The following is a 56,263-nucleotide window of genomic DNA, read 5'->3' as shown; positions in this document are numbered from 1 at the left end:
ATTCCCTGGGCTGCGCGCATGACCTGGCGCATACGCGAAAGATCGATGTTTCCGTCTTCGTCCAGCACACCGATCACCAGGCCCGGAAAACCGGAATCACGGACGAGGGCGATATCCTCAAGCATGGCACTGAACTCACCCGCCGTATAACAAAAATCACCGCCGCGCGGGCGAATAATCGGGTGCACCGGAATGGTGATGGCCTGACGGGCTGATTTCAGCACGCCAAAGGACGGGGTTAATCCCCCTTCTTTCGGTGCCGCGCAAAGCTCGATGCGATCGGCCCCCTGCCGTTGCGCAGTGACGGCACACTCCACGCTGTAACAACAAATTTCCAGCAGCGCCATGTCATCCTCCTTAAATTTCACTCAACGTACCATCGTGGCACGTTGCCCGATTCGTGTCTGGATCGACGCTCACAGTGCTTACGCTTCGCTGGCGACGATCTGCTCAATAGTCCAGGGATGGAATTTCACCGTCACGCTGCCGTCCGTTACGGCAAGCGTAGGGTTCGGTAAGCGTTCGCGCTCACCTTTTGGCGAGCTGGTTTTGACGAAAATACCCGGCTGGCTTAACCCCTCGTCGGAAAGCAGCGCCAGCGCACGGGCGTTCAGCGTCTCGGGCTCCCCAGGCAGAACAATTTCGATATGCTCCCAGCCTTCGTGCGGATAACGCTTCTCTCCTGGCCAGGGCAGTTCCACAACGGTGAATTGCCAGTGCGCCACCGTAACCGGCGCGTGAAGTTTGAACAGGCAAATCAGGCGACCGTTAATGATATTCTCTGACAGCAGTTCACCGCACTGTTCAAAGCCACGCCGCCAGCGTTCTGCGGTGGCATTCTGGTGGCAGCGCAAAGAGATGTGATCGGCCTCAAGCGGCGCGATATCCAGCCCGAGACGGGTGGCAAGTTCTGTGAACGCCTGGGTGAAGCGCGGTAAATCTGCGGAAATATCATGCAGTTCGTCAATGGTGTGCCAGTTCGCCATAGGTCAGTCTCGTTTCGTGTCGCAAAGCCGCTAATTTACTCTGTTGACCTCTGTCGACCAACCGCAGAATCACGGTTTTTTTGACTGCATGATTATGCATACCGTCTTCGCCTGGATTCTGAGCAATCTTCGCCCCCCGCAGGGCTGACGCCCGAGGCCATTTGCAGTATACTCCCGCCCTAAATTCTTAAACTGGCGTGGGTGTTTTTTACCCGCATCAAAAACGTAAGGTATCCAGGTGAATATTCAGGCTCTTCTCTCAGAAAAAGTCAGTCAGGCACTGATTGCCGCAGGTGCGCCTGCGGATTGCGAACCACAGGTTCGTCAGTCAGCGAAAGTACAGTTTGGCGACTATCAGGCTAATGGCGTGATGGCAGTGGCTAAAAAACTGGGCATGCCGCCGCGACAGCTCGCTGAGCAGGTACTGACGCATCTGGATCTCAACGGCATCGCCAGCAAAACCGAAATCGCCGGTCCGGGCTTTATCAACATTTTCCTTGAGCCTGCGTTCCTGGCAAGCCACGTTGACGCGGCGCTGAAATCTGACCGTCTGGGCGTGGCTCAGCCAGAAGCGCAGACCGTGGTGGTTGACTACTCCGCGCCAAACGTGGCGAAGGAGATGCACGTCGGTCACCTGCGCTCCACCATTATCGGTGATGCGGCCGTGCGTACCCTGGAGTTCCTCGGTCACAAGGTGATCCGCGCTAACCACGTAGGCGACTGGGGCACGCAGTTCGGTATGCTGATCGCATATCTGGAAAAACAGCAGCAGGAAAACGCAGGCGAAATGGCGCTGGCAGACCTGGAAGGTTTCTACCGTGAAGCCAAAAAACACTACGACGAAGACGAAGCCTTTGCCGAGCGCGCGCGCAGCTACGTGGTGAAACTTCAAGGCGGCGATCCGTACTTCCTCGAGATGTGGCGCAAGCTGGTGGACATAACCATGTCCCAGAACCAGCTTACCTATAACCGTCTGAACGTGACCCTGACCCGCGACGACGTAATGGGTGAAAGCCTGTATAACCCGATGCTGCCGGGCATTGTGGCGGACCTGAAAGCCAAAAACCTGGCGGTGGAAAGCGAAGGCGCAACGGTAGTATTCCTTGATGAGTATAAAAACAAGGAAGGCGAACCGATGGGCGTGATCGTCCAGAAAAAGGATGGCGGCTATCTCTACACCACCACCGATATCGCCTGTGCGAAATACCGTTACGAAACCCTGCATGCAGACCGCGTGCTGTATTACATCGACTCCCGTCAGCACCAGCACCTGATGCAGGCGTGGACTATCGTGCGTAAAGCGGGTTATGTGCCGGATTCCGTGCCGCTGGAACACCACATGTTCGGCATGATGCTGGGTAAAGACGGTAAGCCGTTCAAAACCCGTGCGGGCGGCACCGTGAAGCTCTCCGATCTGCTGGATGAAGCGCTGGAGCGCGCCCGTCGCCTGGTGGCCGAGAAGAACCCGGATATGCCTGCTGACGAGCTGGAGAAACTGGCTAACGCGGTTGGGATCGGTGCGGTAAAATACGCGGATCTCTCCAAGAACCGTACCACCGACTATATCTTCGACTGGGACAACATGCTGGCGTTTGAAGGCAACACGGCGCCGTACATGCAGTACGCTTACACCCGCGTACTCTCCGTCTTCCGTAAAGCCAGTATTGACGAAAGCGTGCTGGCGAACGCCACGGTGACCCTTACCGAAGACCGTGAAGCACAGCTGGCTGCCCGCCTGCTTCAGTTCGAAGAGACGCTCTCTGTGGTCGCGCGCGACGGTACGCCGCACGTTATGTGTGCTTACCTTTACGATCTGGCCGGTCTGTTCTCTGGCTTCTACGAACACTGCCCTATTCTGACCGCCGAGAGCGAAGCGGTGCGTAACAGCCGCCTGAAGCTGGCGCAGCTGACGGCGAAGACCCTGAAACTGGGTCTGGATACCCTGGGTATCGAAACCATAGAACGTATGTAAAAAAGAAACCCGGCGGTTGCCGGGTTTTTTTATAAATGAACGCCATCAGTCGTGAACGAGTACCTGGAAGGTATCTAATTCATACTCTCTGCCGTTATAGCCGATGCAGCAACCTCTGCTGAGATGACTTCCAGCTTTACCCACAAAGAGACCGTTATCGAATTTTGCGCGGGCAACGTAGAGCTTAGTGCCATTGGCTTCATGTCCCGCCTCAACCATATTCGGTGGGAAATGTTTATCCTTAACGTCTACCCATTTTAAAGCGCCCACGTAAACTTCAAATTCATTACAAAAGTGCTCTCTTCCTCCCCATGGGACCCATGCCGTATTGCCGAACACCCATTTCCCCGGATGAATCCCACCATTCACTTTTGCGCGAATAATAAACAATGGAGATGGTCCTTTGATACCAGGAACACCTATTTCATAACCTGCTACAGGCGCGTCCAATGGGATAAACTCATCCCTTTTCGCTGATTTCCACATAATGATGTCCTTTTCAGTCTAAATAATCATCCGTAGTTAAAATCATTAAAACTCAGAAATTGAATGAATGGCAAAGTCATTATTCAGGCTTTGAAAAATAATCACCTTAACCAGTGATTTTTCCGGGCCTTCCGCATGGATAAAACGGCGAAGCGCAATAAAGGTATGGAACTGGCCAGCCACAAGCTGGCTTCCGACATACAGTAGTGGGAAATAACCCGCACCATCAATATCCTTGAAAACCGTGTCGAACATATTGATATGTTCATCAGACATTTTATCGGCATGCATATTTACAGCAGGGTTAACGATAATACCGCCCATTGTATTTTCCATTGCATCACTCCTTGTATGAATATTAGAAGAATCTTAACGCAGATAAAAAATAGGATAAATACGGATTGTGTTTTGTGAAGAAAATCACGATTTAATACTAAGCGTAATGTATTTCCAGCCTAGTATTCACTCCATCAATATATAACACGCCTGATATTGATGGCGTAAGGTATTTTCCCGGTGCCATTATAAAAAAAGCCTCTTCTAAAAGAGGCTTTGCAGTAATGAGATTATTATTCAGGTATTAAAAATATTTCCGTAAATATTCCGTCAGACACAGAATCGCCATTGCCTGGCCATACGGCATCGAGGTCAGCGGTATCTGGCGGTAAAACGCCAGATCGCTGCCCATCCCCGTCCCGAAGGACGTTTGCAGCAGTTCCCCTTCCTGCGAGATGTTTTGCACGATACCGCGGATCGCTTTCTCCGCCACCTCTGCATACTCTGCGCCGACATACCGCTTGCGCACGGCTTTCAGAATGCCGTAGGCAAACCCTGCCGTGGCCGACGCCTCCAGATAAGAATCAGGATCGTCCAGCAGCGTATGCCACAATCCACTCTCATCCTGACATTTTGCCAGTGCGGCGATCTGCGCATTTAGCACCTGCACCAGATAGCGACGAACGGCGTTGTTTTCTGGCAGATCCACCAGTTCGAGGAAATCCGGGATCACGATGGTCAGCCAGCTGTTGCCGCGCGCCCAGCGGGCCCGGGCAAAGTTGTGATTGCCGTCGTAATTCCAGCCGTGGAACCACAGCCCCGTCTCACGATCCATCAGGTTCTGTACGTGGAGCAGGAACTGATAGATCGCCTCCTCGACGTACTCCGGCTTGTTAAGCAGTTTGCCGATTTTCGCCAGCGGCAGCACCGTCATCATCAGCGTGTCATCCCACATCTGCTGATGGTTCTCTTCCGCCAGTGTGATGTGCTGCATGCCGCCATGTTCGGTGCGCGGCATCTCATTCATCGCCCACTCCGCCCAGCTTTCCAGCCACGGCAGCCAGGCCGGGTTTTTGGTCTCTTCGTAGCGATACGCCAGCGTCAGGAACGGCGACATGGTATTCACGTTTTTGGTGGTTGCGCCTTCTGCGAAACGGTCAGTAAACCAGCTGTCGATAATCTCGCGCATGCCTGCGTCACCGGTCTGGCAGTAATACTGCCAGATACCGTACAAACCAACGCCGTGCGTCCATTCCCATCCGGCCCAGCCTTTGGTGTCGATCACGCGCCCGTCGTCCAGCCGCAGCAAAAACTCACCCGTTTTGTCGTGGATATTGACCAGATTATGCGTCACCTTTTGAATCAGCGATTTCAGTTCATCCCTGGCGATAAAGCGCTCAGGCTGACGCAGTAACGGGCTATGTTTGACAGGCCAAACTTTCATCATCTTAACCTCTGTTGTATGTCGAATTCAGTACCGCACGATCCTTCAGTGAAGGGGCCGCCGGCTTGTTGCGATTCAGGTAACCGATATTGTTGTTGCCCCACAGGGATTCATACGGCATACCGGCCAGCATCTCCACGGTGGCGCGGGCCTGCGGGGTCGCCGCCTCCGGCATCGCATGGCCGGACTCGCGCATTTTCGCGGTCTCTTCACGCAGGGTGCTGTGGGTCTGCAAATTGAGTTTGAAGCGCAGGGAGACCAGGAAGCCGCAGAACAGTACCAGAATGGTGCCGACGCTCAGGATCATCAGGATAGTGTGGCTCACTTCCGCAGGCTGCACTTTTTGACCGCTGACAAAGCCAGACATCTGCATCACGATCCCCACCAGCATTACCGCACCGGCCTGGGACGCTTTACGGGTCAGCGTCATGATGCCCGCGAAGATCCCTTCGCGACGCTGACCGGTGATCACTTCGTCCACGTCAGCAATGTAGGTGTAGGTATTCCACGGTACGTAGTTGATACCCCCGCGGCCAAGACCGGCAACCGCAGAGATCAGCAGCAGCAGAGCGTAAACGTCGCTCAGGCCCGCGTAATAAAGCACCGCGTAAGAGAGCGAGGCCAGGCCAAACAGCACGACCACCATGCGGTAAGACGGCGCAGGTCCGAAGCGAATGCACAGCGGGATCATGCCAATCACGGCGAGGAACTGGAAGATGGCCATCGTGCCCAGCAGGTTGGACGCCATGGATGCTTCCTGCATCAGCACAAACACCACATAATAGGTGAATACGGCGTTGAACACATCCTGGGCAATATAGCCGCCGAGATACATGCCCAGATGCTGGCGGAAAATCTTGATACGCAACGTCGAACTTAATTCGACAAAAAGACGGTTCAGGCTCTGTCCCAGGGTCAGCTTTTTCTTCTCTTCTTCAGCGCGCAGGGCTGCTTCAGACCACTCTTCCCGCGGACGCTCCCAGGTGAAGAACCAGACGAAAGTAAGCATCAGCGCGCAAAGTACGGAGAAGACCAGGCTTGCATAGAAGAAGGAGATCGCGTTGTCTTTGCCGAAATGCGTGAGCAGGATCCCCGGCAGGAAGGAGGCCAAAATGGCGGACATCTGGGCCATGGAGATACGCGCCCCGGAGAATTTGGTTTTTTGTTTGAAATCGTCAGTCATTTCCGGCACCAGCGTTTCATACGGCACCAGAATCATGGTGTAAACAATATCAAAGATCAGATACGTCAGCAGGTAATACCAGAAACTCATGTCCCCTACCCACATCAGCGAGTAGCTGAAAACGCAGGGAATACCGAGCAGGATGAAGAACTTACGCCGGCCAAAACGCTTACCCAGCCAGGTGGTACCAAAATTATCGGTTAAAAAGCCCATTAACGGACTGACAACCGCATCCAGCACCCTTGCGGCAGCGAAGATAAAGGTTGCTTCAATCGGTGTGAGTCCACAGAAGGTCGTATAAAAATACAAAAGCCAGGCGGCCGTCAGGGCGGTAGTCCCCGCTCCGAGGAAGTCCCCTGAACCGTAAGCAAGATAATTTGCGAGTCCAATTTTACGTGTTTTCATTGCCGTCAACCCTAATCAGTTTTGGGAGACTCCCTGTAAGCAAACCTCGTCCGGGAGCTTTTACACGGCTACAGTAAAAGTATCGACCTGGTGAAACCTTTCTGTTTCTGCCATCACAGGGTGGTGAATGGCAAAAATGCAAAGAGTGTCAATACGCGTGTCACTGATTTATAAAACAGCGTTTCTTTTGTATCAAAAGGGAAGGTCAATTTTGCGAGCCAGCCTTCAGAAATGCCTGAAGACTGGCGAAAAGGCGGGCAGTTAGCGGTAGTTGACGAGCACCTCGTTGCGCTGAACCTTCAGCGCCGGGATCAGGCGTCCGCCGCCTGGCACTTCCCAGATAAAGCGTAAAGGTTCCTGAGCAGACACCCCGTTGAAGGCCTGGGTGATGCCACTTTGGCCCTCGATTTCCGCGCAGCGGGTCAGCGAGCACAGCCGCACCCGCAACCCGGCCGGTGTGGGTCCCGTCAGGGTGTAATTCCAGGCCACCAGCGTCATCTGCCCGGAGACGGGCTCAGAGGCTGACAGCGGACGGGAGGAGATCGACTCCCCCCGATGGTTGAGCGTTAAGCCGATACTGCTGGCCTGCCATGCCCCCTCGCCTGCGGCCTGCACCGCCAGCGGGAAAAATAAGATCCACAGCCACTTACGCATTATTTCCCTCCTATGGTCGCCGTCATGCGAATATTGCGGTTATCGGACAGCTCCATATTCGACAGCACCACCAGCTGGTTCAGGCTCCGGCGCAGGAAGCGCGACAGCAGCGGACGCAGCGCATGATTCACCAGCAGCACCGGCGGCGCGCCCAGCATCTCCTGACGCGCCAGCGCCTCCTGGGTTTGCGCCAGCAATCTGTCCGCCAGACCCGGCTCCAGCCCGCCACCGCCCTGTAGGGCCTGAAGCAGCAGACGTTCCAGCGGCGTGTCCAGGCCAATCACCTGCACTTCGCCGGTTCCCGGGAACCATTGCTGGGTTATGGCGCGCCCGAGCGCCACGCGCACCACCGCCGTCAGCTCATGTGGATCGCTCTGGAGCGGCGCATGCTCGGCCAGTGTTTCCAGAATGGTGCGCATATCGCGGATCGGCACCTTCTCATCGAGCAGATTTTGCAGCACTTTGTGCAGGGTGGTTAAGGTCAGCACGCCCGGCACCAAATCTTCGGTTAGCTTTGGCATCTCCTGCGTTACGCGGTCAAGCAGCTGCTGCGCCTCCTGACGTCCAAACAGTTCCGCGGAGAACTGGCCAATCAAATGGTTGAGGTGCGTCGCGACCACGGTACTGGCCTCAACAACCGTGTAACCCTGGATCTGCGCCTGCTCTTTCAGGGTGCTCTCAATCCAGATGGCCGCCAGACCAAAGGCCGGGTCGGTCGTCTGCTCACCCGGCAACGTGCCTGCGGCCGTGCCCGGGTTAATCGCCAGCCAGCGGCCAGGGTACGCATCACCGCTGCCGATTTCCACCCCTTTCATCAGGATGCGATAGCGTGCGGGCGGGAGATCCATATTGTCCCGGATATGCACCACCGGCGGCAGGAAGCCCATGTCCTGGGCGAATTTTTTACGAATGCTGCGGATACGGCCAAGCAGTTCGCCATCCTGCTGGAAATCCACCATCGGGATAAGGCGGTACCCCACTTCCATCCCCAGCGAATCTTCGAGCTGAACGTCGTTCCAGGTGGCTTCCACCGCCTGGGTGTTCTCAGGCATTTTGACCGGCGCTGGCTCTGCCTTAGGCTGCGTTTCGCGGCCACGCATCCACCAGGCAAGGCCCAGCAGCGCGGCAGTGAACAGCAGGAATACCAGGTTTGGCATGCCCGGCACCATACCGAGCAGGCCCAGTACCGCCGCGGAGAGCAGCATAACGCGCGGGTTGCTGAACAACTGCCCCACCATCTGCTCGCCTACATCCTGATCGGTGCTGACGCGGGTCACAATTACGCCCGCCGCGGTGGAGATCACCAGTGCCGGGATCTGCGCCACCAGACCATCACCAATGGTCAGCAGCGTATAGCTTTCCGCTGCGTGGCCCATGTCCATGCCGTGTTGCAGCACGCCGACGAGCAGGCCGCCGACGACGTTAATCACCATGATCAGAATGCCCGCGATGGCGTCACCGCGCACAAACTTACTCGCACCGTCCATGGAGCCGTAGAAATCTGCCTCCTGGGTCACTTCGGCACGGCGTTTTTTTGCTTCATCTTCCGCAATCAGCCCGGCATTCAGGTCGGCGTCGATTGCCATCTGCTTGCCCGGCATCCCGTCGAGCACGAAGCGCGCGCCCACTTCTGCGATACGCCCCGCCCCTTTAGTGATAACCATGAAGTTGATAATCACCAGAATGACGAACACCACGATACCGATGGCGAAGTTGCCGCCCACCAGGAAGTGACCGAAGGCTTCGACCACCTTGCCCGCCGCCGCCGCGCCGGTGTGCCCTTCCATCAGGATGATACGCGTGGAGGCAACGTTCAGCGCGAGGCGCAGCAGCGTGGTGAACAGCAGGATCGTTGGAAACGCGGCGAACTCCAGCGTGCGCTGGGTGAACATCGCCACCAGCAGCACCATGATGGACAACGCAATGTTGAAGGTGAAAAGCAGGTCGAGGATAAATGCCGGTAACGGCAGCACCATCATCGACAGAATTAGCAGGATCAGAATCGGTCCGGCAAGGATCTGCCATTGCGTCGATTTCAGGTTGCCGGGCAGGCGCAACATTGCCACCAGATTAGCCATCAGTGTCCTTCTCGTTCAAAAAATCCAGTGCTTCAGGCACCGGAAGGTTCTCAGGTTTTACAGGTCGTTGACCGCCCGCTAAACGCCAGCGTTTCAGTTGCCACACCCAGGCCAGCACCTCTGCGACAGCGGCGTAGAGCTGGCCCGGGATCTGTTGTCCAATTTCCGCGTGGCGATACAGCGCACGGGCTAATGGCGGTGCTTCAAGGATCGTTACGCGGTTTTCCGTCGCGATTTCACGAATGCGCAGCGCAATCAGCCCGGCCCCTTTCGCCACCACTTTCGGTGCGCTCATTTTGTTTTCGTCGTACTGAAGCGCCACGGAGTAGTGGGTCGGGTTAGTGACAATCACATCGGCTTTCGGCACATCTTCCATCATGCGACGACGCGCGGCAGCACGTTGCATCTGGCGGATACGGCCCTTGACGTGCGGGTCGCCTTCCATCTGTTTATATTCATCGCGAATATCCTGACGCGACATTCGCAGCTTCTTGATATGGGAAAAGATCTGGAAGATAACGTCGAACGCCACCATCGGAATAATGCTGAGAACCACCAGCAGCGAGCCTAATCCGACCAGGTTCAGGGCATTCTTCATCGCCGTCATGGGGGATTCACTGATCAGACGCATCATCTCCGGCCAGTGGTGCCACAGAAAAAACCCGGCAGCACTGCCCATAAGAAGCGATTTCAGGATCGCTTTAAGAAGCTCAGCCCCGGTTTGAGCTGAAAACATTTTCGCAATACCGGGTAGCGGGTTGAGCTTGGAGAATTTCGGTTGCAGCGATTTACCGCTGAACACCAGGCCACCGAGCATGACCGGCGAAACAAGAGCCACGATGACCACCCCGGCAATCAACGGCAGCAGAGCGATCATGGCGCTTTTTACCAGGTTGATGATCTGAATGAGGATCAGATTGGGGTCATTGACCATGCTGTGATCAAAACGTAAGCCAGCAGAGAGCATTCCCGCCAGTCTGCGGGCAAGCATCTCCCCGCCCCACCAGATTATGCAGACGCCCACCACCAGGATCAGCAGGGAGGTCAGCTCTCGGGATCGGGGGATCTGCCCATCCTCACGGGCTTTTTCAAGTCGGTGGGGTGTGGGGGCTTCTGTTTTGTCGTCGTTCTCTTCTGCCACTGTGCCTGCTCGCAGCCCATTAATTCACGGGTATCATGCCAGCGCAGAGAAAATCCAATGGCGGGAAAAGCCCGTTTATTCGGGCTCTTTTCGCTGTTTTTGTTCTGAACAACCTCAGGCCGCGTTCACAGCCTGAGGCAGAAGGGCAATCAGAAACCAAGACTGTCCAGCAGATCGTCCACCTGATCCTGGCTTGCCACCACGCCCGCTTTACTGGTGTCAAGCTGTGGACCATTGAGCAGGCTTTCGTTCTCGCGTTTCGGACGGGCAGCCGGTTCCGGAATATTTTCCAGCAGCACCATCAACAGCTGACGTTCAATCTCCTGAATCACATCCATCATGCGCTTGATCACCTGGCCGGTGAGGTCCTGGAAATCCTGCGCCATCATGATGTCCAGCAGTTGCGCATTGGTGAAGCTGGTGTGCCCTGGCACATCGCCCAGGAACTGACGGGTGTCCGTTACCAGTTCGCGGGCATCCGCCAGCTCAATGGGGTTCTCAAACCACTCATCCCAGCGTTGGGTCAGCGCTTTCGCCCCCTTCTCCATCGCATCCTGGTGCGGCTGTGACGCCTCAACGCTGTTCAGCGCACGTTCCGCCGCCTGCGCGGTCATCTGCACCACGTAGTCCAGACGGTCGCGCGCGTCGGGGATGGCTTCCGCCGCTTCGGCGATAGCCTGGTCCAGCCCCAGCTCACGGAGGCTGTCGCGCAGCATGCGGGTCAGGCTACCAATACGGGCAATAATGTCGCTCGGCGAATGTTCTTCAACGGGTTTCATAGCAGGTTGCAACATTTCCATCACCTCACATGCCGAGTTTCTCGAAGATCTTCCCGAGCTTCTCTTCCAGAGTCGCCGCGGTGAATGGCTTCACCACGTAGCCGCTTGCGCCCGCCTGTGCAGCGGCAATAATGTTCTCTTTCTTCGCTTCTGCGGTCACCATCAGCACCGGCAGAGAGGCCATGCCTGCATCCGCGCGGATGGTTTTCAGCAGTTCGAGACCGTCCATGTTCGGCATGTTCCAGTCGGAAATCACAAAACCAAACCCGCCAGCCTGGAGTTTGTTCAGCGCATCCACCCCGTCTTCTGCTTCTTCAACGTTGTTGAAGCCTAGCTCTTTTAGCAGGTTGCGCACAATGCGACGCATGGTGGAAAAGTCATCCACAACCAAAAACTTAAGCTCTTTATCCGCCATAAAATAATACTCCTGAGTCAAATACGTATTGCCTGTCCGGCACTGATTTTCGCCAGCATCTGCTGGCTTACCTGGCTAAGATCGACCACTTCGCTTACGCCACCCATATTGATGGCCTCGCGCGGCATGCCGAACACCACACAACTTGCTTCATTCTGCGCAATCGTCCAGGCGCCAGCCTGGTGCATCGCGAGCATTCCGGCGGCGCCGTCGTTGCCCATCCCCGTCAGGATCACCCCCACGGCGTTGCGCCCCGCATGTTTCGCCACCGAATGAAACAGCACATCCACAGACGGACGGTGCCGGTTAACCGGCGGCCCGTCATGAATTTTGATTTGATAGTTCGCCCCGCTGCGCGCCAGCTCCATATGTTTGTCACCCGGGGCGATATACGCGTGACCCGGCAGCACGCGCTCGCCGTCTTCCGCCTCTTTCACGCTGATCTGGCACAGCTTATTCAGGCGCTCCGCGAATGAGCGGGTAAAGCCCGGCGGCATATGTTGCGTAATCAGGATACCCGGGCTTGAGAGCGGCAATGGCTGGAGTACATGGCGAATTGCCTCTGTTCCTCCGGTTGAGGCCCCAATGACCAGCAGTTTTTCCGAACTGAGTAACGGTCCGGCCTTCAGGGTTGCCGGCGCGGCCATCGGCTTGTGGGCCGCCAGTTTTGCGCGCGACGCGGTACGGATTTTCTCGGCGATCATCTCGCTGTACGCCAGCATCCCCTCGCGAATGCCGAGCTGCGGCTTGGTGACAAAATCCACTGCCCCCAGCTCCAGCGCGCGCAGGGTGATTTCTGAACCTTTACCGGTCAGAGATGACACCATCACCACCGGCATCGGGCGCAGGCGCATTAATTTTTCCAGGAAATCGATGCCATCCATGCGTGGCATTTCGACATCCAGCGTCAGCACGTCGGGGTTATATTTTTTGATTAAATCCCGCGCGACCAGCGGATCGGGCGCTGTTGCCACCATCTCCATATCGCTGTGGCTATTGATGATTTCGGTCATGATCTGACGCATCAGCGCAGAATCATCGACAGACAATACCCTGATTTTACTCATGCTTTTTCCTTACTCAGCGCATAAACCGTTTGCCCACGCAGGCTAAACTCACGCACGAGGTTGCTGAAGTTTTCCGAGTGCCCGGCAAACAGTAAACCGTCAGGCTTGAGCAACGGAACAAAGCGACGCAGAATGTCCTGTTGCGTCATTTTATCAAAATAGATCATCACGTTACGGCAAAAAATGGCGTCGAATGGCCCCGGCACGTTGTACTGCTTATCCAGTAAATTAACGGGAGCGAATTCCACGCAGTTCGCCAGCTCCTGGCGTACGCGCACCAGTCCTTCATGCGGGCCGGTACCGCGCATGAAGTAACGCTGTAGCTGCTGAGGAGACAGCGTTTTTAGTTCATCCTGGCGATAAACGCCGTTACGGGCTTTTTCCAGCACTTCGGTGTCGATGTCGCTGGCGTACACTTTCCAGCGGCCCGGCGCCATTCCCAGGGTGTCTGCAAGGGTGATGGCCAGCGAGTACGGCTCTTCCCCGGTAGAGGCTGCCGCGCTCCAGACGCGATACTCTCCGCTACGGCGACGGGCGTGTTCCGCCAGCACCGGGAAGTGATGCGCCTCGCGGAAAAACGCGGTCAGGTTGGTGGTTAATGAGTTGATAAATGCCTGCCATTCGGCGCTGTTCTGGTTCGCTTCGAGCATGCTCAGATAGCGGCCAAAATCATCCAGCCCCAGCGTGCGCAAGCGCCGCACCAGCCGGTTGTAGACCATGTCTCGCTTATGGTCCGCAAGCACGATCCCCGCACGCTGGTAGATTAACTGACATATCCGACGAAAATGCGCGTCGGACAGCGCGAGGCGCTGTGTCATCTGCAACAATAATGACGTTTGCCCTGAGGGCATGGGTGATGTCATAGCGCCTTCTCAATCACATTCAGGATACAACGGGCACGGCCTGTGACCGTCCGACTTCTGTTACTGCTTCAACGTGCTCTTTCACATTAAATACGGCGACCAACCCGGTAAGGTGATCCGCCTGGTTTGCCAGCTGATCGGTAGCCGCCGCCGCCTCTTCCACCAGTAAGGCGTTCTGCTGCGTAACCTGATCCATCTGTGTAACGGCCTGCGCCACCTGCTCAATACCACGGCGTTGTTCATCAGACGCCGAGGCAATCTCGCCCATAATGTCGTTAACCCGCGTCACGGAGGTGACAATCTCGTGCATGGTCTGCGCGGCGGTATCCACCAGCGCGGAGCCCTGCTGAACGCGGGAGACCGACTCTTCTATCAGCCCTTTGATCTCTTTCGCCGCGTTGGCGCTGCGACTGGCGAGGTTTCGGACTTCACCGGCAACCACCGCGAACCCGCGCCCCTGCTCTCCGGCACGCGCCGCTTCAACGGCCGCGTTCAGCGCCAGAATATTGGTCTGGAACGCGATACCGTCGATGACGCTGATAATGTCGCCAATTTTCTGCGAGCTGGCGGCAATCTGCTGCATCGTGCTGGCGACGTGAGAAGCCTGGTCGCCCCCACGTTTCGCCGTCATCGCCGCCTGTTTTGACAAGTCGGACGCCTGACGCGCGTTATCGGCGTTCTGGCTTACCGTCGCGGTCAGTTGCTCCATGCTGGCCGCCGTCTGCGCCAGCGATGCCGCCTGCTGTTCGGTGCGGGATGAGAGGTCGTTATTGCCTGCCGCAATCTCGGAGATCCCGGTATGCATGGCGTAACTGCCCTGACGAACGTTGCTTACCGTTTCCCGCAGCGAACTCTGCATCGCCTTCAGGCTGGCGAAAATCGCTGATATTTCATTCCTGCCATACACGGCCACCGGACGCGCCAGGTCGCCCTTCGCCATACTGTCGAAGTGGCTGCTGACGATCGCCAGCGGCTGGACGATCATTTTGCGCGACCACCACAGCGAGCCGCCGGTCAGCAGGGCGGCCAGGATCACCATGGTCAGGAAAATCACCCCTGACATGCGGTAGCTGGTACGGCTGTCCGCACCGGCACGCGCCACAAACTGGTTAATATCCTGCTGCCATGCGTTAAAGCTGTCGTCAAATGCCGCCTGAGACGCCTGCACCGGCGCGGTCAGGAAGTCAGAAAGCTGGTTGTTCTCCAGCCACGTCGCCTGATGGTCGAGATCGCCGTACCACACATCAAAGTTCTTTTTCATGGCGACTTTCAGCGTTTTCTCTTTCTCACTCACCGCCTCCTGCGCCGTAAACGTCTTAAACTGCGCGTCGGCCTGCTTCAGGCTGCTGCGGGCCACGACCATCAGCGCCTTAATATCATCCGGCGGATAGCTCAGCGCGGTTAACGTCCCTGCTTTGTTCAGCGCAGTGCTTGCCTGTAACAGCACGGCACGCGTTTGTGCCAGTGCGGAGCGCTGCTGATTACTCGTCTCAACTTCCTGCAAATTCTGATAGCCATCGCGAAACGCCCAGAAAGACAACCCGTTACTGCCAACCTGCAAAACCCCACACAGGATCAGAATCAAAAACAGTGTGGTCGAGATACGAATACGATTTAACATCCACGCTCCCATCAAGCGGCAAGCAGCCGCGGTTTAATTGTCAGTCAAAATGTTTCCCAGTTTTCATCTTGTCCGGTCACCGCTGCGCGCGTAGGTGTTGCCACGGGCGCCGGGGTTGCTTCGCTGTACGCTGACCGCGAGCTGACCGTATTTGTTGTTTTTGAAGTAAGACGGAACGCCGAGACGGCCATTTTCAGGCGGCTCGCCTGATCCTCAAGCGCAGCGGCCGCGGCAGCGGACTCCTGCACCAGGGCGGCGTTTTGCTGCGTCACACGATCCATTTCCGATACCGCCAGAGCGACCTGGTCAATACCACGACTCTGCTCATCCGATGCAGAGGCGATTTCACCCATGATGTCCGTCACGCGCGTCACGGCATTCACGATGTCATTCATGGTTTCACCCGCACTTTCCACCAGCACCGAGCCGGTATCCACGCGTGAAACAGAGTCTTCAATCAGGGCTTTGATCTCTTTCGCCGCATTGGCGCTGCGGCTGGCGAGGTTACGTACTTCGCCAGCGACCACGGCAAACCCACGTCCCTGCTCGCCCGCACGCGCCGCTTCAACGGCCGCGTTCAGCGCGAGAATGTTGGTCTGGAAGGCGATGCCGTCGATAACGCTGATGATATCGGCGATTTTCTTCGAGCTGTCGGCAATGTCATGCATGGTTTTCACCACGCCGTCGACCACCCGACCGCCGCGCTGGGCGGTGTCGGACGCGCTTTCTGCAAGCTGCGACGCCTGACGGGCGTTGTCGGCATTCTGCTTCACGGTCGCGGTGAGCTGCTCCATGCTTGCCGCCGTCTCTTCCAGAGCGGACGCCTGCTGTTCGGTACGGGACGAGAGATCGTTGTTGCCCATCGCGATTTCACTCGTGCCGGTATAGATGGCATCCGCCCCCTCGCGCACGTTGGCGACGGTATCAATCAGCGAACGCTGCATATGGTCGACGCTGGTCGCCAGCTCGGTGATCTCGTTGCGACCAGAAACGGTCAGCGTTTTCGTGAGATCGCCCCGGCCAATATCGCGGATATGGGCAATGACGCGGCCAAGCGGATTAAGAAGGATATGACGAATGCCGTACCACACGGCCACCAGCACGATGACCAGCGCGAGGGCGAGCACTGCCATCTGCCATTTCGCGAAACGGTAGTCGTTCTGGCTTTGCGTAAAGGCGGAGTGATAAAGCTCGCCGCTGGCTTTGGCGTACTCGCCGAGCGCCGCGCCGAGGGCGTTCTGCATGCCCTGGGTCGGCTGCGCGAAATAGGCATCCATATTGCCCTTCTCCAGGAACTGCACCAGCTCCGTGAGGCCGGCGAAGTAGGCCTGATATTTTTCATCTATGTTCGCGCTCGCCTGCGCCATTGCGGGCTGAGGGGCGATTTTTTTGAAGGCCTCGTAATGATTCGCCGCGTCTGCCAGCGTGGCGCGCGCATTCTTCAGCAGTTCCGTTTTTGCGCTGCTCTGCTGGTTGTTCGGATCCATCATCATGCGGGCAGACGAGCGGCTCAGATTGATACGCGTCTGCAACATCAGATCCCAGGTTGTGGTCAGTTCGCTTTGCTGCATCCGCAAATCGTTCGAGGCCGCGAAGCTGTCCTGGTTCTGTTTTAACGAGGAGAAAAAGAGGCCGCCAGAAATAAGCTGAAGAAGTGCGAAAATGACCAGCACCATCATAAGCATTGTGACAACGCGGATACGGTTCAACATACAACACCTTCTCATCGATTGATTAACGGTGTTATCGGCAGGGGCCACGGGAACTTTACATTTGCGAAAGGGAAAAGCGCGGGGTGTCAGAACGCGACGTCAACGATCAGCGTGTCGGTGTAGGTTCCGGCAGGCGGCGTGGCCTGGCTGGTCAGGACCTTAGCGCTGTAGTTATAGGTGCGTAAAAGCCCGTCGGTACTGACCTGGGATGAGCTGGCGCTGGCCCAGCGCTCGCTGCCACTGCCGCCCCAGCGGTTGCTGGTCGCCTCTTTATAGATGTCGTAACTCATAAAATTGCTGCCACTAACCATACGACGAACGTTGTTCAGGGCGTTTGCTCCATTATTAATGCCTATGGTGTAGGTGCTGCCCTTGGTGCAGGTGACGGCGATCGACTGCGAAACGGTGGGAAAATTTTGCACCAGCGGCGCACTGTTAAAATTCACGTCCGGCGTGGTCATCGTGCTGCAATCGTTGGTGACGGTCATGTTGAGGAGAATGGAGGTAGTTGCCGTGCCGGTTTGCGGGGTCAGGCATAGCCCGCCCGCGCCAACGGCGCACACGTTGTAGTTGATGCTGAACGTTAACAACACCTGGTACGGCCCGGCCGTGACGTTCTGCCCCGGCACAGTACGGAAATAAAGCGGAATGTTGTAGCGCCTTGACCCCAGCAGCCCGAGCAGGGTGTTGCCATTCCAGGTATAGGTTTTGCTGATTTGTACTTCACTGTTTCCGCCGCAGCCAGTGGCACCGCACAGGCGCGTGGGGATAACGTCCGCGATGGCCGCATTATCGGTACGTTTCATGGTGGCGCGGCTGTTGGCGGCTATCGACGCCGAGGTGTAGGTCAGCGTCACCGAGTCGTTGGTTAGCAGGTTGAGGACCGTATCGCAGGACACCACCAGCGTGCCGGTGGTTTGCACCTCCCCCGTACTGCTCAGGGCGAATGAGGTGACGCTGCCAAACGAGGCGTTCACCGTACTGACGGTGCAGGCCGCCCAGCCGCTGCCCGAGAACAGCAGCAGTATGGCTATCAACAGGCGTTTCACGGCGCCTCCCGGCAGGTCAGCGGACCGTAGGTTTGCAGCTTATGCTCGGGATTTGCGCCCACATTCAACGTTGCGATACAGCGTTTACCGTCCGGGGTGATGACCTCCAGAGGATTCACATCGTTGAGGTTTTCCAGCCAGGCGAGGCCATCGTAGCCAACAACCGCGCTACTGCGGGACGCGCGTTTGACCTGGCTTCCCACCGGGATCGCATTGCCCTGCGCGTCATGCAGGATCACGCTGGCAACCCGCTCCTGCTCCATAGGGAAATCCACCAGATAACCGTTATGCCGACGAATCGCCAACCGACGCTCGGTCTCTTTCAGCCGGGTATCCGCAGGTAAGTTCAGGGTATCAATGCGGTAGCTTGCCGGGTAATAGGCGGAAACGCCGCTGACCAGCAGATAACCTTTATTATTGGTTTTACCAACCGGCTGGTTCTCGTAGCTGACGGGTACGTCCGGATGTCCGTCGGTGCTGATCACCACAAACGCATCGTTGATTTTGTTCGCCGCAAACAGCTCACCGTCCATCAGGACGACTGAGCCCATCGCCTCGCCCCACCAGGTCATCATCCCCTTCTCACCGTAGCCGCCGCCCTGAAGCTCAACATTGTTATTCCGCCAGCCGAGCGTGGCCTGTTGATAGTTACTCGACCGCGACTGGTTGGCCCAGGCCATGTTCCAGCTAAAGCCGCCGTCAGACGGCATCGAGTGGTTGTAGTTAATGCGTTGAGTGCTGCCTGCGTCAGGCGTGTTTTCAAAGGTAACGGCGGCGCTGTCACGTTCGCCCAGAGGGACCTGCAACGACAGTGCAACCGTCCAGTCATCCCGCTGCTGGTCACGGCTGGCCGCCAGGTAAATACTGCTTGAGCGCCACAGATTTCGGCTCCAGGAGAGGTTGAGCAGCTCGGTTTTCCGGCTGTCAAAACTCTCCACGCCGATCCACGCCGCACCGATATTGCCGTAATCACCGAGGTTAAAGGTTAAGGAGTACTGGTCGGTATTGCGGCTCAGGCTGGCAACGGGGTTATCATATTCATCATAAACGGTGGGCTGATCGTACAGGGCGAGGTTGCCGAAGCCGCGGTCGCGTCGGGTATGCTGGGTCGCTACGCTAAACTCGCTGGTGCTGTACTGATAGCCCCAGTTCATCTGGCCCCCTTCGTCGCCGCGCATCCGGCTTTGGGTATAAGACGTATTCACCACGCCAAAACGCCCGAGCTTCAGCACCGTGCCCGCGCCGCCGAGCGCCAGCGACTCCGCCCCTTCCGCATGCCCCTCCAGCGTCAGCCAGTCGGTCACCCCGTAGCGATACGATCCGCTGCCCGCCGCCGGGCCATAGTCAAAATTCTCTATACCGTAGTTGCGCCGCAGGCTGCCCAGCGTTACGGCGCCGTCGCTTAACCCCTGCTTCAGCAGATCGCTGCTGACATAAAACGGCAGCGTGGTGCTCACCTGACGTCCCAGCGCGTCGGTGGTGACCAGTACCGCATCCCCTGCGCCGTTGATGTACGGCAGATTAGTGAGGGTAAACGGCCCCGGCTGAAGGCGGGTGGAGCCGGAACGGTAGCCATTAATAAAGAGATCGACCGAGGTCGGGACGGCCGCCTCACCGGAAAACGCCGGCAGCGGCCAGGTCACCAGATCCGGACGCAGGGAGAAGTCGCGCCCATAGCTGATCCCGCCCATCCGCACGCTGGTGCTCCAGCTCAGCGCATCGCTGATGACGTCCCCAACGGTCCAGGTGGTGGCATCCTCCTCGTTGGTGATCAGCAGGGTTGAGTCATAGCGCACGTATCCTTCCTGCTGCCCGCTGCTTCCGGCGAAATTCTGTCGGGCGTACCCTGTCGAAGAAAACGAATAGTCTTCGTTGAAATAGCGGAACTCATGCCACACCGACGCCTGGCCGCCCGTGTGCTCGGTATGGTTGGTATAAACGTCGTAGTTGAGCAGCGCGCCCCGGCCATAATGCGGCTTGCTTTGCGCGCTCTGACCGCTAAACGACGTGATCCGCGCCGCAACCCAGTCCCGGGGGACCGTCAGCATGAGCCGCTGGGCGCTGCTGTCATACTCTACGCGTACCGATGAGAGCGTTGAAAGGTTCACCTCTCCGGCAGGCACATGCTCCTGCGGCAGTCCGGCGCGAAGCAAATCCGCTCCTGAAATAAACCAGGCGCCCTCGCGCTGCGTCACCGGCACCACCAGACCCGTGTCATAGTGGTTCAGCACCAGGGCGAGCTGGAATACAGCTTCGCCGTTCATCGTCCGCGCGTCCGGCGGCGGCGGTAAACTGTCGTCGCCGGTTTCGGCAAATGCGCTGGTACTGACGCAAAGCAGGATCATCATCGCCGGTTTCAGTTGACGGGCGTCGATTGCCATTGCGTATCCCTGGCATTAATTTGCGCGCTCATCCGATTCGGCTGATAAATCCCTGCCGGAAGCGGCCAGCTTCGGGTGCTGCCTGGCAGCACATAACCCAGCAGCCCCTCGGCAACCGTGCGTTTTTGCCCGCCCTGCTCAACCGCAACCTGGCTGAGCCTGACGTGAACGTTCCCCTGATTGCGGACCTCAAGCGCGGGTTTCCCCTCCTCCTGAATGACCCGCCAGTTGAGCTGCTGAGTGTTCGCCAGCGCGTGATGCTCTCCTTCGTTGAGGGTGGGGATCCCCTGTCCATAAACAAATAAGGGAATGGAATAGCGCATTTGCAGTTTGAGGCCCATAGACGGTTCCGCTTTGGCATCCGGCTGGGGAATCTCATCCACAATGATACGGTAGGCTTGCTCGACGCCGGACGGGATCGTCCCCTGCTTAATCAGGCGAATAAGCTGTTTACTGCCTTTAGCGATAGTCACGATCGGCGGGCTGGCGACCACATCCTGCTGGGCGGTGTAACGCTCATATCCGCCCTCCTGTTTCCAGCGCACAATGCGTATCTGCATTGTCGTGGCGCTGTTGCCCTGATTCTGGATCCACAATTCAGTTGCTCTGGCGTCTGCCGAAAGCCACGGATCGATAGGCCAAAGAAGAATGGTTGCGGCTGCTTGCGCCTTAACCGCTGTAAGGGCCGTTATCCCCAACAGACTCAACAGGCCTGACCGCCTGAAAAATGGCTTCATCAATGCTCTCCCTTTCCTACCATGACAAGGTCACGGTGAGTTGATCTGAATACGTTCCTGACGGGCTAAACCCGGTCAAAAGCGCGACGCCAAAAAGAGGCAGCGCGATGTTATTGCTGTTGGTATAGGTAATCGGTATTGCCTGGTTAACCCCAATTTCACTGTTTGCGGCCAAAGAGCTGCTGCTGTAGAGCCGGTAACCGACCACCTCTGTCCCGCCTGAACGCGTCATCCGCCGCACAGAGCTATAATTCTGACCGCCGTTAATGCTCATACTTAGCGCCACACCCGGTGTGCAGGCGATGGACAACGCGCCGTCGGCAACAAAGCTGGTGCTGACCGGTGCGCTCTCCACGCCGCTGCGGGTCCCGAAATTCAGCGTACCGAAACGCCCGCCGGTGCCGGTGCTCACCGAGCATCCAGGCACAACCGTCGCGCTCACCCTGAATGACTGAGACGTCACCGCCCCGGCGTCTGGGATCAACATCAGCCCGACCAACAGGGTCAAAAAAGGGTGCACGACGCCCTCTGCGCTGTCGCGCAGACATAACAATGCCTTCATGGCTGAATCAGTAGGTGACGCTGACGTTAATCGTGTCGGTATAGGTTCCCGGTACGACCGTCACGCTATTGCCGCCGCCCGTAATGCGTGCGTAGAGGGTGTAGCTATCCACCCCACCCGCAGTAGAGGCGACCGGCAACGCGGCATTGTTCGCAACCACGTTGTTGTAACCGCTATCGCTGAACAGGCTGTAGGCAACGCCCTGCGCCGCATTGGCGGTGTTGACCAGATAGCGGCCCGGCGTACCTGGGGTGCCGACAACGGTTCCGGGTGCGGTAGCGTTAGTGTTGCCGGTGATCGCCACCGTGTAACTGGCAGTGGTACATTGAATGGTAAAGGTGTTTCCTCCGCTGGCACCGGTTAACTGGGTTGTCAGGGTGGAGAATGTTGCAGGATGAGTGCCGAAATCGAGCGTCCCGAAGTTAATGCCGTTTTGCGTTGGCGAGCCGTTGATCAAGCAGCCGTTGGTCAGCGTCAACGTCGCGCCGATAGTGCCGCTACTGGTGACCGCGAGAGCCTGACCGACCGTTCCCGCCGTCAGCAGCGTGCCCGCGCAGATAAAAAGAAGTTTTCTTTTCATTTACCACCCTCCAGAAGAAATATAGGTTCGCTTGCCATATTTTATTCATACTGTTCAGTATGTTAGCCCCGCTTAAACATTCCCCGGCGCGGTTACTGAGAATTTAGTTTATGGTTAGCACTTCAACCACTTTCATCAAAAAGAGGGCAACCCCGCTCGAATTAACAGGTTATTAACAAACATTACAAAGGGTTAGCAAAAAAAAATGGGCATTATTCTTGCTTAACTTGAGGATATATCGCCTGTATTGTGATCTGAGTCACAATATATCGTCATGATAAAAACAACGAATTTCATAAAAATTAAAAACAAGTTGTAACTCACGCAGCTTTACTTCAATTTATGCCCCGAATATTTTCCTGCGCTTAAATAATAATTTTGTATGCATTGACGCAGGAAACTCTTTTAGCGCATAGAGGATCTTTTTGTGGCAAGTGCAAACAAACTCACGCTCTTCATCGTGATTTTCATGCTGGCGGGCATTCTTTCCGGTGCGGCGATCCATGAGTATGCTTCGCCCGACGCGATACAGGCCTGGTCGGAGAACATCACCCTGCTGACCGATATTTTCCTGCGGCTGATCAAGATGGTGATAGCCCCGCTGGTGTTCAGCACCCTGACGGTGGGCATTATGAGGCTGGGTGAAACGTCTACGATTGGGCGCGTCGGGGGTAAAGCGATGGTGTGGTTTATCAGCTCATCCGTACTTTCCATTCTGGTGGGGCTGTTTATTGTTACCCTTGAACAACCCGGCAGCGGTCTGAACCTGAGCATTCCGACAGAGACGGTTGATATCGGCCTGGCCGTGAGCGGGATGTCGCTGAAAGCCTTTCTGTCACACACCATTCCAACCAGCATTGCCGGCGCGATGGCCAACAATGAGATCCTGCAAATTGTGGTCTTCTCGATGTTCTTCGGCATTGGCGGCGCGTCACTGGGCCAAAAATTCAACGCCCCGCTGGTCGCGGCGCTGGATGTGGTATCCCACATTATGCTGAAGGTGACGGGCTACGTGATGTACGTTGCGCCGCTGGCCATTTTCGCGGCGATTTCGTCCGTCATTGCCACCCAGGGGCTGGGCATTTTGCTGAACTATGCCTCGTTTATTGGCGGTTATTATGTGGCGATCCTCCTGACCTGTCTGGTATTGCTGGCCGTGGGTTACATGGTACTGAAGAAAGAGATTTTCCGTCTGGTGGCGATGCTGAAAGATCCGGTGCTGGTGGCGTTTACCACCAGCAGTTCAGAAGCGGCATACCCAAAAACGCTGGAGCAGTTAGCGCGCTTTGGTTGTTCACGGAATATCGCCTCTTTCGTCCTGCCGATCGGCTACTCGTTTAACCTGGTCGGCTCCATGGTGTACTGCTCGTTCGCCTCAATGTTTATTGCCCAGGCGTACAACATTCACCTGAGTTTTACCGAGGTGACGGTGCTGATGTTAACGCTGATGCTGGCCTCGAAGGGCATTGCGGGCGTACCGCGCTCGTCGCTGGTGGTGCTGGCGGCAACCATTCCAGGCTTTAACATTCCGGTAGCCGGGATCCTGCTGCTGATGGGGATTGACCATTTCCTGGATATGGGGAGATCGGCCATTAACGTGCTGGGGAACGGGATTGCGACGGCGATGCTGTCGCAGAATGAAGGGGCGCGGGAAGCGGAGGCAGAGCTGGTGGAGCAGGAGGCGTAAAGATACAAAAGAGCCGGGTGGCGCTGACGCGTACCCGGCCTACGTGTTCGAGCCATTTGTAGGCCGGATAAGGCGAAGCCGCCACCCGGCATTATTTTATGCCACGTGATTCGCCGCAATATCCAGCAGCGCCATCTCTTCGCTGTTCAGCAGCTTCTCAATATTCACCAGAATCAGCATACGCTCGCCGAGCGCACCCAGACCTGTCAGGTATTCCGTCGACAGCGTGACCGCAAACTCCGGCGCAGGACGGATTTGATCGGCGGTCAGCGACAGCACATCTGACACGCCGTCCACCACAATCCCCACCACGCGCTGCCCCAGATTCAGAACAATCACCACCGTGTTATCGTTGTACTCCACATCGCCCTGGCTGAACTTCACGCGCAGATCCACGATAGGCACAATCACACCGCGCAGGTTGGTCACACCCTTGATAAACGCTGGCGTATTCGCGATGCGCGTTACCTGATCGTACCCGCGAATTTCCTGCACTTTCAGGATGTCGATACCGTACTCTTCATCACCTAAAGTGAAAACCAGGAATTCCTGCCCAGATGGCTCGCCCGCCAGTTTCGTTACGTTACTCATACCGGTCATGTTATTACCTTTTACTTAATCAGGCGGCTGTGTTCGCCACACGTTGTTCACGATTTAATCCCTGAAGTGCCGATACATCGACGATCAGCGCGACGCTACCATCACCCAGGATGGTGGCAGCAGAGATCCCCGGCACTTTGCGGTAGTTACTTTCCAGGTTCTTAACCACCACCTGATGCTGACCAATCAGCTGATCGACCAGCAGCGCGTAGCGGCGTCCGGCGCTTTGCAGGATCACAACGATACCCTGCGTGGCCTCGGTTTTTGCCCCGTCCACTTCGAACACTTTCCACAGTTCCACCAGCGGCAGGTACTCGCCGCGCACTTCGAGCACGCGCTCGCCGCCCGCCAGCGGATGCAGATCTTCTTCGCGCGGCTGGAGGGATTCCATCACCGCGTTCAGCGGCAGAATAAAGACTTCGTCCGCCACTTTAACGGACATGCCGTCAAGAATGGCCAGCGTCAGCGGCAGCAGGATACGGATCGTGGTGCCCGCGCCCTGCTTAGACTGGATCTCAACGTGACCGCCCATCTCCTGAATGTTACGTTTCACCACGTCCATGCCCACGCCGCGGCCGGAAACGTCGGTGACCTGCTCTGCGGTTGAGAAGCCCGGGGCAAAAATCAGCATGCCCACTTCTTCGTCAGTCATGTTTTCGTTGACCGCCATGCCCTGCGAAATCGCCTTCGCCAGAATGCGCTCGCGGTTCAGGCCCGCGCCGTCATCGGTCACTTCGATGCAGATGTTGCCGCCCTGATGTTCTGCTGACAGGATCAGATTGCCCACTGGCGATTTTCCGGCTGCCACGCGGTTTTCCGGCAGCTCAATGCCGTGGTCGAGGCTGTTACGCACCAGGTGCGTTAACGGGTCGATAATGCGTTCAATCAGGCTCTTATCCAGCTCGGTGGAGCTGCCCATCAGCGTGAGTTCGATCTGTTTGTTGAGCTTGCTGGCCAGGTCGCGCACCAGGCGCGGGAAGCGGCTGAAGACATATTCCATCGGCATCATGCGGATGGACATCACCGATTCCTGCAAATCGCGGGCGTTACGTTGTAACTGGCCCATGCTGGTGATGAGATCGCCGTGGGTCACCGGGTCCAGCTCGTTGGAGCGCTGGGCCAGCATCGACTGGGTGATCACCAGTTCACCCACCAGGTTGATCAGCTGATCCACTTTCTCCACCGCCACGCGAATGCTTGTGGACTCGCTGGAACGCGCCGCCGGTTTTTCACCGCGGGCCGGGGCAGCCGTCTCTTTTGGCACGGCTTTCAGGGCCGGAGCAGCAGCAACTACCGCAGGGGCAATTTCTGCCGGCGCGGGCACTTCAACGGCCGCCGCCTCGGTTTCAAACGCAATTTGATCCGCTTCAATCACGAAGCACAGCACCGCCACAATGTCATCCTGGCCGATCCCGCCGTCGAGCGTCGCGGCCAGGCTGTCTTTACCCTTCACCACGTTGCTGAGCGTCGCCAGGTTACCCAGCTCCTCTTCCAGCAGGTTGACCTCGTTCTCTTTCAGCCGTGACAGCACTACGCGCAATTTTCCTGCGGGCGCATCAGGCGCACTGTCTGGTTTGGCCGCGGCGTCAACAACGCTCAGTTTTGCCGCAGGGACAACGGGCGCAGACGCCTCACCTTTGGCTTCCAGCGCTAACTGACGCAGCGCGTTGCAGATGTATTCAAAGCTGGCGGCATCAGGCTCTGCCGAACTTTTATAGGCGTCGAGCTGTTCCTGCATAATATCTTTCGTTTCCAAAAACAGGTTGATAATGTCGGTATTGAGCTGCATCTCACCGCGTCGTGCTTCATCCAGCAGGTTTTCCATTAAATGGGTCGTTTCCTGCAAAATGGTAAATCCAAACGTTCCGGCTCCGCCTTTAATGGAATGCGCCGCACGGAAGATGGCGTTGAGCTGTTCTGAGTCCGGTGCCTCGGGCACCAGATCCAGCAAATGTTGCTCCATATCGGCCAACAATTCGTCGGCTTCATCAAAAAATGTCTGGTAAAAATCGGTAATATCCATGCTCACGCTATCACCTCGGATTGGCTGGTGGCGATGTTGGAACGGCAGCCGAAGGGACGGCCCCAGGCTGTTTTAAATCGTCCAGTGACTCATTCTGACTTTCGGCGTTTTCATGCAGGATGGCCTGCTCCGCCTGCTGGTTCAGCACTAAAAGACTGATACGACGGTTGATGGCGTCATCCGGTCCGCGGTCGGTCAGGCGCATGGTTGCAGCCATGCCGACCACGCGCAGGACCTTGCCATCATCAAGCCCACCCGCCACCAGCTCGCGACGCGAGGCGTTGGCGCGATCGGCAGAAAGCTCCCAGTTGCTGTATCCCTTCTCTCCCGTGGCGTACGGGAAATCATCCGTGTGACCGGAGAGGCTAACGCGGTTCGGAATGCCGTTCAGCACCGGTGCAATCGCACGCAGAATATCGCGCATGTAGGGCTCCACGTCGGCACTGCCGGTTTTGAACATCGGTCGGTTCTGGCTGTCGATGATCTGAATACGCAGCCCTTCCTGCACCAGGTCAATTTTCAGATGCGGACGCAGCGCGCGCAATTTAGGGTCCGCCTCAATCAGCTGATCCAGGTCACCGCGCAGTTTTTTCAGGCGCGCCTGCTCCATCCGTTTTTTCAGCTCGTCGATGTTAGGCTGTTTTTTCACTTCGCCCTGCTGCTGGGTGTAATCGTCACCGCCGCCGGGGATCGGGCTGTCGCTGTTCGATATGCGCGGCCCGCCGGTGACCGCCGTCGCCAGCGGCGTTCTGAAATATTCCGCAATCTGAATAAGCTCTTTCGGGCTGGAGATGGAGATCAGCCACATCACCAGAAAGAAGGCCATCATGGCGGTCATAAAATCGGCGTACGCGATCTTCCATGAGCCGTGAGAACCGTGCCCGTGCCCCTTATGCTTGCGTTTTTTTACGATGACGATCGGATGGGACTGGTTTTTCATGCGTCCTCAGTTGTCGTCTGTTGGTTGGGGTTTTTCACCGCGCGCACATGCTCTTCCAGTTCGATAAACGACGGACGTTCGCTGGAGTAGAGCGTCTTACGGCCAAATTCGACGGCGATCGGTGGCGCATAACCGTTGAGGTTTGAGAGCAGCGTAATTTTCACGCACTGCATCATTTTGGTGGTTTCAGCGCTCTTCTGGCGCAGCACGCTCGCCAGCGGGGAGATAAAGCCGTATGCCAGTAAAATACCGAGGAACGTCCCCACCATTGCGTGGGCAATCAGGGCGCCCAGTTCAGCCGCCGGGCGATCCGCCGAGGCCAGGGCATGAACGACGCCCATGACCGCCGCCACGATACCGAACGCCGGAAGCGAGTCGCCCACCAGCGCCAGGCTGTTGGCCGGAACTTCGGATTCGCTCTCGTGGGTTTCGATCTCTTCGTCCATCAGGGCTTCAATTTCGAAGGTGTTCATGTTGCCGCTGATGATCAGTCGCAGGTAATCGACGATAAAATCGAGCATCATCGCGTCAGCCAGAATACGCGGGTAGCTGGCGAAAATTTCGCTCTCTTTCGGGTTTTCAATGTCCCGCTCCAGCGAGAACATTCCTTGCTGACGTGACTTCGCCATCAGGCGATAGAGCAGCGCCAGAAGATCCATATACATGCTTTTGGTGTATTTCGAGCGACGAAACAGCAGCGGAATCGCCTTCAGCGTGCCCTTGATCGATTTACCGTTGTTACCAACGATAAAAGCCCCTACCCCTGCACCGCCGATGATGACAAGTTCAGCCGGTTGATAGAGTGCTCCAAGGTGCCCGCCGGTCATCATGTAACCGCCGAAAACTGTACCGAGAACTACCAGGTAACCTAATAAGATAAGCACGACATCATCCTTCCGCTAGTGACTATGGCAGGACGTTCATTTCGAGCGCGTGACCTGAACGCAGGGTAAAAAAAAGCAGCGGTAATCGCTTACCGCTGCTGGAATCTTGCCCACAGGTTCGGGTTAAACAGCGTGTTCGATCTGTTCATCCAGCAGTTGTGGAATAATATCGGCAGCATCCCGGGAAAGTTTACGTCTTTTTACGGCTCGGGATGGAGGCTGGCATAAACTACAGGCGAAGCTGCCCGCAGGCTGGTGCGCGTGGGTAATAAAATTGCCGTCACAGCAGTTGCAGCGCGACAATTCAAGCATTCCGCTTTCAACAAAACGCACCAGCGTCCAGGCGCGGGTCAGCGCCAGCAGGGGTCCCTGTTCCTGCTGCGGGCATTGCTCAAGGTAAAGTTTGTAGGCTTTAATCACGGCATCCACGCCGCTGCATAAGCCCGTTTTAAGCAGGTACTGCCAGGCGTTACAGAACATGGAAGCATGGATGTTCTGCTCCCAGGTCATGAACCAGTCAGTCGAAAACGGCAGCATGCCTTTTGGCGGTGGGCTACCACGCAATTCTTTGTACAGCTTGATCAAACGACCACGGCTCAGTTGCGTCTCGCTTTCCAGCATTTGTAAACGCGCACCCAGCGTGATGAGTTCCATTGCCAGCTGGATATCACGGGCTTCCTGAACAATGCTTTTTTCGCTCATTGTTAAGCCCTTTTCTTCCGGGCTACGTCGTCAGGCTGGCTGATTTCGTTGAGCAGGCGGGTGGAGAGAAGAATACCGGTGTGGATCTGTTGCAGATCGTCCACGCGGGATTCCTGAGTCAGACGCGTAATGGTCTGCGGGTTATCGAAACGGAACTGGCAGACAAGCTGATTGGTTTCAGCCAGCTTGACCATCTGCGGAAGTGTTAATCCCCCCAGCATGGTTGCCATCTCTTCGTTAACACCCAGACGAAACATCGCTGACGGTTTGTCCTGACTAATCAAACGCTGCGCGAGCAATAAATACGACAAATTGATGTCGTAAATATGTTTTAGCAACTCGGATGTATGCATTTTTCCCATCCCGAATAACCAACTATTATTTTTATGCGGAAAGACCGCACCCCGTGATGTCGCCGGGAAATCACCCGGTATAAAAAGAAAAGGCCAAATGCATAGTTGAATTTAGGTTTGTACGTCGTAAAGCGCGTGACCGGTTAACATGGCCAAAATGTCGGTTACACATTTTATCTTTTCTTACAAATAACTAAGATTTTTCCTAATTCGACGCAAACTCTACTCGTCAGTTTTGACACATACAATGCAGCCCCCCCTGGAATTTAAAAAAATGTGATCTGCGTCACATAATTTACGCGAATGTAACCTATAAATCCATCAGCGTGACTTGTAATTTGGGTGTTTTTTATCCAACCCAAGCTTGTTTATATTCTTCAGGAACGAATACTCATGCATCCGGACGGGGGAATTGGGTCTGGGAAATGTAAAGACAGGGCAAATCCGCATTGATCTGCTATGGGGAAAACTTCACGCTGAAACTACCATTAATTAATAAAGTAAAAACAGGGGGTTAACGCTGGCAACACAAAAATAAGTTTCGTTGCGTAACGATCTACGCCGGGTTGATGATGAGTTAAGGCGTGTTAACCACCCGGAAGGGAAAATGTGTAATTTACGTTAAGCTGTTAATTTTTTTCATTTAGGCCATCTTTTCAGTTATTCTTCTTATAAGAATAATTAATGAATAATTATGATAAGCTTCACACTAATGACGCATTCACCTCTTGCAGTAATGACAGTTTCGCGGTAAAGCTGGGGAAACTTGTCATTCTGACATCAAAGGAGTGCGTGATGAGTTACTCCCATCTGCTTGTTTCAGTTGCTGTTTCTCCCGAAAGCCACCAGCTTGTCGCCCGAGCCGTATCCATCGCCCGCCCCGCCAATGCCCGCATCAGCCTGATCACGCTGGCCGCGGAACCCGAAATGTATAATCAGCTGGCTGCGCCGATGCTGGAAGATATACGTGAGGTATTGCAGGAGGAAACGCACCAATTCCTGCAAGAGTTGGTGGAGAGGGCAGACTATCCGATTCATCAGACCGTTATCGCGACCGGTGAATTAAGCGCGCATATACTCGACATCTGTCAGAAAGAGAATATTGACCTGGTTATTTGCGGAAATCATAACCAGAGTTTTTTTTCTCGTGCGGCATGCTCGGCAAAATCTATCGTTTCGTCAAGCCAGGTTGATGTCCTGCTGGTGCCTCTTGGGGGCAATTAATGCCCCCGGAGAAAATCAGGCGAGTTTAGGGAAGGTCGCGATCTTTTTTTGCAGATCACCTTCCTGACTTTGCGGCTGGATCGCGCGCAAATCGTCAATAAAACGCGCCTGCCAGCGGTTAATATCATTCTTCATGATGGTCTCCATCATTTCCGAATGGCGTGAAATACGTTCCGCAAGCGGCATAGTTAACGCACGGTTCAGGGCATTTGCCACGTCATCGCGATCGTAAGGGTTTACAATCAGCGCTGAGGTTAACTCGTTTGCCGCACCGGCAAATTGAGACAGCACCAGCACACCCGGGTCAGCAGGATCTTGTGCTGCAACATACTCTTTTGCCACCAGATTCATCCCGTCGCGCAGGGGCGTGACCAGCCCGACGTCCGCATAGCGGAACACTTTCATCAGAATTTTGCGCTCAAAGTGCTGATTCAAATAGAAAAGTGGTGTCCAGCCAAGCTGCCCGTAGCGCCCGTTGATGCGCCCTGCTTCGGTCTCAAGCTGGTGACGGATATCCTGATAGGCCTGAACCTCACCGCGCGAGGTCGGCGCTATCTGGGTATAACGAATCTTGCCGTGATGCTGCGGGAATTTTTCCAGCAGGGTTTCGTACGCGAGGAATCGCTCCGGCAAACCTTTGGAATAATCAAGTCGTTCAACCGAAAAGATATTCTTAACGTGCTTGAGTTCATCCTTAAGCTGGGCAAGCTTCGGAGGCAATGGACCGGAGGCCTGCTCGGCAATTTCGTCTGGCTCAATACCAATCGGGTAGACCTCGGTATGGAAATTACGTCCCCACGCGGTGTGAGATTTGCCGCCGTGAGTAACCAGTCGGGTTTTACCGGACACGCTGTCGAGGAAGGCCAGCCTGTCGTTTTCCGTCTGGAAACCGAGCAGGTCGTAATCAGACAGCGCCTCAAGGATCTCTTCATGCTGCGGCAGTGCCGTGAAAATCTCCGGCGTCGGGAAAGGAATGTGTAGGAAAAAACCGATTCGGTTATTCACACCACGTTTTCGCAGCTCTCTGGCGAAAGGCAGCAGATGGTAATCGTGGATCCATAAAATATCGTCTTCTTCGATCAGCGGCAGCAGTTTATCTGCCAGCAGCGCATTAACGCGCATATAGCCTTCATAGGATTCACGCTGGAATTTCACCAGGTCCAGACGATAGTGAAACGCTGGCCACAGCACGGCGTTTGAGAACTCGGAATAATATTCATCATAGTCCTTCTCACTGAGTGCGAAGGAAGCCCACGTGATATTGCCCCGTGACACCTTTTTAAGCGGTTTCTCATCATTACTGATTTCCCCGCTCCAGCCAAACCAGAGACCACCCGCGGCTTTGAGGGCACCTAATACCCCGACCGCCAGGCCACCGGCACTGGCTTTTTTATCATCCGGCGGTGCGATGCGATTAGAGACGACGACTAAGCGACCCATAATGATTTCTCCCGTTGTTTTGCGCTATTTGTTGTTGTTGCTGGTTAGCGACATCAGATATCCACTGCCAGACGCTGGCGACGTTTTCCAGCCGCCATCCGGCAACGGTTTCACCCGGCCCTACCTTGACAGACATGCCACTGGCCTGGTTTACCACGCTGAACCCGGCCTCGTCGGTCAGGTCATCCCCAAAAAATACTGGCGTACGCCCTTTAAACGGCGCTTCCGCCATAAACGCTGCAATGGCAGCGCCTTTATTAATTCCTGCTGGTTTAATCTCGACCACACATTTACCGGGCTGTAACGCCAGCTCCGGATGGGCTTCCGCCACGCTTCTTGCTACCGAAAAGATCGCCGCCTCATGGTGAGGCGCCTGACGGTAGTGCAGCGCAAAGGCCATGCCTTTGGCTTCCAGTTCCGTACCGGGAAGCAGTTCCAGAGCAGAAGAGAGTTGCGCATGCAGCGCCTGAACCAGCGTATCGGGGAGTGAAACTATATGCAGTTGATCATGGATATCGCGGCGCTCCGCTCCGTGCACACCGGCCAGCGGAAAGTGATAAGGACTGGCGAGCATATCCAGCTCGGCCATTGAGCGCCCTGAAATCAATGCCAGTGCCCCCTCGTTCTGTCGGGAGAGTTGCTGCAAATTCTCTAACACCAGATCCGGTACAACAACGTCGTCAGGATGCGGTTCAATCCCGGCGAGCGTCCCGTCGAGGTCAAAAAAGAAAGCAAATTTTCCGGGCAGTACAGGCGGTGCGGTTAACAAGTCAGCCACCCTAATCCTCCTTACAGTGAACAAAACAGCCATGTAAGTATAGACAGTGTGACGGCGCTCGCCATTTAGCAACCGGCCCGTCAGCATAACTGGCGGGCCGGTCAGTGGGTCAACTATGGTTAATAGTTAAGCAGATAAGTGGCTAAAAATAAATCAGACGGTACGCTTAGCTTTTTGCTTGTAACGGTCGAAGATCACTGCTGCCAGCAGGATTAGGCCGCGTACGACGTACTGAGAGAACGGAGAAATATTAAGCAGGTTCATGGCGTTCTCCACGGTCCCCAGAATCAGGATCCCCGCCACCACATATGAGATTTTTCCGATGCCGCCCTTGAGGGATACGCCCCCCAATACGCAGGCTGAAATGACAATCAGCTCATAACCGATAGAGGTCATTGGCTGACCGCTGGTCATACGCGACGCCAGAATAATCCCCGCCGCTGCCGACACAAGCCCGGAAAGCACGAAGATAATGATCTTGGTCCGTACGACCGGGACACCCGCCAGACGCGCCGCTTCCTCGTTCCCGCCAATCGCCAGGGTATTACGACCAAAGGTGGTGCGGTTAAGCAGGAAACCAAACAGGATCAGACAGGCTACCGTCAGCCAGATAGGCGCAGGCAAGCCCAGCCAGTTGGCATAGCCCAGCGTAAAGAAGCGCTCGTCTTCAATCCCCACCGCCTTACCGTCGGAGATGATATAGGCCAGACCGCGCACGATTTGCATGGTCGCAAGCGTCGTGATCAGGGCGTTAATCTTCAGGCGCGCAATCACAAAGCCGTTCACCAGACCGCTCAGCACGCCGAGCATCAGCCCCGCCAGCACGCCGATCCACAGGCTTTCGGTCATATTGATCACCACGGCAGTGGTGACCCCGGCACAGGCAATCACCGAGGCGACCGACAGGTCAAAATCGCCGGAGGCCAGGCAGAATAGCATTCCGCAGGCCACCATGCCGGACATGGAGATGGCCAGCCCCAGCCCCTTCATGTTGATGAAGGTCGCAAAGTTTGGCACAAAAATCGCGCACGCAACGAACAGGGCGGCGAAAACCACCAACATGCCGTACTGGTCCCAGATGCGGCCAAAACTGAAAGCCGACTTCGGCGCTCCGGATGTAGTAACAGAGGACATCATTGACTCCTTACTCAGGCGACAGCCTGGCTAACTTTAGGCATGGCGAGACTCAACGCCTGTTGTTCATTCGCCTGTTCATGCAGCAATTCACCGGCAATTTCGCCTTCACGCATCACTACAATACGGTCGGCGACGCCCAGCACCTCGGGCAGATCGCTGGAGGCGAACAGCACCGCCACGCCGCGTTTTGCCAGCTCATAGATGACGTTATAGATTTCGTGTTTCGCCCCCACGTCGATACCGCGCGTTGGTTCATCCAGCAAAATGACCTTCATGTCTTCCGACAGCCAGCGCCCCAGAATGGCTTTTTGCTGGTTGCCGCCGGACAGGTTCATGATCAGCTGTTCAGCCCCGGGAGTTTTGATGTTCAGCGAACGGATATGGTGATCAGCGTTGCGCGCCTCCCAGCCGTCGTTAATCAGACATCCCGCGCGGATGAACTTGCGCCGGGCAGAGATGTTGATGTTGTCGCGCACCGAGTGCACTGGAATAATGCCTTCGGCCTTTCGATCCTCCGGACAGAGCATGATGCCCGCGTTAATCGCCTGCGCAGGCTTCTGTATATCGACCTTTTTCCCGTCGACGAAGACCTGGCCCTGGGTAATGCGCGTACCGCCAAACAGCCCTTTCATCAGCTCGCTGCGCCCTGCCCCGACAAGGCCAAACAGCCCGACGATTTCGCCGCTGCGCACCGAGAGTGAAATAGGTGTGCGCACGCCTGGGGCTTTAACGCTATCCAGACGCAGACGCTCAGGGCCGTACTCGCGCGGCTTCCAGTGGTAAATATCCCCCAGATCGCGCCCGACCATCGCCTGCACCAGCTGGTCATGATTGACCTGCTGCATATCGGTGAAGGTGCGCACGTAGCGGCCATCCTTAAACACGGTGATGGCATCGCTTAAGGCAAAAATTTCTTCCATACGGTGGGAGACGTACAGAATGATGCGGCCCTCTTTGCGCAGCTCGCGGATCACGCGAAAGAGGTTTTCAATTTCACGCGCCGAGAGCGAGCTGGTTGGCTCGTCAAAAGCGATGATCTTGGCGTTACGCGCCAGCGCTTTGGCAATTTCCACCATCTGCCACTGGCCGATGGAGAGATACTTAAGGGGCGTTTGCGGATCGACATCCAGCCCAAGGTGCCTGAGCTGCAAGCCCGCTTCATAGTTGAGCAGCGAGCGGTTGACCACGCCGCTTTTATGCGGAAGCTGGCCCAGGTAGATGTTCTCCGCCACGGTCATTTCAGGAATGAGATGCAGCTCCTGATAGATGATGGCGACGCCCGCGTTTAACGCTGCCGTGGTATCGGCAAAGGCCACCTCTTCGCCGCGAATGGCCAGCGTGCCGGTGGTGGGCGTGTAGTTGCCGCTGAGAATTTTTAGCAGCGTGGATTTTCCCGCGCCGTTCTCCCCCATCAGGGCATGAACCTGACCGGCATAGCAGTCGAAGCTGATATCGGTCAGCGCGTTTACGCCGGGGAATGTTTTACCGATGCCGCGGAAAGAGAGATACGGATCAGACTGTTGCATAACGACTCCGTGATTCCTGTAGTGTGTACGTCAGGCCCCTCACGGCGTGTGAGGGGCGCAATCACAGCGTATTACTTACCGCCCAGTCCTTTTTTCGCCAGCTCCTCTTTGAAATTATCGCGGGTGATCAGCACCACATCGGTTACTTCGGTGAATTTCGGCGGCTCAACCCCCTTGGTCACCCAGTTGTAAAGCATTTCGCTGGATTTATAGCCGTGGACATCCGGGCTTGGCAGCAGAGAGCCGTAGAAGCCGGTCGCCTGCGCTTTAGACAGTTCGCTCACGGCGTCCACGCCGTTGATGCCGATCCCGATAATGTCCGGTGCTTTAAAGCCCTGGCCTTCCGTTGCACGCACGCCGCCCAGCACGGTGTTATCGTTCATCCCCACCACCAGCCAGTGTTTCACCTCCGGATGCTGGACGAGCATGGAGTTCGCCGCATCAAAGGCGCCCGGGATATCGTTGGATTTGGTCGGGACTTTGTAGATTTGTTTTTCCGGGAAGCCAGCCGCTTTTAGCGCGTCCATGGAGCCCGTGGTACGACGACGGGCGGTATCCAGCTCGTCAGCGGTAATCGCCATCACGGCGGTCTCTTTTACATCCCAGCCGCGTTTTTGCATCTCTTTATAGAGCTCCTGGCCCTGACGCTCGCCGATTTTGGTGGCCGCCATCATCACCAGCGGAACGGTATCCATCGGTTTGCCTTTGGCATTCACGAACTGATCGTCCACCGCAATCACTTTCATGTCATAACCGCGCGCTTTCGCGGCAATCGCTGAACCCAGCTTTGGATCCGGCGTACAGATAACGAAACCTTTCGCGCCGCTCGCCGCCAGGCTATCAATGGCGTTAAGCGTTTTCTCGCCGTCAGGTACAGCGATTTTAATTACCTCAAATCCCAAATCTTTTCCGGCTTTATCAGCAAATTTCCATTCGGTCTGGAACCACGGTTCTTCCGGCTGTTTAACCAGAAAACCGAGCTTTAAATTTTCAGCGATAGCGGATTGTGACATAACGGCAGCCAGGCCGATGGCCGCCAGCGCTTTAGTAAATTTGTGCATGGTAAACTCCAGCTTTAGCATTCTTATCTGTAGGGAATAATGGCGAACAACTTATTTAATCGGACTTAAAACAAGGCATTAGCGCTTACCTCGTTATAAGCGTTATTGCTGGAGATAGTTTTAGCGGGAAATTAATCATCCATAAGAGAGCGACATCACACCGCAGAATTACAGTAATTGCGTACATAAATTCAGCGAAAAATGACATAAAAAAGGACGTAATTGTCCTACAAATGGAAAGGAGTTAAGCAGGATTATCCATAAGGTCAGCTAAGAAATCCCTGTAACCCGGACGCCTTAGCGTCCGGCAGAAAATTTACCAGCGGTAATAGATGTGTTCAGCATGATCGCGCACGGGGGCATCGTCGCCCAACAGACGCGCCGAGAGCGTCAGCGCAAAGTCAAAAGCGTGCCCCAGCCCCTTGCCGCTGATGAGGTTGTTATCCTCCACCACCGGCGCATCCACATATACTCCATCATCAACGGACTGCCAAAGATCGCCGGAACAGACGTAGCGCCGCCCCTTCAGTAGCCCGTTTGCGCCCAGCACCCGCGCAGCCGCAGAGCAGATCGGGCAGATGAGTTTGCCGTGCTCGTCATGCGCGGAAACAAAGCGTATCACCTCCTGGTTAGCCGCAAGATTGATACTCCCCTGCGGCCCACCGGGTAACACGACCGCGTCATACAGCCTATTAATACGTTCCGTTAAGGTACTGTCAGCCACCATGGGGATATTGTGGTAACTCACTACCGCACGGGACTCCGCGCAGGCCAGCGTTTCCACCTCAATCTGCAAGCGACGCAGGATATCCACTGTGATAATCGCTTCTGCTTCTTCAAAACCAGGTGCCAGCAGCACCGCAACTTTTGTCATCATAAACCCCTAGAAGTGAAAAGATATAAAACATCGTTTCATTTTCCAGATTTGTTAGATAACAATCTTACGACGCGATCACAGAACCGTATATTATGTGAAAATTGATTTAGCTCAAATTTGCTACAGCAGGATATATTTGCAGTTATTATTTCTGATTTAACACTTTCACAGAATTTCCCGCCACAGAAGGTTTCCTGAAACGATAAAAATGGGAAGCACTGATTTTAATATCATTAAAATCATAAAGATAAAAAATATTTTATCTCGCCACCTGTTTTCTGTTCTGCGCTATATTTAAATTTGTAATGTATGGTAAACACAGCCCAACTAAGAGTTTTCTTAATTCAAAGAGAAGCGTATGCTTATTTAAATCGAACACAGGACGTGAATTTTCGAGTTTGTTTACCTTGCAGAAATCTTTTTCTGTTATTCAATCGTCAGTACCTGCCGGGTCAGGTTTCGTAGCGGACATCAAGTCCCACAGTCAATAAGGATATGAGTATGACTACCCAAACGATGATGCAAAAACTGAATGCCCAGATGAACCTGGAGTTTTATGCTTCAAATCTGCATCTGCATTTGAGCGCCTGGTGTTCCAGAAAAAGCCTCAACGGCACTGCCACCTTCTTTCGTACTCAGGCGCAAAGTAACGTCACGCACATGATGCGTGTCTTTAACTTTTTGAAAGCCATCGGCGCCAATCCCACAGTCAAAGAGCTTGAAACGATTGAAGATAATTACTCTTCTCTGGAGGAACTGTTCCAGAAAACGCTTGAAGAGTATGAGCAACGCTGTACGAAGCTGAACAAGCTGGCCGATGAAGCCAAAGCGCAACAGGACAACATTACCCTCAAGTTTTTACGTGATATGGACAGAGAGCAGCAGCAGGATGGCATGCTGCTGAAAACGCTCGCAGACGAAATCCGCAACGCGAAACGCGCAGGGATCTGTCTGGAGCAGACGGACCGCCATCTTCTCGACATAGCTACCGTGCAACACCACTAAGTCCTTCACCCGCTCCCGTCAGAGCTGAGAGTTCCCCACAAAATAATGCCTGCACAGACGGCCCCCTCTCCCTTGAGGGAGAGGGCTGGGGTGAGGGGGAACATACGGCTCTGGTGGTCATTCCGTTCACTTTATGTTCCTTGCTACTCTGTCACGGCATAACCGGTGAACGTGCCAGGGTGGCTCAGTCGCCACCACCCTGGCGACCCGGGCTTCCGGCGGAAAATCGCCGCTTCGCGGTACCTTCTGATTATTCCTTCCGGATTATCGGGGACGGGCGGAGGTAACATCCCTGTAAAGCCCGCCCTCTCGGCGCATCCCTGCGCCTCGCCCCGGCCTACAGGAAACGCCTCAGCGATTTACAGCCGGACCGAGGCATCGCTGAAAGCCTTCAGTTATTCTGAAGGCAACGTTATCGCTTTTGCTTTCAAATTACTGGGGATCCCTCAGCCCGTCAGGGAGTGGGTGCCAACTCCCTGCTTTTGCTGACATTTAACAAATCAGATCTTGCTCCCAATGAATAACCACACATCGTGTAATGATTTGTTTAATTACATACATTAACGAGGGAGCATCATGATCACCATTGAGTTTATTGTCATTATCCTCTGCCTGCTGGTAGGTACCCGCTTCGGCGGGATGGGCCTGGGGCTGATAAGCGGCATCGGCCTGTTTATTTTGAGTTTTGTCTTTGGTCTGCAACCCGGTAAACCGCCGGTTGACGTGATGCTCACGATCCTCGCCGTCATCGGCTGCGCGGCCACACTACAAACCGCCGGTGGCCTGAACGTGATGATGCAATTCGCAGAGCGCCTGCTGCGTAAACATCCCCAGCACATCACCCTTCTCGCGCCGTTTACCACCTGGATGTTGACCTTTCTCTGCGGGACCGGCCACGTCGTCTACACTATGTTTCCCATTATCGCGGATATCGCCCTGAAAAAAGGCATTCGCCCGGAACGGCCGATGGCGGTGGCCTCGGTGGCCTCACAGATGGCGATCACCGCCTCCCCCGTTTCCGTGGCCGTCGTTTCGCTGGTCTCAATTCTGGGTGCGCAGCACGGTATCGGCCACGCGTGGGGGATCCTCGAAATACTCGCCGTTTCCGTACCGGCCTCACTGTCAGGCGTCGCCATTGCGGCACTGTGGAGCCTGCGCCGGGGGAAAAACCTCGCAGACGATCCTGAATTTCAGGAAAAGCTGAAAGATCCGAAACAGCGGGAGTTTATCTATGGGGGAACGGAGACGTTGATGGATCAGCGTTTCCCTAAACAGGCCTACTGGTCAACGTGGATCTTCTTCGCCGGGATTGCCGTTGTGGTCCTGCTGGGTGCGTTGCCCGAGTTGCGTCCGGCGTTTGAGATCAAAGGCAAAATGACGGCCCTGTCGATGAACCTTGTCATTCAAATGATGATGCTTATTGCCGGGGCCATCATGCTGATGACCTGTAAGGTTAATGCGTCGGCCATTTCAAACGGAGCGGTATTTAAGGCGGGGATGGTCGCCATCTTCTCGGTGTTTGGCGTGGCATGGATGAGCGATACCTTTTTCCAGGCGCATCTCGACGAACTGAAAATGGCACTGGAGGGGGTAGTGAAGAGTCATCCCTGGACGTATGCCATCGTGTTGTTTCTGGTGTCGAAACTGGTCAACAGCCAGGCCGCGGCCTTGACCGCAGTCGCCCCGATGGGGTTGATGTTAGGCATCGATCCGAAAATGCTGGTGGCCTTCTTCCCGGCCTCCTACGGCTACTTTGTGCTGCCCACCTATCCGAGCGATCTGGCCTGTATTGGATTCGATCGCTCCGGCACCACCCGCATCGGTAAATTCATCATCAACCACAGCTTTATTCTGCCGGGCCTGATTGGCGTCAGCTGTGCCTGCGTGGTGAGCTATCTGCTGGTGCAGACGTTCTTTTGAACCTTCTGCGGGCGACAGACTCTGTCGCCCTTCGACGTAAAATCAGAAAACGGTTTCTAATTTTAAAACATCGGTTTATTTTAGTGTGACTCACCCTGCGGCGTGAAGCGCAGTTCAATCAGCGCGATCGCTTTCTGGATCGCGCGGAGCGTAACCGGGTCCGCCGCAGCAGGATGATTGGTGAAATCGATGTTTTTTAGCTGGGTCGACATCTTTTCGCGTACCTCAACCGGCGCGATAACGTCAATCACATCAAGGATTTGTTTGATAACCAGCTGGCAGGCGACGACGTCAGATACCAGTTCCTGATCGGCGCTCAGGTTTTGTGACATGGGGTTCTCCTTATTCAAAGGCCGCCATAGTAGCAAAACAGACGCCCTTCCATCTCCCTCTCGTCGTCCGCAGACATAAAAAAACCTGCCGAAGCAGGTTTTTTTATCAGAACATCGCACCCGGTGGGACGTCTTTAAACGTTGTGCAGTAGTTAGCCCACATGCTTTTCAGGATTTTGCGCAGTTTCATTATGTTGCTCCAGTAACGTGTTATGCAGGTGTTATTATCAATACGCTTATAATATGACCGTCATCACGAAAATCAACCATTTTGTGACCTGCATCACAGTTAACAAACCCTCAGTGCTGCCGGTTTGTTAAAAAAAGGCACGATAAATCCGCACGTTACAGACTTATAAATTCCAGTAAATTTTTATAAAATTTTTTGAGCGGGCAGGAAGAGAATGGGTGAAAACGTATCCGGCAAAGAGAGCCGTGGATTATCGCCTGCGGCACTGCTGGTGGCCGGTGCTTTCTTTATGGAGTTTCTGGACGGGACGGTGATCGCCACCGCATTGCCGGATATGTCAAAAAGCTTCGGCGTACAGGCCGTGGATCTGAATATCGGCATCAGCGCCTACCTGATCACCCTTGCCGTGCTGATCCCCGCCAGCGGCTGGATCGCCGACCGCTTCGGCGCGCGAAAAGTATTTGCCCTCGCGCTGGCGATCTTCACGCTGGCCTCGGTATTTTGCGGCCTGTCCACCACGCTCGAGGAGTTTGTCGCAATGCGCGTCTTCCAGGGCATGGGTGGCGCGCTGATGGTGCCTGTGGGTCGCCTGGCCGTGTTACGTACAACGCCAAAGCATCAGCTCATCACGGCAATCGCCACCCTGACGTGGCCTGCGCTGGTCGCGCCGATCATCGGCCCGCCGCTGGGCGGGTTCATTACAAGCTATGCCGACTGGCGCTGGATCTTCTTTATTAACGTGCCGCTGGGGATAATCGCCATTTTGCTGGCACTGCGAATCATTCCAGACCTGCATGAAGATACGCGCCGACCGTTTGATTTACCGGGTTTTGTGGTCACCACCCTTGCCATGGTGAGCCTGGTTTATGCGATGGAGTTGATGGGCGCAGAGCCTCTGCGGATAGAATTAACTGCCACGCTGTTTATCGTCGGTGTCGTCGCGTTGAGCCTGGCGCTTCGCCACTTTAAGCGGGCAACCTGGCCGATGATCAGGCTCGATGCGATGCAAGTGCCGACGTTTCGCGTCACCCTGTACGGCGGATCGCTGTTTCGCGCCTCCATCAGCGCGGTTCCGTTCCTGTTACCGCTGATGTTCCAGGTCGGCTTTGGCATGGACGCGTTCCATTCTGGCCTGCTGGTGCTGGCCGTTTTCGTAGGCAATCTCACCATTAAACCGGCGACGACGCCCCTGATCCGCAGCCTGGGGTTTAAACGGCTGTTGCTGATTAACGGTTCACTGAATGTCCTGGCGCTGCTGGCCTGCGCCTTTCTTACGCCGCAGACTCCTGTGTGGCTCGTCATGCTGATCCTCTATCTGGGTGGCGTTTTTCGTTCGATCCAGTTTACAGCCATCAGTACGCTGGCCTTTGCGGATGTACCCTCTGCGCAGATGAGCTATGCCAATACGCTGTTTTCAACCGCAACGCAGCTTGCCGTGGGACTTGGGATCACGCTCGGGGCAATTGGTATTCGTATCGGGGAAAAAGTCAGTGAGACGATGGGGATTGCCGGCATGCCGGGAATGAGCTTCCGGCTGGCATTTGTGGCGATCGCGCTGATCTGCCTGGTGGGAATGGTTGACACGCTGCGTCTGACCAAAAATGCAGGCAGCACGGTATCATCGAAAAAGTAAGGCTCTGTGCCGGGCGGCAACGCACCGCCCGGCAAAGGAAATCAGCCAACAATACCGCGTACGAAGGCTTCGATCTCTTTGTCCTGGCAGTTCTCGAAGAAGCACTGCTGGAAGCGCTGGCCTGAGACGGCGGTTTTAACCAGCTCAGGATCGATTGCACGCAGGGTATCCAGATAGTTTTCTTTTACCACCGCCGCTTTCACCTGGTTCAGAATACCGGCGTTACGCACCTGCGGCTCCTTACGCTCTGGTGGATAGCCTTCGCCATTGCGTCCGGTAAACGCTTTCTCAAAAATAAAGCGTACGTTCAGTTCTGCCCCCCAGCCGAAGCCCTTCGCAAACGGCAGAGAAAGCGCGTTACCGTTGTTGATTTGCGCGAACAGGAAAGCATCCGCAGGATCGATGCAGTAACCGCAAATCACACCCGGATGGATGTTCAGGGACATTAACGCGCCCTGCCCGGTACCGCAGCCGGTGACAACAAAATCAACGGCTTTAGCGTTAAGCAGAATGCTCGCCATGATGCCCAGGTGAATATAAGTGAGATGATGATCGTTCTCATCACTCATACCGACGTTATAGACCGGGAAACCTTTCTCATCAGCAACGGCTTTCAGCTCATTAAGGATGATGGGATTCTTAGCGGCCTGGCTGTTTTCCATCATCAGTGCAATTTTCATCTTGTCTCTCCTGAATGCATGGCGGGCGATCCCGCTGTGGATACCTTTTCAACTTAACCTTACTATCAAACAAACGCACTTTCAAATTAAGTGAAAACTTGTTTTAAAAAACAAAGATGCGCTCACAATTTCGCTCGGTGGCCCGGCTCGTTGTAGAGTGAAAGGGCAGATCCTCCGGCTATTCCGGCCATTGCGTCCCGTCGCGTTGGTTACAATGGCGTATTTCCCGTCACGCAGAGTGAAACATGAAACGTGTAATCATAGCCGGAACGATCCTGTTGCTCGCCGGGTGCAGCATCAACCGTCAGGCAGAAGTCAGTAGTACGGATGCCCCAAACGGAATTGTGCGCCTCGACTATGGCCAGACCATGCTCCAAAACGCCTGGTCTGATGACTATGTTAATAACGGTACGGCAACAAAGGCCTGCCAACGCATGGGCTACGCCTCCGCGTCAGCCTACGGGCAGCCGATTAAAACCTGCACCCTGATCAGCGGTTCACTCTGTCTGAACGAAAGTGTGACCATTCAGTATAAATGTCAGGGATACGCCGTTACCTCTTCCAGCCAGAATCCGTGGTATTAACCGCGACTGCCAGTCACGCTGGCAGTTTATTTAATAAGAACAAAAACAATTCTCATTAATAAATACAAATGGCGGCAATGCGTTTTATTCCCATTCGTATTTTTAATAAATAAATATTTATTTTACTTTTTGCAAATAATTAAATAACAAATTATAGTGTCGCTCATCGTGAACCAGAATTAATAAACCGGAGCTGCACCATGTTAAAAACTGAAATGATCGACAAGCTCAATGCGCAAATGAATCTTGAGCTATTTTCTTCCCTGCTTTATCAGCAGATGAGCGCCTGGTGCAGCTATCACAGCTTTGAAGGGGCTGCCGCCTTCCTGCGTCGTCATGCCCAGGAAGAGATGACGCACATGCAGCGTCTGTTTGATTACCTGACGGACACCGGCAGCCTGCCGCGCATTGATAACGTGGTATCGCCTTTCGCCGAGTACGGCTCTCTTGATGAACTGTTCCGTGCCACCTATGAGCACGAACAGCTGATCACCCAGAAAATAAATGAACTGGCTCATGCCGCCATGACCAGTCAGGATTATCCAACCTTTAATTTCCTTCAGTGGTATGTGGCTGAACAGCACGAAGAAGAGAAGCTGTTTAAATCCGTGCTGGATAAATTATCTCTGGCAGGTAAATCCGGGGAAGGTCTGTACTTCATTGATAAAGAGCTGTCGACGCTCGACACGCAGAATTAATAGAAAAGCGGTGCTGAGTTTTCAGCACCGCTTTATTCAATGACGGCAAATTTTACTTTCGTGCGTGGAAAATCCGTCTGCTGCCGGAATGAATTTTCCGCGCGCCGCCAGAAACGCCACCAGCTCCGCGGCTGTCATTTCCGAAGCTGAACAAGTATGGAAACGCGCCGCTTCGCCAAAGCGGGCATGTATCGCCTCAACCAGACTCTCCTTCGTATAACGCTCACCTGACTCAATCATCATATTCAGCACGTCGTGTCCGTGAATTGACATCATTACCTCTCGCAAATAAAAAGCAGACTAAATGCTCCCTCCACGACACGCTTTGCGCTGGCGCAGGTTCCCCCTTTCTTTTTGTAAATTAATCATTACACCCTATGTAACGGTGATTTGACGAGATGGTGCTTTTCCCTTACTCTGCGCCGCAGAATAAGTCGCGGTATGGAAGCGTTGTAGAGGAAAGCGTGAAGAACAGAACTCTGGGAAGTATTTTTATCGTCGCCGGAACGACAATTGGCGCAGGAATGTTGGCCATGCCGTTGGCTGCCGCCGGCGTCGGGTTTGGGGTTACCGTAGTGCTGCTGGGCGGTCTTTGGGCCCTGATGTGTTACACCGCGCTATTATTGCTGGAGGTTTATCAACATGTCCCTGCCGATACCGGCTTAGGCTCCCTGGCTGCACGCTATCTTGGACGCTACGGGCAGTGGATCACCGGTTTCAGCATGATGTTCCTGATGTACGCGCTGACCGCCGCCTACATCAGCGGCGCCGGGGAGCTGATTGCGTCAAGTATCAATGACGGCTTCGGTGCGTCGCTTTCACCGGAAACAGGCGCCATTGTCTTTACGCTGATCGGTGGCGGTGTGGTTTGTGCGGGCACGTCGCTGGTCGATCTGTTTAACCGTTTTTTGTTCAGCGCCAAAATTCTCTTCCTTGTTGTGATGCTGGTGCTGCTGGCACCGCATGTGCACAAGGTTAACCTGCTCTCCCTCCCGCTGGAGAAAGGTCTGGCGCTTTCGGCCATCCCGGTGATTTTCACCTCTTTCGGTTTTCATGGCAGCGTGCCGAGCATCGTGAGCTATATGAACGGGGATATTCGCAAGCTGCGCCGCGTCTTTGTGATCGGCAGCGCCATTCCGTTGATTGCTTACCTGTTCTGGCAGCTGGTGACGCTGGGCAGTATTGATTCCACCACCTTTATCGGCCTGATGGCAGAGCATTCTGGTCTGAATGGATTCCTGGTTGCCCTGCGTAACGTGGTGGCCTCTTCACACGTGGAGCTGGCGGTACATCTGTTTGCAGACCTGGCGCTGGCAACCTCCTTCCTCGGCGTGGCGCTTGGCCTGTTTGACTATATGGCGGATCTGTTCCAGCGTCGCAATACCGTTGCCGGACGCTTACAGACGGGGGCGATGACCTTCCTGCCGCCGCTGGCCTTCGCGCTCTTTTATCCGCGCGGGTTTGTGATGGCGCTGGGGTATGCTGGCGTGGCGTTATCGGTACTGGCCCTGCTGCTGCCTTCCCTGCTGGCGTGGAAGAGCCGCCAGCAACATCCGCAGCAAGGATACCGCGTGGCGGGTGGTAAGCCGCTGCTGTGCGTGGTGTTTGGTTGTGGGGTGGTGATTATTCTGGTGCAGGTGCTGATTGCAGCGGGAATGCTGCCGGAAGTGGGATAAAAAAAGGGGCTATGAATAGCCCCTTTTTTCAGTGCAGACAGCAACTCTTAAACTTCTTCCCGCTCCCGCACGGACACGGATCGTTACGTCCCACCTTCGACCCGTTCACGATCGGCTTTTTCGCTTCCGGCTGCTGCGGATTAGCCACCCAGTAGTTGTACAAACGCAGCGCCGCAGGCTGAATGCTCTCGATGCTGGCCATATACTCCTCTTCGGTCAGCGCATCCAGCTTCTCGCTGTGCTCTTCCGTTCCGTGCAGGGCAATCACCGCCAGATCCGCTTCCAGCGCTTCCGGCAGGGATGACCAGTCCGTCAGCGCCACGCCGCGCATGTAGCCATAGCACCACTCTTCCACTACGGTATAGCTCTGACCGTCAACGTCGTTATAGCCAAACAGCGGTTCAAACTGATCCGGGTATTCGCTCAGGCGCTCGGCAATATCGTTCATGTGCTTAAAGCAGAGATCGATAAAACGGTTCATTTCACGATCGTTTTTCCAGCGCGGAATATACTTCTCACCACCCCATACCGCCACCAGCCAGGTGTCGGGCTCCACCACAACGGGACCGGAAAGTACTGCGGTAAGCATGCCGTCCAGTTCGGACACGTCAATCACGGATGCATCGTCGTGTCCGTAAGAGATTAATGTCTCTTCCAGCCACGCCATCTCGCTTTCAGTTAATGGGCCTTCAGCCATTGCTGATACTCCTGATAAAAAAAACGATCCTGACATATATCGCCGCGCATGCCTATCTGAAGTTTAGGTCTTTATTGCTGCAAAAACGTGCAAATCGTGACCGTTGCACAACTTATGGGCTTTGTTGTTAAGGAGATGTGATCTCCGCTGTAAATTCATCTCATCCCGCAAAGGCGCATAAAACGGCGCTCTATACTCAACGTGTTGTGACCCGGTCAAGGGATTAACCATTCTGGCAACCTTTTTGCTTAATGTTCTGCGCGCTTCGCGGTGCGTGGGATCCTCGCCGTATTAAGCACGAGATTGCTTCTAAAGTGCATTTTGTTCTCGCTCTTGTTTTTGGATTTACGATGCCATCAGGCGTTCGGGTTTATACCTGGTGCAAAAACCTCTTTGCTAAGGAACATAATAATGTCGCTGAAATTTACCAAAACTCCCCTCTCCCTGTTGCTGGCCGGTTGTCTGGTGACGGCCTTTTCTGCACAGGCCGATATCGTGATCGGCGTGGCCGGGCCGTTCACAGGCCCGAACGCAACCTATGGCGATCAATACTGGCATGGCGCTACGCAGGCGGCGGAAGACATTAACGCCGCTGGCGGGATCAACGGTGAGAAAATCAAACTGGTTCAGGGCGATGACGCCTGCGAACCCAAACAGGCCGTTGCCGTCGCCAACCGCTTAGTCGATCAGGATAAAGTGAAAGCGGTCGTCGGCCACTTCTGCTCCTCGTCGACCATGCCCGCCTCCGAGGTCTATAGCGATGCCGGGATCCTCTCCATCACCCCCGGCTCAACGAACCCGCTTATTACCGAGCGGGGCATGAGCGATATGTTCCGCATGTGCGGACGTGACGACCAGCAGGGCCAGGTCGCCAGCGATTTCATTCTCGATAAGCTGAAAGCCAAACGGGTCGTCATCATCCACGATAAAGACACCTACGGTCAGGGGCTGGCGGACGCCACTAAAGCGGCGCTGGCGAAACGCGGCGTTAAGGATGTGATGTACGAAGGGTTGTCCCGCGGGGAGAAAGACTTTAACGCGCTGGTGACCAAAATTGGCGCACAAAAACCAGACGTGGTGTTCTTCGGGGGCTGTCACCCGGAAGCGGGCCCGCTGGTTCGCCAGATGCGTGAACAGGGCGTGCAGGCGAAGTTCTTCTCGGGAGACTGTATCGTCAATGAAGAGATGGTCACCGCCGCCGGTGGGGCGCAGTACACCAACGGTATTTACATGACCTTCGGTAAAGACCCGCGCCTGATCCCGGACGGAAAAGCCGTCATCGAGAAATTCCGCGCCGGTAAATTTGAACCAGAAGGATACACCCTCTACGCCTATGCGTCTGTGCAGGCTATCGCAGCGGCATTCAAGGCCACGAAAGGGACGGATTCCGTAAAAGCCAGCGAGTGGCTGAAGGCTAACCCTGTCGACACGGTGATGGGTAAAAAAGCCTGGGACAGCAAAGGTGACCTCAAAGTGTCTGACTACGTGGTCTACCAGTGGGACGACAAAGGCAAATATAAAGAAGTGCCATAACGGGACGGAATCTGCTCAACGCCGGCAGGTCTGACTGTCGGCGTAACCCTTTATTCAGGTGCGCGACCATGAGTACATTCTTCCTGCAACAATTAATTAATGGCTTAACGCTGGGTTCGGTCTACGGTCTTATCGCCATCGGCTACACCATGGTGTACGGCATCATCGGTATGATCAATTTCGCCCACGGCGAAGTGTATATGATCTCCGCCTATCTCTCGGCCATTGGCCTGGCCCTGCTGGCGTTTTTTGGACTCCACTCCTTTCCGCTGCTGATCCTGGGAACCCTTGTTTTCACCATCGTGGTCACCGGCGTTTATGGCTGGACGATTGAGCGCATCGCCTATAAGCCGCTACGCAATTCGACGCGTCTGGCGCCGCTGATTTCGGCCATCGGGATGTCGTTGATACTGCAAAACTACGTCCAGCTCAGCCAGGGCCCACGGCAGCAGGGCGTACCGACCATGCTGGATGGTGTGCTGCGTTTTCACCTCGGCGAAGGGTTTGTCCAGATAACCTATACCAAAGTCTTTATTCTCATCGCCTCGTTCGCGGGCATGCTGGTGCTGACCTGGATTATCAACCGTACCCGCTTAGGGCGCATGTGCCGTGCGGTGCAGCAGGATCGTAAGATGGCCTCCATTTTGGGTATCAACACCGACAGAATTATTTCGCTGGTGTTTGTTATCGGCGCAGCCATGGCCGGGCTGGCGGGCGTGCTGATCACCATGAATTACGGCACCTTTGATTTTTACGTCGGGTTCGTTATCGGCATCAAGGCCTTTACGGCGGCGGTGCTGGGCGGCATCGGCTCTCTGCCCGGTGCGATGCTTGGCGGGCTGATTCTGGGCGTCGCAGAAGCGCAATTCTCCGGGATGGTGAACTCGGATTATAAAGACGTGTTCTCGTTTGGATTGCTGGTATTAATCCTGATCTTCCGTCCTCAGGGGCTGCTGGGCCGCCCTGTCGTGGCTAAAGTGTAAGGAACAACGCGATGACCTCTGACGGCTTTTCCCTGAAGCGCTGCATTCTGGACGCGATTTTTTCCGGAATGATCGCCCTGATTATTTTCGGCCCGATTGCGGGCGTGATACTGGATGGTTACAGCTTTAACTTTGACGGCCAGCGGCTGGCGTGGATTGTAGGCACGGTGATGCTGGGACGCTTTTTGCTGAGCGCCTTTTCAGCTACGGCGGCCGGAAGACGTTTACAGGCGCGGTTTGAATCCGACAATGCGGGGGTGTATGTCCGGCCACCGGCGTATAAAAGCCGCATGCGCTGGATCATTCCGCTGATTGTCACGCTGGCGATCTGCTTCCCGTTTGTGGCCACAAAATACGTTCTGACGGTCGCTATACTCGGACTGATCTACGTCCTGCTCGGTCTTGGGCTGAACATTGTCGTTGGCCTGGCAGGGCTGCTGGATCTGGGTTATGTCGCCTTCTATGCCATCGGCGCTTACGGGCTGGCGCTCGGGTATCAGTATCTGGGGCTTGGGTTCTGGAGCATGCTGCCGCTGGCGGCGCTAATGGCTGCGGGCGCGGGCGCCCTGCTCGGCTTTCCGGTGTTGCGCATGCACGGGGATTATCTCGCCATCGTCACGCTCGGGTTTGGCGAGATCATCCGTCTGGTGCTGAACAACTGGCTTACCTTCACCGGCGGGCCTAACGGCGTTTCAGCCCCTGCTCCGACCTTTTTTGGCCTGGAGTTTGGCCGACGCGCCAAAGAAGGCGGCGTCCCTTTCCACGAGTTCTTTGGCCTGACCTATAACCCCAACATGAAGTTTATTTTCATCTATGCGGTACTGTTCCTGGTAGTCATGCTGGTGCTGTACATTAAACACCGGCTGACCCGAATGCCCATTGGACGGGCGTGGGAAGCGCTCCGTGAGGATGAGATTGCCTGCCGTTCCATGGGGCTGAATCACGTTCTGGTCAAACTCTCGGCCTTCACCCTGGGCGCATCGACGGCAGGTATCGCCGGGGTGTTTTTTGCCACCTGGCAGGGGTTTGTTAACCCCACCTCTTTCACCTTTTTTGAATCGGCCCTCATCCTCGCGATTGTGGTCCTGGGCGGGATGGGCTCCACCGTCGGCGTCGTGCTGGCCGCCTTTGTGCTAACCGTCACGCCAGAACTGCTGCGCAGCTTTGCGGAATACCGCGTGCTGCTGTTTGGCATGCTGATGGTGGTGATGATGATCTGGCGTCCTCGCGGTCTGATCCGCATCAACCGCAGCGGATTTGCCGTGCGTAAAGGAGTGGCGCCATGAACGCAACGATTTTGCGTGTAGAACATCTGATGATGCACTTCGGCGGGATCAAGGCCTTAAACGACGTCAATCTTGAGGTGCAGCGCGGCTCTATTACTGCACTCATTGGGCCTAACGGCGCGGGAAAAACAACCGTCTTTAACTGCCTGACCGGTTTCTACCGGGCCTCCGGCGGCAACATTCTGTTCAATGCACGAAATAAAACCACCAATGTCATTCAGGTGCTCGGCCAGAAACTCCAGCCGGGCGACTGGCTCAGCCCGGCGCAGCTTGGTCAACGCCTGTTCTATAAGATGTTTGGCGGCACGCATCTGGTGAACCGCGCGGGTCTTGCGCGCACGTTTCAGAACATCCGCCTGTTCCGCGAGATGTCCGTTGTGGAAAACCTGCTGGTGGCACAGCACATGCGCGTCAACAGCAATCTGCTGGCGGGGGTGCTGAACACCCCTGCGTATCGTCGGGCAGAGAACGAGGCGCTGGACCGGGCGTTTTACTGGCTGGAGGTGGTGGATCTGGTAGATTGCGCGAACCGTCTGGCCGGGGAAATGTCCTATGGCCAGCAACGACGCCTCGAAATCGCCCGCGCCATGTGCACCGGCCCGGAGATGATTTGTCTCGATGAACCTGCTGCCGGCCTGAACCCGGTGGAGACGCACAAGCTGAGCGAGATCATCCGGTTCCTGCGCGACCACCACGACATCACGGTTTTGCTGATCGAGCATGATATGGGGATGGTGATGGGCATTTCAGATGACATCATTGTGCTCGATCACGGCGATGTGATTGCCAGAGGTAAACCGGCTGAGATCCAGCACAATGAAAAAGTGATTGCCGCGTATCTGGGCACCGACGAAAGCGAGGTAAATCTGTGAGCGCACCGATGCTTCAATTTCATAATGTGGACGTTTTTTACGGGGTGATCCAGGCATTGAAGCAGGTTTCACTTGAGGTAAACAAAGGGGAAACCGTGGCCCTGATTGGCGCTAACGGCGCGGGGAAGTCAACATTACTGATGTCTGTCTTTGGTCAGCCCCGGATCCGCAACGGGCAGATCCTCTTCTGCGGCGAGGATATCAGCCACAAATCCACCCACTATGTTGCCACCGGCGGCATAGCGCAGGCACCTGAGGGACGACGCATTTTCCCGGATATGTCTGTAGAAGAGAACCTGCTGATGGGGACAATCCCCGTCGGCAATCAGCATGCAGCTGAAGATATGCAAAGTATGTTCGACCTCTTCCCTCGCCTCAAGGAGCGGCGTAACCAGCGGGCGATGACGCTTTCCGGCGGTGAACAGCAGATGCTGGCTATTGCCCGGGCGCTGATGAGCCGTCCTAAACTTCTGCTGCTGGATGAACCCAGCCTCGGCCTCGCACCAATCGTGGTTAAACAGATCTTCCAGACGCTGCGCGAACTGGCCCGTAACGGAATGACGATTTTTCTGGTCGAGCAGAATGCCCACCACGCGCTGAAGTTGTCCGACCGCGGCTATGTGATGGTTAACGGCCAGATTCGGTTAAGCGGCAGCGGCGAGGCGTTGCTGAAGGATCCGGAGGTGAGGAAGGCGTACCTGGGCGGCGTGTGAAGCCAGGAGGCTATAGTGAGAAAAACTCACAGTGATTGCCATTATTAATCGTTTTTCTGATGCGACCGCATTCAAATATCATCTTCACGACCCGCCTTTGCGCGGGTCGATAAAACGTTCAGCCGCAAACTGAATAATAATGATAAGAGGATCCGGGGCAAATATGACACTTGATGCGTTATATCAGTTATTGAAAACTGTATTACCACCTGACACCGATTCAGCCGATGATTTACAGGATTTTATGGCCATGCTTATGGCTAAGAAACATCACTCTGAGGCTCTTTCACCGTTTTCGCAGCGCGTATACATGCTGTCCGTTGCCCATCGCGACCCTAAGCAAGCGGCTGCGCTGATTTCAGCCTGTCATCCTGAAGCAGGAAAGCCCCTTCCGCTGCTCGACTTCTCCGGCTGGCCGCACGTGCGCTACGCCACGTCGGGTGAATTACAGACGCCTGAGACTGAAGAATATTTTCACAGGATTTCGTCTGCCGCCACGATATTACGCGGTGCAATTATTGACGCTGAGCAGCAGAAAAACACGCCAGCATTTTATATTCTGGATAAGGTACTCAGCCTGAACAGCGCTTTGCCAGAACGCTATAAAAAGATGGCAAACATCTCTTACTCATAACGGTATTAATAAACCCGGCTTTCATCGTATTCCAGGTAATCGATATCCAGAGCCGGAACGACCGGGGTATGGTTTTGCAGCCAGCCCAGAAGGTGCTGGATGCTCTCTCTTTTGAGCGAATTTTTTGGCCAGACGAGGTAGTAACCATCTCCCGTCGCGATAGCTTCCCTGAACGGCAGGCCCAGCAGGCCGCTTTTCAGGGCATCAAGCGTGAGATGCAGGTCGGCGATAGCGATGCCGTGCCCGTTCATCGCGGCGATACTTCCCTGTTCAAGGGTATCAAACACCATGCCGCTGCTCATATCGAGCCCCGGACACAATCCTGTTCTTCGCAGCCAGCGCCGCCAGTCACGTCTGTCCGGTGAAGGATGGATCAAATCGCATTGCGGAAGCCGCTGCCGGGCCGGTTCGATAAGCGATGGGGTGCAAACCGGGATAAGCCATTCATGAAAAAGCAGCTGGCTTTCCGTTGTCTCACCAAAACGGCCATTACCGAGAAGGATGGCGCAGTCGTATGGCTCAAGATTGAAATCAACGGTGTCAATGTCCATCCAGACGCTGGCAATCTCCACCTGCGGTTTTGGATGGTTGTTGCGAAAAGATCGCAGCACGTCGAGAAGCCATCTCATGGTCAGGGTGCTGGGTGTTTTTAACCGCAGCAGATGGTTTTCACTGCGAAATGCCCGGCAGGCCCATTCAATGCTCGTGAAGCTTTCGTTAAGCTGTCCGGCAAGCACTCGCCCGGCTTCAGTGACCTCCACGCGAGGACCTAGCCTTTTGAAAAGCTCGCAGTCGAACCACAGTTCAAGGGTACGGACATGTCTGCTGACCGCGCCCGGCGTAATATTGAGCGTTTCAGCGGCTTTACTGAAGGAGTTCAACCGCGCAGCAACTTCAAACGCACGCAGTGCATACAATGGCGGTAAAGACATAGCGTCCCTTAAATGAAAAAATTCATTATGCTAAAACTTGTTACGGGGCAATGCCAGCAAGTAAATTATGGAGAAAAACAATGAGCCCCAATATACCGAGTCATAGCGATAGGGGTCAAAATCTATATGCAAAAAGCTGCTGACAAACTCGTAGCCATTGGCAAAGATGTTTATCTGAACGGCTGCAATAGCGATTACAAACATCCTATACGCGATAAATAGCGGGTATTTATACAGCCTGTTAACTTTTAGTTTGCCGAGATAAAGCAAGAGAAAAATTGCAATAGATACAATAAAATAGGCCACGGCAGGCCAAACAGGTGGATGAAGCGAAAATTCTAACTCTTGAGACATAATCAATTCTCTTTTGCTATCTGGTACATCTGCCACCCCGTAATGCTTCCACTGGTCAAATCCAGCGCCATTGCGGTGTTAGATGCCTCTTGCCAGCCTCTGATATAAACGGATTGGATATTTGTGGAATAAACTCCAGGACTTCTCTCTGGGACCCAAAACTTTTCTGCCCGCACCATATGCCGATAAAGAGAGATCAACGACGCCATAGACTAACTCAGCCTGGTTATTACCATAACCTAACTTCGTAGCAGCAAATCTAAAGGGATATCGGATCTGGAAGGAACGCTTAACGAAAAACAGGGAATCGCTGGTCATAAAAACGCGTCACAGACAGCACGTTATGATAGAAAAATTCCTATAGTTCCGGTAGTCGGAGGGCAGTAATGCCCTCTTTTTATGGTGAAGCCGAATGGCGAAAGAATGGCGAATGGCGAATGGCGAAAATTAGGCAATAAAAAACCACCTTTCGGTGGTTTACACGACACTGCTTATCATTGATTTTATTCTAGTTTTCCCATGGTAGCCGGAGTGGGACTTGAACCCACACAGCGCGAACGCCGAGGGATTTTAAATCCCTTGTGTCTACCGATTCCACCATCCGGCCAGGGAAGAAAGTGGAGGCGCGTTCCGGAGTCGAACCGGACTAGACGGATTTGCAATCCGCTACATAACCGCTTTGCTAACGCGCCTTAAATCTTTTGTCTTTCGACCTGCACCCGCAAACTGCCGATGCATTAATCTGGAGCGGGAAACGAGACTCGAACTCGCGACCCCGACCTTGGCAAGGTCGTGCTCTACCAACTGAGCTATTCCCGCATGTTATCAAGTAACTATTTAACGACTTGCTAAGCACTTGATTTCATTATCGTCCGGCTTACTGTGCCGCCGTTCGATGCGTTGCATTCTACTGATATGACGTTATGAGTCAACGTTATTTTTTGCATCTCAGGATCGTTTGCTGAAAATTAAGCCGAAACGATCACTGTTCAAGCAAATCACCGCGCGCAGCGTTCAAGTATTGCAACATTGACCACAATGTCAGCACCGCCGCAACCCACAGCAGACCAATGCCGGCCCACTCTACCCAGGCATTCGGACGCCACAGCATCCACACCAGCGCCGCCATCTGCGCAGTGGTTTTAACTTTACCGATCCAGGACACCGCCACGCTGCTGCGTTTACCCAGCTCCGCCATCCACTCGCGCAGGGCAGAGATAATAATCTCACGGCCAATCATGGTCGCGGCAGGCAGCGTCACCCACCAGGTATGATAATGTTCCGCCACCAGCACCATCGCGATTGCCACCATCACCTTATCCGCAACCGGATCGAGGAACGCGCCAAAGCGGGTACTCTGGTTCCAGCGACGCGCCAGATAACCGTCAAACCAGTCCGTCACGGCGGCAATCAGGAAAATGAGCGCACAGGCAAAAGGCGCCCAGACGACCGGCAGGTAAAATGCCAGGACGAAGAACGGAATGAGCACAACACGAAAGAGAGTAAGCAACGTAGGGATATTAAATCGCATGATGACGGTAACTGTCTGTTGTCAGTAAAATTTAGCTCTATGTTGCTACAGAGCCCTCAATGTTTCAACGAGTAGTAGATCTTTTCTGCCAGCCCTTGCGAAATACCCGGCACTTTTGCAATTTCTTCCATACTGGCGTTGAGTAATCCTTGCAATCCGCCCATATACTTCAACAGCATCTGGCGACGTTTTGGCCCGACGCCTTCAATCGTCTCAAGGGTACTGGTATTTTTCACTTTCGCCCGTTTTTTGCGGTGTCCGCTAATGGCATGATCGTGCGACTCATCTCGGATGTGCTGGATCACGTGCAGTGCAGGGGAATCTGGCGGCAGGCTAAAGCCCTCGCCTTCCGGCTCAAAGAACAGCGTTTCCAGGCCAGCCTTACGA

General features: G+C 55.0%; 57 protein-coding genes, 3 tRNA genes and 1 pseudogene (2 of these 61 cut by a window edge). 16 read left to right on the top strand and 45 right to left on the bottom strand.

What is annotated here, in order from left to right; translation table 11 throughout:
* Both cutC and ACOT0L_RS01550 read right to left on the bottom strand, forming a co-directional pair.
* Nucleotides 1-347: the 5' end (the start) of a copper homeostasis protein CutC gene (cutC, locus tag ACOT0L_RS01555; protein WP_023300450.1), read on the bottom strand. 397 nt of this gene lie to the left of the window's left edge; 347 of the gene's 744 nt are visible here — the first part of the coding sequence; the start codon lies at nt 345-347; its stop codon lies beyond the left edge, outside the window.
* A gap of 78 nt (nt 348-425) precedes the next feature.
* Nucleotides 426-986 (bottom strand): VOC family protein, encoded by a 561-nt coding sequence (locus ACOT0L_RS01550; protein WP_126504275.1) that lies wholly within the window; start codon nt 984-986, stop codon nt 426-428.
* A gap of 238 nt (nt 987-1,224) precedes the next feature.
* Between ACOT0L_RS01550 and argS the strand changes: the two genes are divergently transcribed.
* Complete coding sequence (argS, locus tag ACOT0L_RS01545) at nt 1,225-2,958, top strand: arginine--tRNA ligase (protein WP_022648494.1); 1,734 nt, start codon at nt 1,225-1,227, stop codon at nt 2,956-2,958.
* Nucleotides 2,959-3,003: 45 nt separating this feature from the next.
* Here the strand turns inward: argS and ACOT0L_RS01540 are convergent, their stop codons facing one another.
* From ACOT0L_RS01540 to ACOT0L_RS01455, 18 genes are all read right to left on the bottom strand, one after another.
* On the bottom strand, nt 3,004-3,444 hold the full coding sequence (locus tag ACOT0L_RS01540) for a DUF3421 domain-containing protein (RefSeq protein ID WP_022648495.1): 441 nt from the start codon (nt 3,442-3,444) through the stop codon (nt 3,004-3,006).
* Between the two features lie 45 nt (nt 3,445-3,489).
* A complete protein-coding gene (locus ACOT0L_RS01535) occupies nt 3,490-3,780 on the bottom strand; it encodes a hypothetical protein (RefSeq protein WP_022648496.1) in 291 nt (96 codons plus the stop codon).
* A gap of 244 nt (nt 3,781-4,024) precedes the next feature.
* Nucleotides 4,025-5,164 carry a glycoside hydrolase family 88/105 protein gene (locus ACOT0L_RS01530; RefSeq protein WP_126504293.1) on the bottom strand — a complete coding sequence of 380 codons (1,140 nt, stop codon included), beginning with the start codon at nt 5,162-5,164 and terminating at the stop codon, nt 4,025-4,027.
* Nucleotides 5,165-5,168: 4 nt separating this feature from the next.
* Nucleotides 5,169-6,752, bottom strand: coding sequence for an MFS transporter (locus ACOT0L_RS01525; RefSeq protein ID WP_022648498.1), 1,584 nt, complete (start codon nt 6,750-6,752; stop codon nt 5,169-5,171).
* A gap of 261 nt (nt 6,753-7,013) precedes the next feature.
* Nucleotides 7,014-7,406 (bottom strand): flagellar protein FlhE, encoded by a 393-nt coding sequence (gene flhE / locus ACOT0L_RS01520; RefSeq protein WP_048966690.1) that lies wholly within the window; start codon nt 7,404-7,406, stop codon nt 7,014-7,016.
* Entirely contained in the window at nt 7,406-9,484 is a 2,079-nt protein-coding gene (gene flhA / locus ACOT0L_RS01515; protein ID WP_126504279.1) for a flagellar biosynthesis protein FlhA, read from the bottom strand. The genes flhE and flhA overlap by 1 nt, the downstream gene beginning before the upstream one ends.
* On the bottom strand, nt 9,477-10,625 hold the full coding sequence (flhB, locus tag ACOT0L_RS01510; RefSeq protein ID WP_126504281.1) for a flagellar biosynthesis protein FlhB: 1,149 nt from the start codon (nt 10,623-10,625) through the stop codon (nt 9,477-9,479). Before flhB ends, flhA begins: the two co-directional genes overlap by 8 nt.
* Before the next feature lie 149 nt (nt 10,626-10,774).
* Nucleotides 10,775-11,419, bottom strand: a complete 645-nt coding sequence (gene cheZ, locus ACOT0L_RS01505; protein ID WP_022648501.1) for a protein phosphatase CheZ — start codon at nt 11,417-11,419, stop codon at nt 10,775-10,777.
* Between the two features lie 10 nt (nt 11,420-11,429).
* Nucleotides 11,430-11,819 (bottom strand): chemotaxis response regulator CheY, encoded by a 390-nt coding sequence (gene cheY, locus ACOT0L_RS01500; RefSeq protein WP_000763862.1) that lies wholly within the window; start codon nt 11,817-11,819, stop codon nt 11,430-11,432.
* 17 nt (nt 11,820-11,836) lie between these two features.
* A complete protein-coding gene (locus ACOT0L_RS01495) occupies nt 11,837-12,886 on the bottom strand; it encodes a protein-glutamate methylesterase/protein-glutamine glutaminase (protein WP_014884341.1) in 1,050 nt (349 codons plus the stop codon).
* Complete coding sequence (gene cheR, locus ACOT0L_RS01490) at nt 12,883-13,749, bottom strand: protein-glutamate O-methyltransferase CheR (RefSeq protein WP_063158951.1); 867 nt, start codon at nt 13,747-13,749, stop codon at nt 12,883-12,885. The genes ACOT0L_RS01495 and cheR overlap by 4 nt, the downstream gene beginning before the upstream one ends.
* A 19-nt stretch (nt 13,750-13,768) precedes the next feature.
* On the bottom strand, nt 13,769-15,370 hold the full coding sequence (gene tap, locus ACOT0L_RS01485; RefSeq protein ID WP_126504283.1) for a methyl-accepting chemotaxis protein IV: 1,602 nt from the start codon (nt 15,368-15,370) through the stop codon (nt 13,769-13,771).
* Nucleotides 15,371-15,414: 44 nt separating this feature from the next.
* A complete protein-coding gene (gene tar, locus ACOT0L_RS01480; protein WP_126504285.1) occupies nt 15,415-17,082 on the bottom strand; it encodes a methyl-accepting chemotaxis protein II in 1,668 nt (555 codons plus the stop codon).
* 86 nt (nt 17,083-17,168) lie between these two features.
* Entirely contained in the window at nt 17,169-18,131 is a 963-nt protein-coding gene (locus tag ACOT0L_RS01475; protein WP_023300457.1) for a Csu type fimbrial protein, read from the bottom strand.
* Nucleotides 18,128-20,512 carry a fimbria/pilus outer membrane usher protein gene (locus ACOT0L_RS01470; RefSeq protein ID WP_126504287.1) on the bottom strand — a complete coding sequence of 795 codons (2,385 nt, stop codon included), beginning with the start codon at nt 20,510-20,512 and terminating at the stop codon, nt 18,128-18,130. The genes ACOT0L_RS01475 and ACOT0L_RS01470 overlap by 4 nt, the downstream gene beginning before the upstream one ends.
* Nucleotides 20,488-21,249, bottom strand: a complete 762-nt coding sequence (locus ACOT0L_RS01465) for a fimbrial biogenesis chaperone (protein ID WP_023300459.1) — start codon at nt 21,247-21,249, stop codon at nt 20,488-20,490. The genes ACOT0L_RS01470 and ACOT0L_RS01465 overlap by 25 nt, the downstream gene beginning before the upstream one ends.
* A 16-nt stretch (nt 21,250-21,265) precedes the next feature.
* Nucleotides 21,266-21,811, bottom strand: coding sequence for a Csu type fimbrial protein (locus tag ACOT0L_RS01460; protein ID WP_022648507.1), 546 nt, complete (start codon nt 21,809-21,811; stop codon nt 21,266-21,268).
* 7 nt (nt 21,812-21,818) lie between these two features.
* Nucleotides 21,819-22,391, bottom strand: coding sequence for a spore coat protein U domain-containing protein (locus ACOT0L_RS01455; protein ID WP_063199239.1), 573 nt, complete (start codon nt 22,389-22,391; stop codon nt 21,819-21,821).
* A 427-nt stretch (nt 22,392-22,818) separates the two neighbouring features.
* Between ACOT0L_RS01455 and ACOT0L_RS01450 the strand changes: the two genes are divergently transcribed.
* Nucleotides 22,819-24,078, top strand: coding sequence for a dicarboxylate/amino acid:cation symporter (locus tag ACOT0L_RS01450; RefSeq protein ID WP_126504289.1), 1,260 nt, complete (start codon nt 22,819-22,821; stop codon nt 24,076-24,078).
* 96 nt (nt 24,079-24,174) lie between these two features.
* Here the strand turns inward: ACOT0L_RS01450 and cheW are convergent, their stop codons facing one another.
* The 6 genes from cheW to flhD form a co-directional block, all read right to left on the bottom strand.
* Nucleotides 24,175-24,678 carry a chemotaxis protein CheW gene (cheW, locus tag ACOT0L_RS01445; RefSeq protein ID WP_003859699.1) on the bottom strand — a complete coding sequence of 168 codons (504 nt, stop codon included), beginning with the start codon at nt 24,676-24,678 and terminating at the stop codon, nt 24,175-24,177.
* Between the two features lie 19 nt (nt 24,679-24,697).
* The gene (gene cheA / locus ACOT0L_RS01440) at nt 24,698-26,707 is read right to left on the bottom strand and encodes a chemotaxis protein CheA (RefSeq protein ID WP_022648510.1); all 2,010 of its coding nucleotides are present in this window, start codon (nt 26,705-26,707) and stop codon (nt 24,698-24,700) included.
* 4 nt (nt 26,708-26,711) lie between these two features.
* Nucleotides 26,712-27,641, bottom strand: coding sequence for a flagellar motor protein MotB (motB, locus tag ACOT0L_RS01435; protein ID WP_022648511.1), 930 nt, complete (start codon nt 27,639-27,641; stop codon nt 26,712-26,714).
* Nucleotides 27,638-28,525, bottom strand: a complete 888-nt coding sequence (gene motA / locus ACOT0L_RS01430) for a flagellar motor stator protein MotA (protein ID WP_003859696.1) — start codon at nt 28,523-28,525, stop codon at nt 27,638-27,640. The genes motB and motA overlap by 4 nt, the downstream gene beginning before the upstream one ends.
* Before the next feature lie 123 nt (nt 28,526-28,648).
* Nucleotides 28,649-29,227 (bottom strand): flagellar transcriptional regulator FlhC, encoded by a 579-nt coding sequence (flhC, locus tag ACOT0L_RS01425; protein WP_022648512.1) that lies wholly within the window; start codon nt 29,225-29,227, stop codon nt 28,649-28,651.
* A gap of 2 nt (nt 29,228-29,229) precedes the next feature.
* Nucleotides 29,230-29,580: a flagellar transcriptional regulator FlhD gene (gene flhD / locus ACOT0L_RS01420; RefSeq protein WP_003859693.1), complete on the bottom strand. Its 351-nt coding sequence runs from the start codon at nt 29,578-29,580 to the stop codon at nt 29,230-29,232.
* A gap of 795 nt (nt 29,581-30,375) precedes the next feature.
* On the opposite strand from flhD, the gene uspC reads away from it, so the two are divergent.
* Entirely contained in the window at nt 30,376-30,804 is a 429-nt protein-coding gene (gene uspC, locus ACOT0L_RS01415; protein ID WP_022648513.1) for a universal stress protein UspC, read from the top strand.
* Nucleotides 30,805-30,819: 15 nt separating this feature from the next.
* Here the strand turns inward: uspC and otsA are convergent, their stop codons facing one another.
* The 6 genes from otsA to ACOT0L_RS01385 all read right to left on the bottom strand — a co-directional run bounded on the left by otsA (nt 30,820) and on the right by ACOT0L_RS01385 (nt 37,620).
* Nucleotides 30,820-32,244, bottom strand: a complete 1,425-nt coding sequence (otsA, locus tag ACOT0L_RS01410; RefSeq protein WP_022648514.1) for an alpha,alpha-trehalose-phosphate synthase — start codon at nt 32,242-32,244, stop codon at nt 30,820-30,822.
* Entirely contained in the window at nt 32,219-33,022 is an 804-nt protein-coding gene (otsB, locus tag ACOT0L_RS01405; protein WP_126504291.1) for a trehalose-phosphatase, read from the bottom strand. Before otsB ends, otsA begins: the two co-directional genes overlap by 26 nt.
* A gap of 153 nt (nt 33,023-33,175) precedes the next feature.
* Nucleotides 33,176-34,156 carry an arabinose ABC transporter permease AraH gene (gene araH, locus ACOT0L_RS01400; RefSeq protein WP_022648516.1) on the bottom strand — a complete coding sequence of 327 codons (981 nt, stop codon included), beginning with the start codon at nt 34,154-34,156 and terminating at the stop codon, nt 33,176-33,178.
* A gap of 14 nt (nt 34,157-34,170) precedes the next feature.
* Nucleotides 34,171-35,685: an L-arabinose ABC transporter ATP-binding protein AraG gene (araG, locus tag ACOT0L_RS01395; RefSeq protein WP_023300465.1), complete on the bottom strand. Its 1,515-nt coding sequence runs from the start codon at nt 35,683-35,685 to the stop codon at nt 34,171-34,173.
* A 71-nt stretch (nt 35,686-35,756) separates the two neighbouring features.
* Nucleotides 35,757-36,746, bottom strand: a complete 990-nt coding sequence (araF, locus tag ACOT0L_RS01390) for an arabinose ABC transporter substrate-binding protein AraF (protein WP_023300466.1) — start codon at nt 36,744-36,746, stop codon at nt 35,757-35,759.
* Nucleotides 36,747-37,062: 316 nt separating this feature from the next.
* A complete protein-coding gene (locus ACOT0L_RS01385; RefSeq protein WP_126504295.1) occupies nt 37,063-37,620 on the bottom strand; it encodes a DJ-1/PfpI family protein in 558 nt (185 codons plus the stop codon).
* A 504-nt stretch (nt 37,621-38,124) separates the two neighbouring features.
* On the opposite strand from ACOT0L_RS01385, the gene ACOT0L_RS01380 reads away from it, so the two are divergent.
* Nucleotides 38,125-38,628: a non-heme ferritin-like protein gene (locus ACOT0L_RS01380; RefSeq protein WP_063151903.1), complete on the top strand. Its 504-nt coding sequence runs from the start codon at nt 38,125-38,127 to the stop codon at nt 38,626-38,628.
* A gap of 576 nt (nt 38,629-39,204) precedes the next feature.
* The gene (locus ACOT0L_RS01375) at nt 39,205-40,548 is read left to right on the top strand and encodes an anaerobic C4-dicarboxylate transporter (protein WP_022648521.1); all 1,344 of its coding nucleotides are present in this window, start codon (nt 39,205-39,207) and stop codon (nt 40,546-40,548) included.
* Between the two features lie 80 nt (nt 40,549-40,628).
* Here ACOT0L_RS01375 and ACOT0L_RS01370 read toward each other — a convergent pair whose 3' ends face one another.
* Together ACOT0L_RS01370 and azuC are read right to left on the bottom strand one after the other, a co-directional pair.
* Nucleotides 40,629-40,880, bottom strand: coding sequence for a DUF2766 family protein (locus ACOT0L_RS01370; RefSeq protein WP_003859683.1), 252 nt, complete (start codon nt 40,878-40,880; stop codon nt 40,629-40,631).
* Nucleotides 40,881-40,986: 106 nt separating this feature from the next.
* A complete protein-coding gene (gene azuC / locus ACOT0L_RS01365) occupies nt 40,987-41,070 on the bottom strand; it encodes a stress response protein AzuC (RefSeq protein WP_003859682.1) in 84 nt (27 codons plus the stop codon).
* A gap of 214 nt (nt 41,071-41,284) precedes the next feature.
* On the opposite strand from azuC, the gene ACOT0L_RS01360 reads away from it, so the two are divergent.
* Nucleotides 41,285-42,703 (top strand): MFS transporter, encoded by a 1,419-nt coding sequence (locus ACOT0L_RS01360; RefSeq protein ID WP_126503766.1) that lies wholly within the window; start codon nt 41,285-41,287, stop codon nt 42,701-42,703.
* A gap of 41 nt (nt 42,704-42,744) precedes the next feature.
* On the opposite strand, the gene ACOT0L_RS01355 is transcribed toward ACOT0L_RS01360, so the two are convergent.
* Nucleotides 42,745-43,383: an RpiB/LacA/LacB family sugar-phosphate isomerase gene (locus ACOT0L_RS01355; RefSeq protein WP_003859680.1), complete on the bottom strand. Its 639-nt coding sequence runs from the start codon at nt 43,381-43,383 to the stop codon at nt 42,745-42,747.
* A 245-nt stretch (nt 43,384-43,628) separates the two neighbouring features.
* Between ACOT0L_RS01355 and yecR the strand changes: the two genes are divergently transcribed.
* Together yecR and ftnA are read left to right on the top strand one after the other, a co-directional pair.
* Nucleotides 43,629-43,967 carry a YecR family lipoprotein gene (yecR, locus tag ACOT0L_RS01350; RefSeq protein WP_022648524.1) on the top strand — a complete coding sequence of 113 codons (339 nt, stop codon included), beginning with the start codon at nt 43,629-43,631 and terminating at the stop codon, nt 43,965-43,967.
* A gap of 200 nt (nt 43,968-44,167) precedes the next feature.
* Nucleotides 44,168-44,665: a non-heme ferritin gene (ftnA, locus tag ACOT0L_RS01345; RefSeq protein WP_022648525.1), complete on the top strand. Its 498-nt coding sequence runs from the start codon at nt 44,168-44,170 to the stop codon at nt 44,663-44,665.
* Between the two features lie 36 nt (nt 44,666-44,701).
* Here the strand turns inward: ftnA and ACOT0L_RS01340 are convergent, their stop codons facing one another.
* Entirely contained in the window at nt 44,702-44,941 is a 240-nt protein-coding gene (locus tag ACOT0L_RS01340; protein WP_032622412.1) for a YecH family metal-binding protein, read from the bottom strand.
* Nucleotides 44,942-45,129: 188 nt separating this feature from the next.
* On the opposite strand from ACOT0L_RS01340, the gene tyrP reads away from it, so the two are divergent.
* Nucleotides 45,130-46,341, top strand: coding sequence for a tyrosine transporter TyrP (tyrP, locus tag ACOT0L_RS01335; RefSeq protein ID WP_038417048.1), 1,212 nt, complete (start codon nt 45,130-45,132; stop codon nt 46,339-46,341).
* Between the two features lie 28 nt (nt 46,342-46,369).
* On the opposite strand, the gene ACOT0L_RS01330 is transcribed toward tyrP, so the two are convergent.
* On the bottom strand, nt 46,370-47,038 hold the full coding sequence (locus ACOT0L_RS01330; protein ID WP_126503768.1) for a YecA family protein: 669 nt from the start codon (nt 47,036-47,038) through the stop codon (nt 46,370-46,372).
* Between the two features lie 411 nt (nt 47,039-47,449).
* On the opposite strand from ACOT0L_RS01330, the gene ACOT0L_RS01325 reads away from it, so the two are divergent.
* The 6 genes from ACOT0L_RS01325 to ACOT0L_RS01300 all read left to right on the top strand — a co-directional run bounded on the left by ACOT0L_RS01325 (nt 47,450) and on the right by ACOT0L_RS01300 (nt 53,059).
* Nucleotides 47,450-48,571, top strand: a complete 1,122-nt coding sequence (locus ACOT0L_RS01325) for a branched-chain amino acid ABC transporter substrate-binding protein (protein ID WP_126503770.1) — start codon at nt 47,450-47,452, stop codon at nt 48,569-48,571.
* A 68-nt stretch (nt 48,572-48,639) separates the two neighbouring features.
* Nucleotides 48,640-49,554, top strand: coding sequence for an ABC transporter permease subunit (locus ACOT0L_RS01320; RefSeq protein WP_003859667.1), 915 nt, complete (start codon nt 48,640-48,642; stop codon nt 49,552-49,554).
* 11 nt (nt 49,555-49,565) lie between these two features.
* On the top strand, nt 49,566-50,840 hold the full coding sequence (gene livM / locus ACOT0L_RS01315) for a high-affinity branched-chain amino acid ABC transporter permease LivM (RefSeq protein WP_063146298.1): 1,275 nt from the start codon (nt 49,566-49,568) through the stop codon (nt 50,838-50,840).
* Entirely contained in the window at nt 50,837-51,712 is an 876-nt protein-coding gene (locus ACOT0L_RS01310; protein ID WP_126503772.1) for an ATP-binding cassette domain-containing protein, read from the top strand. Before livM ends, ACOT0L_RS01310 begins: the two co-directional genes overlap by 4 nt.
* Nucleotides 51,709-52,425: an ABC transporter ATP-binding protein gene (locus ACOT0L_RS01305; protein WP_032622411.1), complete on the top strand. Its 717-nt coding sequence runs from the start codon at nt 51,709-51,711 to the stop codon at nt 52,423-52,425. The genes ACOT0L_RS01310 and ACOT0L_RS01305 overlap by 4 nt, the downstream gene beginning before the upstream one ends.
* Nucleotides 52,426-52,588: 163 nt before the next feature.
* Nucleotides 52,589-53,059, top strand: coding sequence for a hypothetical protein (locus ACOT0L_RS01300; protein WP_038416290.1), 471 nt, complete (start codon nt 52,589-52,591; stop codon nt 53,057-53,059).
* A gap of 5 nt (nt 53,060-53,064) precedes the next feature.
* Here ACOT0L_RS01300 and ACOT0L_RS01295 read toward each other — a convergent pair whose 3' ends face one another.
* Genes ACOT0L_RS01295 through ACOT0L_RS01285 form a run of 3 tightly spaced genes read right to left on the bottom strand, consistent with a single transcriptional unit; the run spans nt 53,065 to nt 54,663 of the window.
* The gene (locus tag ACOT0L_RS01295) at nt 53,065-53,991 is read right to left on the bottom strand and encodes a LysR substrate-binding domain-containing protein (protein ID WP_126503774.1); all 927 of its coding nucleotides are present in this window, start codon (nt 53,989-53,991) and stop codon (nt 53,065-53,067) included.
* A gap of 30 nt (nt 53,992-54,021) precedes the next feature.
* On the bottom strand, nt 54,022-54,381 hold the full coding sequence (locus ACOT0L_RS01290) for a hypothetical protein (protein ID WP_260473324.1): 360 nt from the start codon (nt 54,379-54,381) through the stop codon (nt 54,022-54,024).
* A gap of 42 nt (nt 54,382-54,423) precedes the next feature.
* On the bottom strand, nt 54,424-54,663 hold the full coding sequence (locus ACOT0L_RS01285) for a DUF4225 domain-containing protein (RefSeq protein ID WP_260473325.1): 240 nt from the start codon (nt 54,661-54,663) through the stop codon (nt 54,424-54,426).
* Between ACOT0L_RS01285 and ACOT0L_RS01280 the strand changes: the two are divergent.
* Nucleotides 54,601-54,732, top strand: a pseudogene (locus ACOT0L_RS01280) (integrase); the annotation flags it as partial. The gene ACOT0L_RS01285 and the pseudogene ACOT0L_RS01280 overlap by 63 nt on opposite strands.
* 133 nt (nt 54,733-54,865) lie before the next feature.
* Here the strand turns inward: ACOT0L_RS01280 and ACOT0L_RS01275 are convergent.
* From ACOT0L_RS01275 to uvrC, 5 genes are all read right to left on the bottom strand, one after another.
* A tRNA-Leu gene (locus ACOT0L_RS01275) sits at nt 54,866-54,952 on the bottom strand.
* A gap of 11 nt (nt 54,953-54,963) precedes the next feature.
* Nucleotides 54,964-55,037 (bottom strand) — tRNA-Cys (locus ACOT0L_RS01270).
* A 51-nt stretch (nt 55,038-55,088) separates the two neighbouring features.
* Nucleotides 55,089-55,164 (bottom strand) — tRNA-Gly (locus ACOT0L_RS01265).
* Between the two features lie 163 nt (nt 55,165-55,327).
* Nucleotides 55,328-55,876 (bottom strand): CDP-diacylglycerol--glycerol-3-phosphate 3-phosphatidyltransferase, encoded by a 549-nt coding sequence (gene pgsA / locus ACOT0L_RS01260; protein ID WP_003859652.1) that lies wholly within the window; start codon nt 55,874-55,876, stop codon nt 55,328-55,330.
* A 56-nt stretch (nt 55,877-55,932) separates the two neighbouring features.
* On the bottom strand, nt 55,933-56,263 hold the 3' end of the coding sequence (gene uvrC, locus ACOT0L_RS01255; RefSeq protein WP_022648536.1) for an excinuclease ABC subunit UvrC. It continues 1,502 nt past the right edge of the window; 331 of the gene's 1,833 nt are visible here — the last part of the coding sequence; its start codon lies off the right edge, out of view — the gene reads right to left on this strand; its stop codon occupies nt 55,933-55,935.

Origin of the sequence: Enterobacter cloacae complex sp. XAL002 (genome assembly GCF_049236805.1) — a bacterium.
GTDB lineage: Bacteria > Pseudomonadota > Gammaproteobacteria > Enterobacterales > Enterobacteriaceae > Enterobacter > Enterobacter intestinihominis.
Note: the sequence above shows the minus strand (reverse complement) of the source record. Positions and strands in the feature narration are given on the sequence as shown.

What these genes read in the sequence shown, in the direction of transcription:
- ACOT0L_RS01550 (WP_126504275.1), bottom strand. Translation starts at nt 986, where the DNA reads ATGGCGAACTGGCACACCATTGACGAACTGCATGATATTTCCGCAGAT.
- ACOT0L_RS01540 (WP_022648495.1), bottom strand. Translation starts at nt 3,444, where the DNA reads ATGTGGAAATCAGCGAAAAGGGATGAGTTTATCCCATTGGACGCGCCT.
- ACOT0L_RS01535 (WP_022648496.1), bottom strand. Translation starts at nt 3,780, where the DNA reads ATGGAAAATACAATGGGCGGTATTATCGTTAACCCTGCTGTAAATATG.
- ACOT0L_RS01530 (WP_126504293.1), bottom strand. Translation starts at nt 5,164, where the DNA reads ATGAAAGTTTGGCCTGTCAAACATAGCCCGTTACTGCGTCAGCCTGAG.
- ACOT0L_RS01525 (WP_022648498.1), bottom strand. Translation starts at nt 6,752, where the DNA reads ATGAAAACACGTAAAATTGGACTCGCAAATTATCTTGCTTACGGTTCA.
- flhE (WP_048966690.1), bottom strand. Translation starts at nt 7,406, where the DNA reads ATGCGTAAGTGGCTGTGGATCTTATTTTTCCCGCTGGCGGTGCAGGCC.
- flhA (WP_126504279.1), bottom strand. Translation starts at nt 9,484, where the DNA reads ATGGCTAATCTGGTGGCAATGTTGCGCCTGCCCGGCAACCTGAAATCG.
- cheZ (WP_022648501.1), bottom strand. Translation starts at nt 11,419, where the DNA reads ATGTTGCAACCTGCTATGAAACCCGTTGAAGAACATTCGCCGAGCGAC.
- cheY (WP_000763862.1), bottom strand. Translation starts at nt 11,819, where the DNA reads ATGGCGGATAAAGAGCTTAAGTTTTTGGTTGTGGATGACTTTTCCACC.
- ACOT0L_RS01495 (WP_014884341.1), bottom strand. Translation starts at nt 12,886, where the DNA reads ATGAGTAAAATCAGGGTATTGTCTGTCGATGATTCTGCGCTGATGCGT.
- cheR (WP_063158951.1), bottom strand. Translation starts at nt 13,749, where the DNA reads ATGACATCACCCATGCCCTCAGGGCAAACGTCATTATTGTTGCAGATG.
- tap (WP_126504283.1), bottom strand. Translation starts at nt 15,370, where the DNA reads ATGTTAAATCGTATTCGTATCTCGACCACACTGTTTTTGATTCTGATC.
- tar (WP_126504285.1), bottom strand. Translation starts at nt 17,082, where the DNA reads ATGTTGAACCGTATCCGCGTTGTCACAATGCTTATGATGGTGCTGGTC.
- ACOT0L_RS01470 (WP_126504287.1), bottom strand. Translation starts at nt 20,512, where the DNA reads ATGGCAATCGACGCCCGTCAACTGAAACCGGCGATGATGATCCTGCTT.
- ACOT0L_RS01465 (WP_023300459.1), bottom strand. Translation starts at nt 21,249, where the DNA reads ATGAAGCCATTTTTCAGGCGGTCAGGCCTGTTGAGTCTGTTGGGGATA.
- ACOT0L_RS01460 (WP_022648507.1), bottom strand. Translation starts at nt 21,811, where the DNA reads ATGAAGGCATTGTTATGTCTGCGCGACAGCGCAGAGGGCGTCGTGCAC.
- ACOT0L_RS01455 (WP_063199239.1), bottom strand. Translation starts at nt 22,391, where the DNA reads ATGAAAAGAAAACTTCTTTTTATCTGCGCGGGCACGCTGCTGACGGCG.
- cheW (WP_003859699.1), bottom strand. Translation starts at nt 24,678, where the DNA reads ATGACCGGTATGAGTAACGTAACGAAACTGGCGGGCGAGCCATCTGGG.
- motB (WP_022648511.1), bottom strand. Translation starts at nt 27,641, where the DNA reads ATGAAAAACCAGTCCCATCCGATCGTCATCGTAAAAAAACGCAAGCAT.
- flhC (WP_022648512.1), bottom strand. Translation starts at nt 29,227, where the DNA reads ATGAGCGAAAAAAGCATTGTTCAGGAAGCCCGTGATATCCAGCTGGCA.
- flhD (WP_003859693.1), bottom strand. Translation starts at nt 29,580, where the DNA reads ATGCATACATCCGAGTTGCTAAAACATATTTACGACATCAATTTGTCG.
- uspC (WP_022648513.1), top strand. Translation starts at nt 30,376, where the DNA reads ATGAGTTACTCCCATCTGCTTGTTTCAGTTGCTGTTTCTCCCGAAAGC.
- otsA (WP_022648514.1), bottom strand. Translation starts at nt 32,244, where the DNA reads ATGGGTCGCTTAGTCGTCGTCTCTAATCGCATCGCACCGCCGGATGAT.
- araH (WP_022648516.1), bottom strand. Translation starts at nt 34,156, where the DNA reads ATGTCCTCTGTTACTACATCCGGAGCGCCGAAGTCGGCTTTCAGTTTT.
- araG (WP_023300465.1), bottom strand. Translation starts at nt 35,685, where the DNA reads ATGCAACAGTCTGATCCGTATCTCTCTTTCCGCGGCATCGGTAAAACA.
- araF (WP_023300466.1), bottom strand. Translation starts at nt 36,746, where the DNA reads ATGCACAAATTTACTAAAGCGCTGGCGGCCATCGGCCTGGCTGCCGTT.
- ACOT0L_RS01385 (WP_126504295.1), bottom strand. Translation starts at nt 37,620, where the DNA reads ATGACAAAAGTTGCGGTGCTGCTGGCACCTGGTTTTGAAGAAGCAGAA.
- ACOT0L_RS01380 (WP_063151903.1), top strand. Translation starts at nt 38,125, where the DNA reads ATGACTACCCAAACGATGATGCAAAAACTGAATGCCCAGATGAACCTG.
- ACOT0L_RS01375 (WP_022648521.1), top strand. Translation starts at nt 39,205, where the DNA reads ATGATCACCATTGAGTTTATTGTCATTATCCTCTGCCTGCTGGTAGGT.
- ACOT0L_RS01370 (WP_003859683.1), bottom strand. Translation starts at nt 40,880, where the DNA reads ATGTCACAAAACCTGAGCGCCGATCAGGAACTGGTATCTGACGTCGTC.
- azuC (WP_003859682.1), bottom strand. Translation starts at nt 41,070, where the DNA reads ATGAAACTGCGCAAAATCCTGAAAAGCATGTGGGCTAACTACTGCACA.
- ACOT0L_RS01360 (WP_126503766.1), top strand. Translation starts at nt 41,285, where the DNA reads ATGGGTGAAAACGTATCCGGCAAAGAGAGCCGTGGATTATCGCCTGCG.
- ACOT0L_RS01355 (WP_003859680.1), bottom strand. Translation starts at nt 43,383, where the DNA reads ATGAAAATTGCACTGATGATGGAAAACAGCCAGGCCGCTAAGAATCCC.
- yecR (WP_022648524.1), top strand. Translation starts at nt 43,629, where the DNA reads ATGAAACGTGTAATCATAGCCGGAACGATCCTGTTGCTCGCCGGGTGC.
- ftnA (WP_022648525.1), top strand. Translation starts at nt 44,168, where the DNA reads ATGTTAAAAACTGAAATGATCGACAAGCTCAATGCGCAAATGAATCTT.
- ACOT0L_RS01340 (WP_032622412.1), bottom strand. Translation starts at nt 44,941, where the DNA reads ATGATGTCAATTCACGGACACGACGTGCTGAATATGATGATTGAGTCA.
- ACOT0L_RS01330 (WP_126503768.1), bottom strand. Translation starts at nt 47,038, where the DNA reads ATGGCTGAAGGCCCATTAACTGAAAGCGAGATGGCGTGGCTGGAAGAG.
- ACOT0L_RS01325 (WP_126503770.1), top strand. Translation starts at nt 47,450, where the DNA reads ATGTCGCTGAAATTTACCAAAACTCCCCTCTCCCTGTTGCTGGCCGGT.
- ACOT0L_RS01320 (WP_003859667.1), top strand. Translation starts at nt 48,640, where the DNA reads ATGAGTACATTCTTCCTGCAACAATTAATTAATGGCTTAACGCTGGGT.
- livM (WP_063146298.1), top strand. Translation starts at nt 49,566, where the DNA reads ATGACCTCTGACGGCTTTTCCCTGAAGCGCTGCATTCTGGACGCGATT.
- ACOT0L_RS01310 (WP_126503772.1), top strand. Translation starts at nt 50,837, where the DNA reads ATGAACGCAACGATTTTGCGTGTAGAACATCTGATGATGCACTTCGGC.
- ACOT0L_RS01300 (WP_038416290.1), top strand. Translation starts at nt 52,589, where the DNA reads ATGACACTTGATGCGTTATATCAGTTATTGAAAACTGTATTACCACCT.
- ACOT0L_RS01295 (WP_126503774.1), bottom strand. Translation starts at nt 53,991, where the DNA reads ATGTCTTTACCGCCATTGTATGCACTGCGTGCGTTTGAAGTTGCTGCG.
- ACOT0L_RS01285 (WP_260473325.1), bottom strand. Translation starts at nt 54,663, where the DNA reads ATGACCAGCGATTCCCTGTTTTTCGTTAAGCGTTCCTTCCAGATCCGA.
- pgsA (WP_003859652.1), bottom strand. Translation starts at nt 55,876, where the DNA reads ATGCGATTTAATATCCCTACGTTGCTTACTCTCTTTCGTGTTGTGCTC.